This is a genomic window from Trabulsiella odontotermitis, from assembly GCF_001297775.1.
Classification (GTDB): Bacteria; Pseudomonadota; Gammaproteobacteria; order Enterobacterales; family Enterobacteriaceae; genus Trabulsiella; species Trabulsiella odontotermitis.
In genome coordinates this window covers 114,714-171,354 of the sequence record NZ_LIFX01000013.1, presented here as the reverse complement: position 1 = coordinate 171,354, position 56,641 = coordinate 114,714, and the positions used below count along the sequence as shown (strand labels likewise).

At 54.4% G+C, this 56,641-nt stretch carries 59 protein-coding genes, 1 pseudogene and 1 riboswitch (2 of these 61 only partly in view); of the genes and pseudogenes, 32 read left to right on the top strand and 28 right to left on the bottom strand.

The window, feature by feature from the left end; genetic code table 11:
• Together AOY23_RS18285 and AOY23_RS18280 are read left to right on the top strand one after the other, a co-directional pair.
• Positions 1-423, top strand: the final stretch of a protein-coding gene (locus AOY23_RS18285) for a TonB-dependent siderophore receptor (protein ID WP_054180597.1). It extends 1,767 nt beyond the left edge of the window; the window shows 423 of its 2,190 coding nt (coding positions 1,768-2,190); the start codon falls outside the window, past its left edge; its stop codon occupies positions 421-423.
• Positions 424-697: 274 nt separating this feature from the next.
• Entirely contained in the window at positions 698-1,780 is a 1,083-nt protein-coding gene (locus AOY23_RS18280) for a glycosyltransferase family 9 protein (protein ID WP_054180598.1), read from the top strand.
• 169 nt (positions 1,781-1,949) lie between these two features.
• Here AOY23_RS18280 and AOY23_RS18275 read toward each other — a convergent pair whose 3' ends face one another.
• The 3 genes from AOY23_RS18275 to AOY23_RS18265 form a co-directional block, all read right to left on the bottom strand.
• Positions 1,950-2,396: a YcgN family cysteine cluster protein gene (locus AOY23_RS18275; protein WP_054180742.1), complete on the bottom strand. Its 447-nt coding sequence runs from the start codon at positions 2,394-2,396 to the stop codon at positions 1,950-1,952.
• A gap of 93 nt (positions 2,397-2,489) precedes the next feature.
• Positions 2,490-3,149 carry a fumarylacetoacetate hydrolase family protein gene (locus AOY23_RS18270; RefSeq protein WP_054180599.1) on the bottom strand — a complete coding sequence of 220 codons (660 nt, stop codon included), beginning with the start codon at positions 3,147-3,149 and terminating at the stop codon, positions 2,490-2,492.
• A gap of 13 nt (positions 3,150-3,162) precedes the next feature.
• Positions 3,163-3,438, bottom strand: coding sequence for a YcgL domain-containing protein (locus tag AOY23_RS18265; RefSeq protein WP_054180600.1), 276 nt, complete (start codon positions 3,436-3,438; stop codon positions 3,163-3,165).
• A gap of 126 nt (positions 3,439-3,564) precedes the next feature.
• Between AOY23_RS18265 and minC the strand changes: the two genes are divergently transcribed.
• Genes minC through minE form a run of 3 tightly spaced genes read left to right on the top strand, consistent with a single transcriptional unit; the run spans position 3,565 to position 5,375 of the window.
• Entirely contained in the window at positions 3,565-4,266 is a 702-nt protein-coding gene (gene minC, locus AOY23_RS18260) for a septum site-determining protein MinC (RefSeq protein ID WP_054180601.1), read from the top strand.
• A gap of 23 nt (positions 4,267-4,289) precedes the next feature.
• On the top strand, positions 4,290-5,102 hold the full coding sequence (gene minD / locus AOY23_RS18255; protein WP_054180602.1) for a septum site-determining protein MinD: 813 nt from the start codon (positions 4,290-4,292) through the stop codon (positions 5,100-5,102).
• A 3-nt stretch (positions 5,103-5,105) separates the two neighbouring features.
• The gene (gene minE, locus AOY23_RS18250; protein ID WP_038153586.1) at positions 5,106-5,375 is read left to right on the top strand and encodes a cell division topological specificity factor MinE; all 270 of its coding nucleotides are present in this window, start codon (positions 5,106-5,108) and stop codon (positions 5,373-5,375) included.
• 70 nt (positions 5,376-5,445) lie between these two features.
• Here minE and rnd read toward each other — a convergent pair whose 3' ends face one another.
• The 5 genes from rnd to AOY23_RS18225 all read right to left on the bottom strand — a co-directional run bounded on the left by rnd (position 5,446) and on the right by AOY23_RS18225 (position 11,844).
• A complete protein-coding gene (gene rnd / locus AOY23_RS18245) occupies positions 5,446-6,561 on the bottom strand; it encodes a ribonuclease D (protein ID WP_161804032.1) in 1,116 nt (371 codons plus the stop codon).
• 80 nt (positions 6,562-6,641) lie between these two features.
• The gene (fadD, locus tag AOY23_RS18240) at positions 6,642-8,327 is read right to left on the bottom strand and encodes a long-chain-fatty-acid--CoA ligase FadD (protein ID WP_152958615.1); all 1,686 of its coding nucleotides are present in this window, start codon (positions 8,325-8,327) and stop codon (positions 6,642-6,644) included.
• 205 nt (positions 8,328-8,532) lie between these two features.
• Positions 8,533-9,120 carry a Slp family lipoprotein gene (locus AOY23_RS18235; protein ID WP_054180605.1) on the bottom strand — a complete coding sequence of 196 codons (588 nt, stop codon included), beginning with the start codon at positions 9,118-9,120 and terminating at the stop codon, positions 8,533-8,535.
• A 50-nt stretch (positions 9,121-9,170) separates the two neighbouring features.
• A complete protein-coding gene (gene tsaB / locus AOY23_RS18230) occupies positions 9,171-9,866 on the bottom strand; it encodes a tRNA (adenosine(37)-N6)-threonylcarbamoyltransferase complex dimerization subunit type 1 TsaB (protein ID WP_054180606.1) in 696 nt (231 codons plus the stop codon).
• Positions 9,867-9,933: 67 nt separating this feature from the next.
• A complete protein-coding gene (locus AOY23_RS18225) occupies positions 9,934-11,844 on the bottom strand; it encodes an ATP-dependent DNA helicase (RefSeq protein WP_054180607.1) in 1,911 nt (636 codons plus the stop codon).
• Between the two features lie 131 nt (positions 11,845-11,975).
• On the opposite strand from AOY23_RS18225, the gene AOY23_RS18220 reads away from it, so the two are divergent.
• On the top strand, positions 11,976-12,320 hold the full coding sequence (locus AOY23_RS18220; RefSeq protein ID WP_038153571.1) for a RidA family protein: 345 nt from the start codon (positions 11,976-11,978) through the stop codon (positions 12,318-12,320).
• Here the strand turns inward: AOY23_RS18220 and AOY23_RS18215 are convergent, their stop codons facing one another.
• On the bottom strand, positions 12,321-12,503 hold the full coding sequence (locus tag AOY23_RS18215; RefSeq protein ID WP_054180608.1) for a YoaH family protein: 183 nt from the start codon (positions 12,501-12,503) through the stop codon (positions 12,321-12,323).
• Positions 12,504-12,591: 88 nt separating this feature from the next.
• Here AOY23_RS18215 and pabB point away from each other — a divergent pair, with 88 nt between their 5' ends.
• The 4 genes from pabB (at position 12,592) to AOY23_RS18195 (ending at position 17,829) form a co-directional block, all read left to right on the top strand.
• Positions 12,592-13,947: an aminodeoxychorismate synthase component 1 gene (pabB, locus tag AOY23_RS18210; RefSeq protein ID WP_054180609.1), complete on the top strand. Its 1,356-nt coding sequence runs from the start codon at positions 12,592-12,594 to the stop codon at positions 13,945-13,947.
• 3 nt (positions 13,948-13,950) lie between these two features.
• Positions 13,951-14,529 carry a CoA pyrophosphatase gene (locus AOY23_RS18205; RefSeq protein WP_054180610.1) on the top strand — a complete coding sequence of 193 codons (579 nt, stop codon included), beginning with the start codon at positions 13,951-13,953 and terminating at the stop codon, positions 14,527-14,529.
• A 174-nt stretch (positions 14,530-14,703) separates the two neighbouring features.
• Positions 14,704-16,068 (top strand): L-serine ammonia-lyase, encoded by a 1,365-nt coding sequence (gene sdaA, locus AOY23_RS18200; RefSeq protein WP_054180611.1) that lies wholly within the window; start codon positions 14,704-14,706, stop codon positions 16,066-16,068.
• A gap of 135 nt (positions 16,069-16,203) precedes the next feature.
• Positions 16,204-17,829, top strand: a complete 1,626-nt coding sequence (locus AOY23_RS18195; RefSeq protein ID WP_054180612.1) for an EAL domain-containing protein — start codon at positions 16,204-16,206, stop codon at positions 17,827-17,829.
• Here AOY23_RS18195 and yoaE read toward each other — a convergent pair.
• Positions 17,808-19,373, bottom strand: a complete 1,566-nt coding sequence (gene yoaE / locus AOY23_RS18190) for a CNNM family cation transport protein YoaE (RefSeq protein ID WP_054180613.1) — start codon at positions 19,371-19,373, stop codon at positions 17,808-17,810. The two genes, AOY23_RS18195 and yoaE, sit on opposite strands and share 22 nt — an antisense overlap.
• A 457-nt stretch (positions 19,374-19,830) precedes the next feature.
• On the opposite strand from yoaE, the gene manX reads away from it, so the two are divergent.
• The 5 genes from manX (at position 19,831) to mntP (ending at position 23,994) form a co-directional block, all read left to right on the top strand.
• On the top strand, positions 19,831-20,793 hold the full coding sequence (manX, locus tag AOY23_RS18185) for a PTS mannose transporter subunit IIAB (protein ID WP_054180614.1): 963 nt from the start codon (positions 19,831-19,833) through the stop codon (positions 20,791-20,793).
• 49 nt (positions 20,794-20,842) lie between these two features.
• Positions 20,843-21,643, top strand: coding sequence for a PTS mannose/fructose/sorbose transporter subunit IIC (locus tag AOY23_RS18180; protein ID WP_054180615.1), 801 nt, complete (start codon positions 20,843-20,845; stop codon positions 21,641-21,643).
• A gap of 12 nt (positions 21,644-21,655) precedes the next feature.
• Positions 21,656-22,507 (top strand): PTS mannose transporter subunit IID, encoded by an 852-nt coding sequence (locus AOY23_RS18175; RefSeq protein ID WP_038153561.1) that lies wholly within the window; start codon positions 21,656-21,658, stop codon positions 22,505-22,507.
• A 56-nt stretch (positions 22,508-22,563) separates the two neighbouring features.
• The gene (locus tag AOY23_RS18170) at positions 22,564-23,022 is read left to right on the top strand and encodes a DUF986 family protein (RefSeq protein WP_054180616.1); all 459 of its coding nucleotides are present in this window, start codon (positions 22,564-22,566) and stop codon (positions 23,020-23,022) included.
• 199 nt (positions 23,023-23,221) lie between these two features.
• Positions 23,222-23,401, top strand: a riboswitch (yybP-ykoY riboswitch).
• A gap of 26 nt (positions 23,402-23,427) precedes the next feature.
• Positions 23,428-23,994 carry a manganese efflux pump MntP gene (gene mntP / locus AOY23_RS18165; protein ID WP_054180617.1) on the top strand — a complete coding sequence of 189 codons (567 nt, stop codon included), beginning with the start codon at positions 23,428-23,430 and terminating at the stop codon, positions 23,992-23,994.
• Here the strand turns inward: mntP and rlmA are convergent.
• From rlmA to mgrB, 5 genes and pseudogenes are all read right to left on the bottom strand, one after another.
• Positions 23,991-24,785 carry a 23S rRNA (guanine(745)-N(1))-methyltransferase gene (rlmA, locus tag AOY23_RS18160; protein ID WP_054180618.1) on the bottom strand — a complete coding sequence of 265 codons (795 nt, stop codon included), beginning with the start codon at positions 24,783-24,785 and terminating at the stop codon, positions 23,991-23,993. The genes mntP and rlmA overlap by 4 nt on opposite strands.
• 151 nt (positions 24,786-24,936) lie before the next feature.
• Positions 24,937-25,146, bottom strand: a complete 210-nt coding sequence (gene cspE / locus AOY23_RS18155; RefSeq protein ID WP_001062678.1) for a transcription antiterminator/RNA stability regulator CspE — start codon at positions 25,144-25,146, stop codon at positions 24,937-24,939.
• 12 nt (positions 25,147-25,158) lie between these two features.
• Positions 25,159-25,302: pseudogene (locus tag AOY23_RS23065) on the bottom strand (DUF2627 domain-containing protein).
• Positions 25,303-25,970: 668 nt separating this feature from the next.
• Positions 25,971-26,255, bottom strand: coding sequence for a YebO family protein (locus tag AOY23_RS18150; protein WP_054180619.1), 285 nt, complete (start codon positions 26,253-26,255; stop codon positions 25,971-25,973).
• 73 nt (positions 26,256-26,328) lie between these two features.
• Positions 26,329-26,472, bottom strand: coding sequence for a PhoP/PhoQ regulatory lipoprotein MgrB (gene mgrB, locus AOY23_RS18145; protein ID WP_054180620.1), 144 nt, complete (start codon positions 26,470-26,472; stop codon positions 26,329-26,331).
• A 159-nt stretch (positions 26,473-26,631) separates the two neighbouring features.
• Between mgrB and AOY23_RS18140 the strand changes: the two genes are divergently transcribed.
• Positions 26,632-26,871, top strand: a complete 240-nt coding sequence (locus AOY23_RS18140) for a YobH family protein (protein WP_054180621.1) — start codon at positions 26,632-26,634, stop codon at positions 26,869-26,871.
• A gap of 45 nt (positions 26,872-26,916) precedes the next feature.
• Here the strand turns inward: AOY23_RS18140 and kdgR are convergent, their stop codons facing one another.
• Positions 26,917-27,708 (bottom strand): DNA-binding transcriptional regulator KdgR, encoded by a 792-nt coding sequence (gene kdgR, locus AOY23_RS18135; protein ID WP_054180622.1) that lies wholly within the window; start codon positions 27,706-27,708, stop codon positions 26,917-26,919.
• Between the two features lie 177 nt (positions 27,709-27,885).
• Here kdgR and AOY23_RS18130 point away from each other — a divergent pair, with 177 nt between their 5' ends.
• On the top strand, positions 27,886-29,259 hold the full coding sequence (locus tag AOY23_RS18130) for an MFS transporter (RefSeq protein ID WP_054180623.1): 1,374 nt from the start codon (positions 27,886-27,888) through the stop codon (positions 29,257-29,259).
• 41 nt (positions 29,260-29,300) lie between these two features.
• Here AOY23_RS18130 and htpX read toward each other — a convergent pair whose 3' ends face one another.
• The 4 genes from htpX to AOY23_RS18110 all read right to left on the bottom strand — a co-directional run bounded on the left by htpX (position 29,301) and on the right by AOY23_RS18110 (position 33,722).
• Positions 29,301-30,182: a protease HtpX gene (htpX, locus tag AOY23_RS18125; protein ID WP_054180624.1), complete on the bottom strand. Its 882-nt coding sequence runs from the start codon at positions 30,180-30,182 to the stop codon at positions 29,301-29,303.
• Between the two features lie 190 nt (positions 30,183-30,372).
• A complete protein-coding gene (gene prc, locus AOY23_RS18120) occupies positions 30,373-32,421 on the bottom strand; it encodes a carboxy terminal-processing peptidase (RefSeq protein ID WP_054180625.1) in 2,049 nt (682 codons plus the stop codon).
• 19 nt (positions 32,422-32,440) lie between these two features.
• Positions 32,441-33,127, bottom strand: coding sequence for an RNA chaperone ProQ (proQ, locus tag AOY23_RS18115; protein WP_054180626.1), 687 nt, complete (start codon positions 33,125-33,127; stop codon positions 32,441-32,443).
• 97 nt (positions 33,128-33,224) lie between these two features.
• Positions 33,225-33,722, bottom strand: a complete 498-nt coding sequence (locus tag AOY23_RS18110; protein WP_054180627.1) for a GAF domain-containing protein — start codon at positions 33,720-33,722, stop codon at positions 33,225-33,227.
• Positions 33,723-33,868: 146 nt separating this feature from the next.
• Here AOY23_RS18110 and yebS point away from each other — a divergent pair, with 146 nt between their 5' ends.
• The 4 genes from yebS (at position 33,869) to AOY23_RS18090 (ending at position 39,619) form a co-directional block, all read left to right on the top strand.
• Positions 33,869-35,152, top strand: a complete 1,284-nt coding sequence (gene yebS / locus AOY23_RS18105) for a membrane integrity lipid transport subunit YebS (protein WP_054180628.1) — start codon at positions 33,869-33,871, stop codon at positions 35,150-35,152.
• Positions 35,121-37,754 (top strand): PqiB family protein, encoded by a 2,634-nt coding sequence (locus AOY23_RS18100; RefSeq protein ID WP_054180629.1) that lies wholly within the window; start codon positions 35,121-35,123, stop codon positions 37,752-37,754. The genes yebS and AOY23_RS18100 overlap by 32 nt, the downstream gene beginning before the upstream one ends.
• 76 nt (positions 37,755-37,830) lie before the next feature.
• Positions 37,831-39,267: a 16S rRNA (cytosine(1407)-C(5))-methyltransferase RsmF gene (gene rsmF, locus AOY23_RS18095; protein ID WP_152958621.1), complete on the top strand. Its 1,437-nt coding sequence runs from the start codon at positions 37,831-37,833 to the stop codon at positions 39,265-39,267.
• A gap of 112 nt (positions 39,268-39,379) precedes the next feature.
• Entirely contained in the window at positions 39,380-39,619 is a 240-nt protein-coding gene (locus tag AOY23_RS18090; protein ID WP_054180631.1) for a YebV family protein, read from the top strand.
• 91 nt (positions 39,620-39,710) lie between these two features.
• Here the strand turns inward: AOY23_RS18090 and pphA are convergent, their stop codons facing one another.
• Positions 39,711-40,355, bottom strand: coding sequence for a protein-serine/threonine phosphatase (gene pphA / locus AOY23_RS18085; RefSeq protein WP_054180632.1), 645 nt, complete (start codon positions 40,353-40,355; stop codon positions 39,711-39,713).
• Between the two features lie 173 nt (positions 40,356-40,528).
• Between pphA and AOY23_RS18080 the strand changes: the two genes are divergently transcribed.
• Positions 40,529-41,473, top strand: coding sequence for a VirK/YbjX family protein (locus AOY23_RS18080; RefSeq protein ID WP_054180633.1), 945 nt, complete (start codon positions 40,529-40,531; stop codon positions 41,471-41,473).
• A gap of 49 nt (positions 41,474-41,522) precedes the next feature.
• Here AOY23_RS18080 and lpxP read toward each other — a convergent pair whose 3' ends face one another.
• Entirely contained in the window at positions 41,523-42,437 is a 915-nt protein-coding gene (gene lpxP / locus AOY23_RS18075) for a kdo(2)-lipid IV(A) palmitoleoyltransferase (RefSeq protein ID WP_054180634.1), read from the bottom strand.
• 561 nt (positions 42,438-42,998) lie between these two features.
• On the opposite strand from lpxP, the gene AOY23_RS18070 reads away from it, so the two are divergent.
• Entirely contained in the window at positions 42,999-43,922 is a 924-nt protein-coding gene (locus AOY23_RS18070; protein WP_054180743.1) for a hypothetical protein, read from the top strand.
• Positions 43,923-43,962: 40 nt separating this feature from the next.
• Here AOY23_RS18070 and AOY23_RS18065 read toward each other — a convergent pair whose 3' ends face one another.
• Positions 43,963-44,970 (bottom strand): zinc-binding alcohol dehydrogenase family protein, encoded by a 1,008-nt coding sequence (locus AOY23_RS18065; protein ID WP_054180635.1) that lies wholly within the window; start codon positions 44,968-44,970, stop codon positions 43,963-43,965.
• Positions 44,971-45,082: 112 nt separating this feature from the next.
• Between AOY23_RS18065 and AOY23_RS18060 the strand changes: the two genes are divergently transcribed.
• From AOY23_RS18060 to AOY23_RS18035, 6 genes are all read left to right on the top strand, one after another.
• Positions 45,083-46,003 carry a LysR family transcriptional regulator gene (locus tag AOY23_RS18060; protein ID WP_054180636.1) on the top strand — a complete coding sequence of 307 codons (921 nt, stop codon included), beginning with the start codon at positions 45,083-45,085 and terminating at the stop codon, positions 46,001-46,003.
• A gap of 236 nt (positions 46,004-46,239) precedes the next feature.
• Positions 46,240-46,899, top strand: a complete 660-nt coding sequence (locus AOY23_RS18055) for a metal ABC transporter ATP-binding protein (RefSeq protein WP_054180637.1) — start codon at positions 46,240-46,242, stop codon at positions 46,897-46,899.
• Complete coding sequence (locus AOY23_RS18050; protein ID WP_054180638.1) at positions 46,896-47,771, top strand: metal ABC transporter permease; 876 nt, start codon at positions 46,896-46,898, stop codon at positions 47,769-47,771. The genes AOY23_RS18055 and AOY23_RS18050 overlap by 4 nt, the downstream gene beginning before the upstream one ends.
• Entirely contained in the window at positions 47,771-48,649 is an 879-nt protein-coding gene (locus AOY23_RS18045) for a metal ABC transporter substrate-binding protein (RefSeq protein ID WP_054180639.1), read from the top strand. Before AOY23_RS18050 ends, AOY23_RS18045 begins: the two co-directional genes overlap by 1 nt.
• 260 nt (positions 48,650-48,909) lie before the next feature.
• On the top strand, positions 48,910-49,494 hold the full coding sequence (locus tag AOY23_RS18040; RefSeq protein ID WP_054180640.1) for an XRE family transcriptional regulator: 585 nt from the start codon (positions 48,910-48,912) through the stop codon (positions 49,492-49,494).
• Positions 49,495-49,933: 439 nt separating this feature from the next.
• Positions 49,934-50,296 carry a cupin domain-containing protein gene (locus AOY23_RS18035; RefSeq protein ID WP_054180641.1) on the top strand — a complete coding sequence of 121 codons (363 nt, stop codon included), beginning with the start codon at positions 49,934-49,936 and terminating at the stop codon, positions 50,294-50,296.
• Between the two features lie 630 nt (positions 50,297-50,926).
• Here the strand turns inward: AOY23_RS18035 and AOY23_RS18030 are convergent.
• From AOY23_RS18030 to yobA, 3 genes are read right to left on the bottom strand one after another with little or no spacing between them, the layout of a single operon-like run.
• Entirely contained in the window at positions 50,927-51,268 is a 342-nt protein-coding gene (locus AOY23_RS18030) for a YebY family protein (protein WP_161804031.1), read from the bottom strand.
• A gap of 13 nt (positions 51,269-51,281) precedes the next feature.
• Positions 51,282-52,151, bottom strand: coding sequence for a copper homeostasis membrane protein CopD (gene copD / locus AOY23_RS18025; protein WP_054180745.1), 870 nt, complete (start codon positions 52,149-52,151; stop codon positions 51,282-51,284).
• A gap of 3 nt (positions 52,152-52,154) precedes the next feature.
• A complete protein-coding gene (yobA, locus tag AOY23_RS18020; protein WP_054180642.1) occupies positions 52,155-52,529 on the bottom strand; it encodes a CopC domain-containing protein YobA in 375 nt (124 codons plus the stop codon).
• Between the two features lie 136 nt (positions 52,530-52,665).
• Between yobA and AOY23_RS18015 the strand changes: the two genes are divergently transcribed.
• From AOY23_RS18015 to exoX, 3 genes are all read left to right on the top strand, one after another.
• Positions 52,666-52,896 (top strand): DNA polymerase III subunit theta, encoded by a 231-nt coding sequence (locus AOY23_RS18015; protein WP_038153524.1) that lies wholly within the window; start codon positions 52,666-52,668, stop codon positions 52,894-52,896.
• 96 nt (positions 52,897-52,992) lie between these two features.
• The gene (locus AOY23_RS18010) at positions 52,993-53,661 is read left to right on the top strand and encodes a carbon-nitrogen hydrolase family protein (protein ID WP_054180643.1); all 669 of its coding nucleotides are present in this window, start codon (positions 52,993-52,995) and stop codon (positions 53,659-53,661) included.
• A gap of 24 nt (positions 53,662-53,685) precedes the next feature.
• Complete coding sequence (gene exoX, locus AOY23_RS18005) at positions 53,686-54,345, top strand: exodeoxyribonuclease X (RefSeq protein ID WP_054180644.1); 660 nt, start codon at positions 53,686-53,688, stop codon at positions 54,343-54,345.
• Here the strand turns inward: exoX and ptrB are convergent, their stop codons facing one another.
• Positions 54,346-56,406 carry an oligopeptidase B gene (ptrB, locus tag AOY23_RS18000; RefSeq protein WP_054180645.1) on the bottom strand — a complete coding sequence of 687 codons (2,061 nt, stop codon included), beginning with the start codon at positions 56,404-56,406 and terminating at the stop codon, positions 54,346-54,348.
• 79 nt (positions 56,407-56,485) lie between these two features.
• Positions 56,486-56,641, bottom strand: partial view of a tellurite resistance TerB family protein gene (locus AOY23_RS17995; RefSeq protein ID WP_054180646.1) — the 3' end only. It continues 498 nt past the right edge of the window; the window shows 156 of its 654 coding nt (coding positions 499-654); the start codon falls outside the window, past its right edge; the stop codon is at positions 56,486-56,488.

Here is a 56,641-nt window from a genome sequence, read left to right as displayed (position 1 = left end):
TTCTTCACCGCCAGCGACTGGAGTCTCGGTTCGAACTTCAACGCCATCAAATCCGAAACCCGCGAAAACGGGAAGTGGGAGAAGCTGACCGTCGACAGCGCCAGCCCGTCAAAAGTCAGCGCCTGGGTCAACTGGGCGCCGGGCGACTGGGCACTGCGCGTACAGAGCACCCAGACGTTTGATCTTTCCGATGCGGACGGCAATAAAATTGACGGCTACAACACCGTTGATTTCCTCGGCAGCTACACCCTGCCGGTGGGCAAAGTCAGCTTCAGCATTGAAAACCTGCTCGACGAAGACTACACCACCGTCTGGGGTCAGCGCGCACCGGGTCTCTACAGCCCGACTTATGGCGCACCTGGCCTGTACACCTATAAAGGCCGTGGTCGCACCTTTGGCCTGAACTATTCAGTGTTGTTCTGATAAAAAAAACGCCACCGGCACTAGCGGGTGGCGTTTTTTTATTTCTTCTGAAATGGGTTGTTTTTTAGCCTATTTCTGTCAAAACGAACATCTCTCCACAAAAATAATGCTTAACCCAAATTGCGGGTATACAATAGGAAAACATCTGAAAAGGATCTTTTAATGTTTCTCTACATTGTATTATTTCTGTGCGCCTGGTATGTCGTCGGGAAGATCGTGCTGACTTTTTTTATCAAGGACAAAGACTCTGATGATGTTGATGAAGAGTGTCCGTATGAATAGCTTCATTGGAAAAGTAAAGTATCTCAACCGAAAAAGAAATCTGGCAACAACCCGCTTAAAAATAAGGCTGCGAATGATTTCTCATGATAATTACATGAGAAAGAAAACGTTGTTACGCCCTTCTGAAATTAAAACGATTATCATTATGATGATAGGCAAAGGCATCGGCGACGCCATCGTAATGACTGGATTAATCAAGGTGTTACATGATTATGGCTATAGAGTTTCAGTCATCGCTGAAGCGCGTAACAGCGTCATTCTGCAACACTTACCGTTTGTAGAACATTTTTACTTATTCAAAAATAACCATGAAGATCAGCTTATGCTTTCCGCTATCAAACAAGAAGAATACGATTTGCTGATCGACATTGAAAATATTGACCATCATAGCCTGACGCGTTTAAATATCATCAAATATTGTTCGCCTGAACACACATTAGGCATTAACCAATTTGCACGAATATATGATACATCACTGAATCATCCAAAATCCCGCCAACATGTATCTGCGCGGCATATTGCTGTCGCTCACGCGTTACAGCTTCCTGTTAATACAATCGATTATTTTGTAGATGTTAATGAGCAGTCGATGCATGACGCGCAAGCGTTTGCAAAACAGCATGGTAACCAAAAAATCATTGTTATTAATCCATACGGCACGGAAGAAACCCGGAACATGAGTTTTGCGCAGATTAATACCTTATGCGCACTCTGTAACGACACGTTTAATGCAAAACCTTTCATCATCGGTTTACAGAGCCAGATCGCACAGATCCCGGATGACGGGAGGCATATCCGATTTAGCCTCCCCGACTTTGAGCAGGCAGCAGCAATAGTCAAACTCGCCGATGTAGTTATCTCGACAGACACATCGATTGTTCATCTCTGCCGGGCTTTCAATAAAAAACTGGTATGTATCTATAACAACAAAATCAGTCTCAATGGCGAGGACAACAACACGTTGTGGGGACCGGACTATGACAATGCAGTTCAGCTACTGTCTCCAGGCAAGCGGGTAGATGAGACTTCCGCAGTGGAGATCTTCAACGCAGCCAGTCACCTGCTGATTTCATAAATTCAGATCCTGTACTGCGAAGAAACAGATAGTGGCGCTGGTAGCTGCACTGCGGCTAAAAAAGCGGCTACCTGCTCAGCTCATTTTGATTTAGCCAACTTCTTTCAGTTGGGCGTATCAGTCAGACAGCACGAGAGGTGCTGAAAGACGTGGCGTGGCGGGTTAGCCGTTAGTCAGCCCATTCGGGCTTATTCAAAATATGATCCTGCCAGTCTCTTACCTCGGATTCTCTCACCGCGATATGGCGGACGGAAATTCGCTCACCGTGCATGGCGGCTTTTGAGCCGGTAAGCAGCGGGTGCCACTTCGGCAGCGGTTTGCCTTCGGCCAGCAGGCGATAAGCGCAGGTGTGCGGCAGCCATTCGAACGTCGGCAGGTTTTCGCGGGTGAGTTTGATGCAGTCCGGCTCATAGTCGAAACGCTTCTCGTAGTTCCGGCACTGGCAGGTTTTGATGTTGAGCTGTTTGCAGGCGACGTTGGTGAAGTAAATTTCATCGGTATCTTCATCCATCAGTTTGTGCAGGCAGCACTGCCCGCAGCCATCGCACAGCGACTCCCACTCGGCGTCTGTCATGTCGTCGAGAGTTTTACGTTGCCAGAAGGGTGTTTCGCTCATCAGGATGTCCGCCATTGAAAACCAGGGTGCACCTTATAACCAGTCTGGCACGTCGATGCAAGTTTTGCCGCCCGAAAGGGCGGCACAGAAAGGTTACAGCACGCGTGTGGTGAGAGACACGCCGTTCAGACTGACTTCCAGTTCATCGCCGCTGGCGAGCGGGCCGACGCCTTCCGGGGTACCGGTCAGAATGACGTCGCCGGGCTTGAGAGTGAAGTAACGGCTCATGTAGGCAATCAGCGGTACGATTTTGTGGATCATATCCGCCGTACTGCCCTGCTGGCGCACCGTGCCATTCACTTTCAGACCGAGCGTGGTATTTTGCGCATCGCCGTTAAATTCTCCCGCCGGAATAAACCCGGAGATCGGGCAGGAATTATCAAAACCTTTGGCTTTTTCCCACGGCTGACCGGCTTTTTTCATTTTGCCCTGCACATCGCGCAGGGTCAGATCCAGCGCCACACCATATCCGGCAATCGCTTTCTGGACGTGCTCTTCCGTGGCCTGACGCAGCGTCGCGCCAATCAGCACCGCCAGCTCCACTTCGTGATGCACTGAACCCAGTCCTTGCGGGATCACCAGCGGCTGGTGAATATCACACAGCGCCGTTTCCGGTTTAATAAACAGCACCGGCTCATCCGGCGTTTCGCTGCCCATTTCTTTAATATGCTTAGCGTAATTACTGCCAACGCAGACAACTTTACTGACCGGGTAATCCAGCAGTGCGCCCTGCCAGTTATGATGTTGATACATTATATTCCCCTGATTATTTTTTCGCGGCCGCGCTCAGGTGTTGCTTGAGGAGATTTTCTGGCGGCGGCGGGAGTTGTAAATAATAGCCTTGATCGACCAGCGCCTGTTTTACTTTATCGAGATCAGCATTGACCAGTTTCTTACGGCCGTCCAGTGGCAGGACCATCGCCAGCTGTGGCTGACCGAACCCGCGCAGCAGTTCTTCCGGTACACGCGAGAAATCGTCCTTTTTTTCGACATATAAATAGGTCTGGTCACGTTTTGAACTTCGGTAGATCACACAAAACATACTTTTACTCTGAATTAATCTGGTGGTTACTTGCCTCAATATATGACTGACTATAACATGCCAGATAGTCTTCGGAATATCACCGCACTTCGGCGGTTGATAATGTGAAAATTGAGTAAGGCCAGGATGTCACAGACGCCACTAGAATTGAAAGGCAGTAGCTTCACCTTATCAGTCCTCCATTTGCATGAAGCAAAACCCGAGGTTATTCGTCAGGCGTTAGAAGACAAAATCGCCCAGGCTCCGGCTTTTCTTCGCCATGCACCGGTGGTCGTTAATATCAGCAACCTCGACGACGCGGTTTCCTGGCAACCGCTTCAACAGGTCATTAGCGAAACTGGCCTGCGCATTATGGGCGTCAGCGGCTGCAAAAACGGCAAGCTGAAAGCGGAAATCGACAGTGCAGGAATTCCCTTACTGACTGAAGGGAAAGAGAAAGTTTCTCGCGCTGCCGCGGCAAAAACACCCCCTGCTCCACCGCCAGATGTTACTCCCGTCACAAAAACACGATTGATTGACGCTCCGGTTCGTTCCGGTCAGCGGATTTATGCACCACAATGTGATCTGATTGTGACGAGCCACGTGAGCGCAGGCGCGGAACTTATTGCCGATGGCAACATCCATGTTTATGGCATGATGCGTGGACGCGCGCTGGCAGGCGCTGGCGGTGACAGAGAAGCACAAATATTCTGTACTCACCTTGCCGCGGAACTGGTTTCCATCGCAGGGCAATACTGGCTGAGCGATAACATCCCGGCCGAATTTTATGGCAAAGCGGCGCGACTGCAACTGGCAGACGACGCTTTGACTGTTCAACCGTTGAATTGATCCCTTTTTAACAAGGAATTTCTATGGCACGCATTATTGTTGTGACTTCGGGTAAAGGAGGCGTTGGCAAGACCACCTCCAGCGCGGCCATCGCTACTGGTTTGGCCCAGAAGGGAAAGAAAACTGTCGTTATCGATTTTGATATCGGGCTGCGTAACCTCGACCTGATCATGGGTTGTGAACGTCGCGTGGTCTATGACTTCGTTAACGTCATTCAGGGCGATGCAACGCTGAACCAGGCGCTGATTAAAGACAAGCGCACTGAGAACCTCTTTATTTTGCCCGCCTCTCAGACGCGTGACAAAGACGCCCTCACCCGCGAAGGGGTGGCGAAAGTGCTGGACGACCTGAAAACGATGGAATTCGATTTCATCGTCTGTGACTCCCCGGCCGGTATCGAAACTGGCGCGCTGATGGCGCTCTACTTCGCCGATGAAGCGATTATCACCACCAACCCGGAAGTCTCTTCCGTGCGTGACTCAGACCGTATTCTTGGCATTCTGGCGTCAAAATCCCGTCGCGCCGAGAACGGCGAAGATCCTATCAAAGAGCACCTGTTGTTGACCCGTTACAATCCGGGTCGCGTTAACCGTGGCGACATGCTGAGCATGGAAGATGTGCTGGAAATTCTGCGCATTAAACTCGTTGGCGTCATCCCGGAAGACCAGTCCGTACTGCGGGCGTCCAACCAGGGTGAGCCGGTTATTCTGGATGATACGTCGGATGCAGGGAAAGCCTATGCCGACGCAGTGGAACGTCTTCTGGGAGAAGAACGTCCTTTCCGCTTCGTAGAAGAAGAGAAGAAAGGTTTCCTCAAACGCCTGTTCGGAGGATAAATTATGGCATTACTCGACTTTTTTCTCTCACGAAAAAAGAACACCGCTAACATCGCGAAAGAGCGGTTACAGATTATCGTGGCGGAACGCCGTCGCAGCGACGCAGAACCGCATTACCTGCCACAGCTGAGAAAAGACATTCTGGAAGTGATTTGCAAGTATGTGCAGATTGATCCGGAAATGGTCACCGTTCAGCTTGAGCAGAAAGATGGGGATATTTCGATTCTGGAGCTCAACGTCACGTTGCCAGAAACGGAAGAGTCAAAATCCTGAGCACGTAGCCCCGGCAAGCGTAGCGCCGCCGGGGGATTCGCCGGGCGGCACCTTGTTTGCCCGGCATATATTAGCGCGGATACGCGTCCAGCAGCGTTTTCAGACGATCGGCCATCAATTCTCCCCGCCAGCCAGACACCATCTCAGGTAACCCGTTTTGCGGTCTCAGCGCCCAGTGCCAGTTCAGCAACTGGTTGATCTGCCGACGCGACGCCAGCATCTCTGCACTGACGCCCTTCTCACTACTGACTACCTGCACCAGCGCTTTGATCTCTTTAAACACTTTGCGGTAACCCGGCATATCGACCAGATTCTGTAACGCCTCCGGCAGTTGATCATCCGGCAGCGCGGCGGCTTTCGCCACCAGGCTCAGCAGCGTCTTGCCGTGGAAACGGATTTCGCTGCCGGAAAGGCCCAGGCTGTCGAGCTCGCCCATGGACGACGGCATATAGCGCGCCACGGCCCACAGGTGCTCTTCGCGCACGACAAAATTGACCGCCAGATTGCGCTCACGCGCTTTACGCAGACGCCAGTCTGCCAGCAGTTGCAGACAGGCGAGCTGACGCGTACGTAATTGCCAGGCGTTGCCAATGTCGCGCCAGGCATCAGCCGGGTCGAGCACCTCCTGACGGCGCTGCATCATCAGCTGGCATTCATCAAGGGCGGCAGGCAACCAGCCGGCGCTGTCGGTTTCCGCCATCAGCTTTTTCGCAATAGGCAGTAAATACCAGACGTCAGCCGCGGCATAATCGCACTGACGTTCCGTCAACGGGCGTGCCAGCCAGTCGGTGCGCGACTCGCTCTTGTCGAGCGTTAAACCGGTGTACTCCTCCACCATCGCCGCAAAACCCCACGACATCGGACGACCACAAAACGCTGCCAGGATCTGCGTGTCGATCAGTGGTTGCGGCAGCAGACCAAACGCATTGAGGAATACTTCCAGGTCTTCGCTACCGGCATGGAGAAATTTGGTGACGTTTTTATCTAACAGCAGCTTGCGCATCGGTGCCCATTCGGTGATGCTCAGGGGATCGATGAGCGCCAGTTGTTCACCGTCGAACAGCTGGATCAGACCCAGTTGCGGGTAATAGGTGCGGGTGCGTACGAATTCGGTATCGAGGGCGACGGACGAGGCGTGGCGCGCTGTTTCACACAGCCGCTGGAGCGCATCGTTGGTGGTGATCATCTGATAGTTCAAATCATTCTCTCTGTGTTGCGCCAAAAAAAACGCCGGCAGAACCGGCGTCAGGGCGACTGTCTCGAAGCTCAGTCTTTATTGTCTACTCTGGCGCGCGCTTCGTCACGTAGTTCTCGTCGTAAAATTTTTCCGACGTTGGATTTCGGCAGCTCTTCGCGGAACTCCACCAGTTTCGGCACTTTGTAACCGGTAAGCTGACGGCGACAGAAAGTCACCAGCGCCTCTTCGGTCAGCGACGCATCCTTTTTGACCACAAAAATCTTGACCGTTTCACCGCTGGAGCCGGACGGCACACCGACAGCGGCCACTTCCTGCACGCCAGGATGCTGCATCACCACGTCTTCAATCTCGTTCGGATAGACATTGAAACCGGAGACCAGAATCATGTCTTTCTTGCGATCGACAATACGCAGGAAACCTTCGTCATCCATCACCGCGATGTCACCGGTATGCAGCCAGCCGTCTTTGACGATTTCGTCGGTGGCATCCGGGCGCTGCCAGTAGCCGAGCATCACCTGAGGCCCTTTGACACACAGTTCGCCAGGCTCGCCGTGCGGCACCTCGTTGTCATCTTCATCCACCAGTTTGGCTTCGGTGGATGGCACCGGCAGACCAATGCTGCCGCTGTGATAGTCGATGTCATGCGGGTTTACGCTCACCAGCGGCGCGCATTCGGTCAGCCCGTACCCTTCCAGCAGATACTGCCCGGTGAGTTTAAACCAGCGCTCAGCCACCACCTGCTGCACCGGCATACCGCCGCCCGCAGAGAGATGCAGCGAAGAAAAATCCAGTTGCTGGAACTCTTTGTTATTCAGCAGCGCGTTAAATAACGTGTTCACACCGGTCATCGCGGTGAACGGATATTTCGCCAACTCTTTCACCAGCCCCGGAATGTCGCGCGGGTTGGTGATCAATAAATTCTGCCCGCCGAGTTCAATAAACAGCAGGCAGTTAATGGTTAACGCAAAGATGTGATACAGCGGCAGCGGCGTGACCACCAGCTCTTTACCACGATGCAGCAACGGGCCGTAGGTGGCATTCACCTGTTCAATGTTTGCCAGCATGTTGCGGTGTGTCAGCATCGCGCCTTTGGCGACGCCCGTGGTACCGCCGGTATATTGCAGGAAAGCCAGATCGTCAGAGACGATTTCCGGTTTCACGTACTGCATGCGGTAGCCCTGCTGCAACGCACGGCGAAAAGAGATCGCGTCCGGCAGATGGTATTTCGGCACCAGGCGCTTCACATACTTGACCACAAAGTTCACGAGGGTGCCTTTGGTGGCAGAAAGCTGGTCGCCCATGCGCGTCAGGATCACGTGCTTTACCTGGGTTTTATCGACCACTTTTTCCAGCGTGTGGGCAAAGTTCGAGACGATGATGATCGCTGCCGCGCCGCTGTCGTTCAGTTGATGCTCAAGTTCACGCGGGGTGTACAGCGGGTTGACGTTCACCACAATCATCCCGGCGCGCAAAATACCGAACAGCGCCACCGGATACTGCAACAGGTTTGGCATCATTAATGCCACCCGGTCGCCCTTCTGTAAGCCCAGTCCTTGCTGGAGATACGCGGCAAATGCGCGGCTGCGCTCTTCCAGCTTGCGGAAAGTCATGACTTCGCCCATGTTGATGAACGCAGGCTGGTCGGCATAGCGGGTGGTTGAATGTTCGAACAGCTCAACCAGGGATTGATAACGATCAGGATTGATTTCCGCCGGAACATCCGCGGGATATCGGTTAAGCCAAACCTTCTTCAATGCATCACCTCTAACTTTTCGAATCGTCGTCATCGCAACCCCAATTAATAAACAACGTGTTAACATAATATTAACTCAGCGTACCAGTTTAGAAATTGTGCAGAATGCAGGTTGCGAAGCGCGTCACTATTTATTTTTCTTATGACTCCGGGAACAAAGAAACAGCGGACCGGCCGCTGTTTCTTTTACTACCAAATACAACAGGTTATTCCGTAACGATGGTCTGCACGCTGGCCGGACCCGGGTTATACCATCCCCAGCCGCCATAACCGTATCGTCCGTGGCGTGGATACGGGCCCCACATCCACGGATCAATGGGTTGCGGCGGCATCACCACCTGCTGTACGACGCGCCAGCGTTTATAGCCGGTCACGTTCATCATCATATATTTGTATGGGGTATCGCCGATTTTTCCGTCTACCGTTCCGGCAATAGGCCCGACAACGGTCACCAGTTGGTCGCGGAAATCAATCGGATCAAGGAAACCGTTCACATCGGCATAGATGCGCCCGCGCGACGCAGCGCCTAATAACGGGCGTGCGCCACTGTCCAGCGGCACCGTGGCGATCTCAAGCCGGGTTTTCCCCTGCTCGTTGCGTACGCTGACCACCTTACCGCCAAACCGCGCCTCCTGCCCCATATACAACGACGGGGCGGCCATCACGCGAGTCAAATCCTGCTGTGGCGTCGGGCTGGTGCCCTGAATGGCATCAGGGACAGTAACACAGCCGCTTAAGGCAATGGCGACCAGTCCGACCAGCAGCCCACGTGAAAAACGCTTTTGACCCACCATGGTGTGGCTCCTTAATCATAACGTCCCGCAAAATCTCGTATTACTAAGATTCATTCACGGCCCGGAAGTTTCTTCCACGCGACTTCATTACGTAAATATTTCGGTTCGGCATTTTCTACCGCCACCGTTTTTTGTTCGCGGTAAAGCTGACAGGCCAGCGGCAGCATATCTTCCGCGGATGGCAGCAGCACGTCGCCATCGGTCAGGGTGAGTTCAGCGCCCTGCGCCATATCAGGATACGCCTGCCAGCCGGTACCGACCGTCGCCCAGTGACCGTCGAGTTGCTTCAGGCGTGCGTTGACAGCGTCCGGTTTCAGCACGGCTTCGCTCGCTTCGCCATGCCAGACGCCCTGCTCGTCACGCTGATATTCCGCCCAGTAGACTTCGCCCATCCGCGCATCAATCGCCGCCAGCACGCGGGTCGCGCCGGTTTTACGCCACGCGCCCTGCGCCATGGTTGCCAGCGTCGAGACGCCGATCATCGGCAACCCGGCACCAAGCGCCAGCCCCTGCGCGATACCAATGCCGATGCGCACGCCGGTAAAGCTGCCGGGCCCGCGACCAAAGGCCAGCGCGTCAAGCTCTGTCAGTGCAATGGTGTTTTCGTCGAGCAGCGCCTGTACCAGCGGCAGGATGCGTTGCGTATGTTCGCGGGGGCACAGCTCAAAGTGTGCAGAGAGAGCACCGTCGTTCCACAGGGCGGCAGAACAGGCCTCTGTAGCGGTATCAATAGCCAGAATTCGCATGGGTTTTCGCGCTCTTGCAATAGCAGGTCTTCAAAATGGCGCGCATCTTACCACAGTCCGTATCAAATTACCGCGTTGATGACAGCGCGAGGAAGCGCACCGCCCGGCCGATGTCGCGCGTGCGCGGTGCCGGAGGGAGACTGGCGAGGAACACCGCGCCATACGGGCGCATCACCAGCCGGTTGTCGCAAATCACCAGTACGCCGCGATCGTCAACGTCGCGGATCAGGCGCCCGACGCCCTGCTTGAGGGTAATGACCGCGTCCGGCAACTGGACGTCGTCGAACGGATCGCCGCCGCGCAGACGACAGTCGTCCATACGGGCTTTGAGGAGCGGGTCGTCCGGGGAGGTAAACGGCAGTTTGTCGATGATGACCAGCGACAGCGCATCGCCGCGCACATCCACCCCTTCCCAGAAACTGCTGGTCGCTACCAGTAAGGCGTTACCGGCGCTGACAAACTGCTGCAATAGTTGCGCCTTGCTGGTTTCACCCTGCAACAGAACCGGCAGCGTCATGGTAGCGCGGAACTGTTCGGCGAGATCGCGCATCATGGCGTGCGAAGTACACAGCATAAAGCAGCGCCCGTCGTTGGCTTCAATCAATGGCCGGAGCATTGCCGCCAGTTGCCGCGCGGCGCCCGGTTGATTGGGCGACGGCAGATTACGCGGCACGCACAGCAGCGCCTGTTTTTCGTAGTCGAACGGGCTTGGCAGCAGCAGCGATTCCGCCGCTTCAATGCCGAGCCGGGCGGTAAAATGGTGCAGATCGTCGTTCACCGACAGCGTGGCAGAGGTGAAAATCCAGCTGCCAGGCTTCTGCGCCATCACCTCTTTGAATTTGTCGGCGACGGTCAGTGGTGTCAGCGCGAGGGTGAAATGGCGCGACGTGCATTCATACCAGTAACTGTAACCGGGCTGGTTGATCTCTTTCAGCCGTTTGAGGCGGCTGCGGTACAACGTGGCGCGCTCAAAGGCTGCATCCAGCAGCGCCGAGCGCCCCAGCGACAGTTTCGCCACGTCATAGCAAAGCTCTAGCGCATCGTCGAGCAGCAGCAGCGAGCGCTGAATATTGCTGTCGGCCAGCAGTTCACGCAGATTGCCGCGATAACCAGGCTCGCCAAGTTGCAGGCGAAAATCCTGCGCGCTTTGCGCCAGACGATCGGCGCACTTTTGCAACTGTTGGGTATCTTTCAGTTCCGTGCGATAGGCAATGGTGATGTCTTTCGCCAGATCCAACAACTGGCGGCTGGAGAGCGACTGACCAAAATACTGACTGGCGATATCCGGTAACTGATGCGCTTCGTCGAAGATCATCACGTCCGCTTCCGGGATAAGCTCCGCGAAACCGCTCTCTTTCACTACCATATCGGCGAGAAACAGGTGATGGTTCACCACCACCACATCGGCATCCATCGCTTTTTTTCGTGCTTTAACCACGAAGCAGTCTTTGTAGAGCGGGCAGTCGCTGCCGAGGCAGTTATCGTTGGTGCTGGTGACCAGCGGCCAGGCAGCGGAGTCTTCCGCCACGCTGATGCAGGTGCTGATGTCACCGTCGATGGTTTGATTAGACCAGGAACGCAGGAGGATCACGTCGCTCAGCGTCTGAACGGGTAAATCGCCCCCCGCCAGCGCCTGCTGTTCGAGGCGTTCCAGACAGAGGTAGTTCGAGCGCCCTTTCAGCAGGGCGGTTTTACCGGTGAAGCCCAGCGCCTTCGCCACGGTCGGCAGGTCACGGCTGTAGAGCTGATCCTGCAACGCTTTCGAGCCGGTAGAGATGATGACTTTTTTATTTGCCCGCAACGCAGGCGCCAGGTAGGCGTAGGTTTTGCCCGTCCCGGTACCCGCTTCAACGACCAGCGGTTGCGTCTCTTTAATTGCCTTCGCGACCGCCATCGCCATCTGGCGCTGCGGTTCACGCGGCTTAAAGCCGGGTATCGCGTTAGCTAACTGACCGTCTGTTGCAAAATCGTCTGTCACACTACCCCCTGTATATCTGGACAGTGATTATGTCAGGCCGCAGCGCGTTGCGCCAGTCGAAGTGATGACTCCGGCGGCACATTGTGGCAGTCTTGCGGCACACAGATGGAATACCACAGAGGAACCTGACTATGACGATTACCCGTATCGACGCCGAAGCCCGCTGGTCTGACGTTGTGATCCACAACCAGACGATTTACTACACCGGCGTACCGGAGAATCTTGATGCCGATGCCTTTGAGCAGACCGCCAACACCCTGGCGCAGATTGACGCCATGCTGCAAAAACAGGGCAGCGATAAATCCCGCATTCTGGATGCGACGATTTTTCTCGCCGATAAAGCCGATTTCGCGGCAATGAACAAAGCGTGGGATGCGTGGGTGGTGGCAGGCCATGCGCCGGTACGCTGCACCGTGCAGGCCGGGTTGATGAAGCCGCAATACAAAGTTGAAATTAAGATTATCGCGGCAGCGTAATTACTCGTCGTCTTCGTCTTCAAAGCGCGCCACGATCCGCTCGCCGGTATGGCTGGCGCGCAACTCTTCCGCGACCTGGGCAATCGCCTTACCGCTGCTCATCCCCTGCGACATCAGTTCCTGAATACGCTCTACGGCGTGCTGCTGTTGCTCATGGGAGAGCGAAGGTAAACCTGCAAACATGACTGACTCCTGCTACATTATTGGCTGTAATTATTTCATGTCGCCCCGCCATTCACCAGTGGCTGACTGACTTTATCGATCGAGGAAGATGTTGTCCCCTTCTATTATGACACTGCCCTGGCGTGAAGATGCCGCAGAACACTGGTTTTCTGCGCTCAGCGCGACGCCCTGGGCAATGCTGCTGCATTCCGGCTATGCCGATCATCCCTACAGCCGGTATGACATTGTGGTCGCGGATCCACGCTGTACGCTGGTGACCCGTGGTGATACCACCACGCTGCATCACGGCAGCGACGTGCATACCGCCACAGACGACCCGCTGACCCTGCTGCAACAGGCGCTGGACGACTGCGGTATTCATCCGCCGGCAGATGAGGCGTTGCCGTTTCTCGGCGGTGCGCTGGGGTTGTTCGGCTACGATCTCGGTCGTCGCTTTGAACATCTCCCCTGCGTCGCGGAAAACGACATCGCCATGGCGGATATGGCGGTGGGAATTTACGACTGGGCGCTGATTGTTGATCACCAGCTTGAGCGCGTCACGCTGCTGAGCTATGGCGATCCCGCCGTGCGTCTGCAATGGCTGGAATCGCAAACGCGCCCGGCTGAGGCGGATTTTGCCCTGACATCGCCCTGGCGTTCGAATATGAGCCGGGAAAGCTATGGCGAGAAGTTTCGCCAGGTGCAGGCGTATCTGCACAGTGGCGATTGCTATCAGGTCAATCTGGCGCAGCGTTTTCAGGCCCATTGTATGGGTGACGCCTGGCAGGCGTTTGTGCGCCTGAATCGTCAGAATCGCGCGCCGTTCAGCGCATTTTTACGTCTCGACGATGGCGCGGTGGCGAGCCTCTCCCCGGAGCGCTTTATTCATCTGCAACAGGGCGCGATTCAGACCCGCCCTATCAAAGGCACGCTGCCGCGACTGCGTGACCCTGAGGCCGACAGAAAGCAGGCGCAAACGCTGGCGGCCTCGCCGAAAGATCGGGCGGAAAATCTGATGATTGTCGATCTGATGCGTAATGACATCGGTCGGGTGGCGGTTCCGGGAAGCGTGAAAGTGCCGGAGCTGTTTGTCGTCGAGCCGTTCCCCGCCGTGCATCACCTGGTCAGCACTGTCACCGCGACGCTGCCTGCGCATCTGCATGCCACTGATTTGCTGCGCGCGGCGTTTCCGGGCGGGTCGATTACCGGCGCGCCGAAAGTGCGGGCGATGGAGATCATCGACGAGCTTGAGCCGCAGCGTCGTAACGCGTGGTGCGGCAGCATTGGCTATCTCAGCTTCTGCGGCAATATGGACACCAGCATTACCATCCGCACGCTGACGATAACCGGGGGCAACGTGTACTGCTCCGCTGGTGGCGGCATTGTCGCTGACAGCGAGGAAAGCGCGGAGTACCAGGAAACCTTTGATAAAGTGAATCGTATACTGCGACAACTGGAGCCGTAACTGATGCAATCCCCTGATCTCAGCCTGGATGATTTTATCTCGCGTTTTCAGTTGCTGCGCCCGCAGATGCGGCCTGGTACGCAGAATCAGCGGCAGGCGGCGGTGCTGATCCCGGTGGTGCGTCGTGCGCAGCCGGGGTTGTTGCTGACGCAGCGTTCACCGCTGCTGCGCAAACATGCCGGTCAGGTAGCATTTCCCGGTGGCGCAGTGGACAGCACCGATGCGTCGCTGATCGCCGCCGCGCTGCGTGAAGCGCAGGAAGAGGTCGCTATCCCTCCTGAGACGGTGGAAATTCTCGGCGTGCTGCCGCCGGTCGACAGCGTGACAGGGTTTCAGGTCACGCCGGTGGTGGGGATTATTCCCCCGGATCTGCACTATCACGCCAGCGTTGATGAAGTTTCTGCGGTATTTGAAATGCCGCTCGCCGAGGCGTTGCGCCTTGGCCGCTATCACCCTCTCGATATCCACCGGCGCGGCAATTCGCATCGCGTGTGGCTCTCCTGGTATCAGCACTATTTTGTCTGGGGCATGACCGCGGGGATCATTCGCGAGCTGGCCCTGCAAATCGGTGAAACTCCTTAGCTATACTTATATTGGGATCCCGAAGAGCCCGGCGTTTCAGGATTAGTAAAATCAGTGTCAGACATTAGTTTTATTCATGTGAATAATTGCGCTGATCCCGCCGTTCCCTCTTACACTATGCCCAGTTATTACATCGTTGCCGGAAGGTCCGGCAACCCTGTCAGGAGTGTTATCGTGATTAGTATATTCGACATGTTTAAGGTGGGGATTGGTCCCTCCTCTTCCCACACCGTAGGGCCAATGAAGGCCGGGAAGCAGTTCGTCGATGATCTGGTCGAAAAAGGGCTGATTGATGACGTCACCCGGGTTGCGGTTGATGTTTACGGCTCGCTGTCATTAACCGGTAAAGGTCACCACACCGACATCGCTATCATTATGGGTCTGGCGGGCAACCGGCCGGACACCGTGGATATCGACGCGATACCGACGTTTATTCGCGACGTACAAACCCGTAGTCGTCTGCTGCTGGCGCAGGGGCGTAAAGAGGTGGATTTCCCGGCGGATGACGGCATGCGTTTTCGCAACGACAACCTGCCGCTGCACGAGAATGGCATGACGATTCACGCGTACGCGGGCGACAATGAAATCTACACAAAAACGTATTACTCCGTCGGCGGTGGTTTTATCGTCGATGAAGAGCATTTCGGTAAAGACGTCGTCGGCGCCGTGGACGTGCCTTACCCGTTCAAATCGGCGAAAGAGATGCTCGACTACTGCAAAGAGACCGGCCTGTCACTCTCCGGCATGGTGATGAAAAACGAACTGGCGCTGCACAGCAAAGACGAGATTGATGCGTACTTTGCGAACGTCTGGCAGACCATGCAGGCCTGTATCGATCGCGGAATGAACACCGAAGGCGTACTGCCTGGCCCGTTGCGTGTGCCGCGCCGTGCTTCAGCGCTGCGCCGCTTGCTGGTTTCCAGCGATAAGCTCTCCAGCGACCCGATGGTGGTGGTTGACTGGGTGAACATGTTCGCGCTGGCGGTGAACGAAGAAAACGCCGCCGGTGGTCGCGTGGTCACCGCGCCAACTAACGGTGCCTGCGGCATCGTGCCTGCGGTACTGGCCTATTACGATCACTTTATCGAACCTGTCAGCCCGGAAATCTACACCCGTTATTTCCTCGCCTCCGGCGCCATTGGCACGCTGTATAAGATGAACGCGTCGATCTCCGGTGCGGAAGTCGGTTGTCAGGGTGAAGTGGGCGTAGCCTGTTCGATGGCGGCGGCCGGTCTTGCAGAGCTGCTGGGCGCCAGCCCGGAGCAGGTTTGTGTGGCAGCGGAAATCGGCATGGAGCATAACCTCGGTCTGACCTGCGACCCGGTAGCCGGTCAGGTACAGGTGCCGTGCATTGAACGTAACGCGATTGCTTCAGTGAAAGCGATCAACGCGGCACGGATGGCGATGCGCCGTACCAGCGAGCCGCGCGTCTCTCTCGATAAAGTCATTGAAACCATGTATGAAACCGGCAAGGACATGAACGCAAAATACCGCGAGACCTCGCGTGGTGGCCTGGCCATTAAAGTACAATGTGACTGACCCCGCATCTTTTTAACACCCGTCAACCAGACGGGTGTTTTTTTATCTCCTTCATCCTGCTCTTTTTTCTTTGCGCACTACACTTTCACTGTTGTGGTTGTTAATTCCCTTTACAGCACGATAACAGGCGTAGCAATGCAAAATGCTCAGCGGGCCATTAAACACTACCGAAAAAAGCGCATTCTTATCTGCCTCGCGGTCGCGTTACTATCGCTATTAACCACACTCGCTGTGCGATTTATTTCGCAGCGCAGCCAAAATCAGCACCAATTGCAAATTGCCGCCGTTCATGCTGTCGAAGCGATTGATAAGGTCTTGTTACCGCTAGAAAAAAGACATGCGGAATTGCTTCAGCTTGTCGGCCAACCCTGCGCGACGGTTAACCTGATATTGCGTAAAGAAGCGGCCACCCTGCAAACCCTGCGCTCTATTGCGCTGGTGAAATCCGGCACGCTGTATTGTTCGAGCGTGCTGGGCGACCGCAACGTTGTTATTCACGATATCGTGAGCGAATTGCCCAGTGATTCCCCGCAACTGCTGTTGTTTACCGATAACACCCTGATTAAAGGCCACCCGCTGCTGTTACAGTGGTATCCCGCCGACAATGATGCCGGTAGCGGCGTGCTGATGAGCGTAAATATTGATCTGCTCAGCGCGCTGATGCTGGAGCCGCAAAAGCCACTCATCAACAGCATCAGCCTGACCGTCAAAGACCGCTTTCTGTCGGAGGAGAGCGGTGTCATGGCGATGCTTAACGTGCCCCATTCCGATCAGGTCTTTAGCCTGCCCTCAACGCATTTCCCGTTTACCGTCAATCTGATAAGCCCGGGCACCACCGAGCTGGCACTGAAATCCCTGCCCGCCCAGTTGCCGCTGGCGCTGATCATCAGCCTGTTGCTGGCGGGTATCGCCTGGCTTACCACCGCCAGCCGGATGAGTTTTTCGTGGGAACTCAACATGGGGGTTGCGTCGCGGGAATTTGATGTCTGGTGCCAGCCGCTACTCACGGCCTCCGACCAGCAATGCGTGGGCGTAGAGATCCTGCTGCGCTGGGATAACCCGCGGCTGGGGCCGATCCCGCCGGATGTGTTTATCCCGCTGGCGGAAGAACATCATCTGATTGAAACACTGACACGTTATGTGATTAGCGAGACCGTGCGGCAGATTGACGTCTTTCCCAAAAGCCCGCTGTTTCACGTCGGATTTAACGTGGCAGCAAGCCATTTCATCGACGGTAAACTGCTGCGCGACCTGAATCAGTACTGGTTCAGCGCCCATCCGCATCAACAGTTAATTGTGGAGCTGACGGAGCGGGACGACATTCACGACGTGGATTACCGGCTGATCAGAGAGTTGCATCGCAAGGGTATCAAGCTGGCGATTGACGACTTTGGTACCGGCAACAGTTCGTTTTCCTGGCTGGAAAAACTGCACCCGGACGTGCTTAAAATCGATAAGTCATTTACCCATGCTATCGGTACCGACGCAGTGAATTCGACAGTGACGGACATTATTATCGCCCTGGGTCAGCGGCTGAACATTGAACTGGTGGCGGAAGGGGTGGAAACGCAGGAGCAGGCTCAGTATTTGATCTGGCATGGCGTGCACATCCTGCAGGGGTACTTGTATGCGCGCCCGATGCCGCTGAGCGCGCTTCCGCAATGGCTGGCAGAATACCGGCCACGCCTGCCATCGCAGCATGACGGGCATCTCAGCCCGTCAGGCCGCGACATTGAGGATTACTCTTCGTCGTCGTCGTGATGCGGTTGCTCTTTAACAATACGCACGAGATCAACACGGTAGTCGTTGGCAGCCACAATGGTGATGCGCAGCGGCGGCAGCTCAATCATATCGCCCACTTGTGGGATCTGCCCGTTGACGGCGATCACCAGCCCGGCAACCGTTGCCACTTCCTGATCGTCATCAACCAGCGTGTCCATGCCCAGCATCTGCTGCAACGCGTGGAGATCGGTGGAGCCCTTGACCAGCCAGCCGTCGCCATCGGTAACGATTTCCGGCGTTTCGTCGGCATCCGGGAATTCCCCGGCAATCGCTTCCAGTACGTCCAGCGGCGTCACCAGCCCTTGCACCACGCCAAATTCGTTAGTGACAATCACGAAGCTGCCACGCGCCCGGCGCAACACCCCCAGCAGGTTGATCGGGTCGAGGGTTTCCGGCACCACAATCGCCGGGGAGGCCGACGCGATAGCGGCGACGTCTTCACCCGCTTCCAGTGCCACCAGCATCTCTTTGGCGCGCACGATACCAATGATTTCATCCAGTTCGCCACGGCACACCGGGAACAGGCTGTGCGGCGACGAGAGCAACTGTTCGCGAATTTCACTGACGCTAAGGTTGGCATCCACCCAGCTTATCTCCCCGCGCGGCGTCATGATGCTGCGCAGCGAGCGCGAGGCCAGCGTCAGTACGCCGTTGATCATATAGCGCTCTTCTTCGACGAACGCGCCTTCCGGGACCGGCACCGGCGACGACGGATTGTCAGCATCATGCTGAACGGCAGTTTGCTTGCGACCGCCCATCAGGCGCAGGATCGCATCCGCCGTTCTGGCGCGCAGCGGCAGCGTCGACTGGTGACGAATAAAGTTGCGACGGGCAATCTGGTTAAACAGCTCGATGACTATCGAGAAGCCAATCGCCGCGTACAGGTAGCCTTTCGGTATATGGAAACCAAAGCCTTCCGCCACCAGGCTGAGGCCGATCATCAGCAGGAAGCTCAGACAGAGCACCACGACAGTCGGATGCTGGTTGACGAAGCGGGTCAGCGGTTTAGATGCCAGCAGCATCACCGCCATCGCAATCACCACCGCCGCCATCATGACCGGGAGATGGTTGACCATCCCGACCGCCGTGATGACCGCATCGAGCGAGAACACCGCATCCAGCACCACGATTTGCAGCACGACGACCCAGAAGCTGGCATAGCCTTTGCCGTGACCGCCGTCATGCTGACGATTTTCCAGCCGCTCATGGAGTTCGGTTGTCGCTTTGAACAACAGGAATATCCCCCCGAGCAGCATGATCAGATCGCGGCCGGAGAAACTGTATTCCCAGATGCTGAACAGCGGCCGGGTGAGCGTCACCATCCACGAGATTACGGAGAGCAACGCCAGACGCATCACCAGCGCCAGTGACAGGCCAATCAGACGCGCTTTATCACGCTGTTTTGGCGGCAGTTTGTCGGCCAGGATCGCAATAAACACCAGGTTATCGATGCCGAGAACAATTTCCAGCACGACCAGCGTCATCAGGCCGATCCAGATTGAGGGATCCATTAAGAATTCCATGTCTGACTCCTGTTATGGGCGCAAGTTGTCGTACCGGAGGTTCCGGCAAGCGTGACGAAAACGGGTGAGAAACGAGGCTGGCGCGAGGCGCCGGTTTGCCAGGTGGCGAAGCACCTGAAAGAGATGTGACGTCGGTGACGGTCCATATTGCGGGCTTAACCCTGTACTCCTGTCTGATTAAACTGAAGGTAAACATATCAAAGAATATCGGTTTGACGCAAAGATTTACCTGAATTTGCAAAAAACACGATTTTTTGCACCGCAAAATTATTAATCGTCTATAACTAAATTACGGATCTTCATCACATTAATTATTTTTTCACTATCTAAAATAATTCGCGGAAGTCTTAGTCTTTAATGCTCGAACCCTTGTCTGAATCGATTCGGTTACTGACAAAAATCTCAAGGTGCATCTATAGGCAGTGGTGCATAAATAGATAATAAGAGGAGGTAGCAAGTGACGATTGCTATTGTGATAGGCACACATGGTTGGGCTGCAGAACAACTGCTGAAAACAGCAGAAATGTTACTGGGCGAGCAGGAGAACGTCGGCTGGATTGATTTCGTCCCAGGCGAAAACGCAGAAACGCTCATCGAGAAATACAACGCGAAGTTGGCCAATCTCGACACCAGTAAAGGTGTGCTGTTTCTCGTCGATACATGGGGCGGCAGTCCGTTTAACGCGGCAAGTCGCATTGTCGTCGATAAAGAGCACTACGATGTGGTGGCGGGCGTCAATATTCCGATGCTTGTCGAGACGTTAATGGCCCGTGACGACGATCCGAGTTATGACGATCTGGTCGCGCTGGCCGTCGAAACCGGTCGCGAAGGCGTGAAAGCGCTGAAAGCAAAACCGGTTGAGAAAGCAGCGCCCGTCGCAGCAGCACCGCGTGCGGCCGCGCCTGCGAAGCCTATGGGTCCCAACGATTATATGGTTATTGGCCTCGCGCGTATCGACGACCGCTTAATCCACGGTCAGGTCGCCACCCGCTGGACCAAAGAAACCAACGTCACCCGAATCATTGTCGTCAGCGATGAAGTCGCGGCAGACACCGTGCGTAAAACCCTGCTGACGCAGGTTGCGCCTCCTGGTGTCACTGCGCATGTCGTCGACGTGGAGAAAATGATTCGTGTCTATAACAACCCGAAATATGCAGGTGACCGCGTCATGCTGCTGTTTACCAACCCGACAGATGTAGAGCGTATCGTTGAAGCCGGCGTGAAGATCACGTCCGTCAACATCGGTGGTATGGCTTATCGTCAGGGTAAGACTCAGGTAAACAACGCCGTTTCGGTCGATGAAAAAGATATCGAAGCATTTAACAAACTGAACGCTCGTGGCATTGAGCTGGAAGTGCGTAAAGTGTCCAACGACCCGAGATTGAAAATGATGGATTTGATCAGCAAGGTCGGCAAATAACACCGGCGCTGGTTTTCACACTTAAGGCTTATGTTATAGGAGAAGTACAATGGAGATTACCACTCTTCAGATTGTGCTGGTGTTCATCGTGGCGTGTATTGCAGGTATGGAATCCGTACTTGATGAATTTCAGTTCCACCGTCCGTTGGTGGCCTGTACGTTAATCGGTATCGTTTTAGGTGATATGCAGAAAGGCATCATCATCGGTGGTACCCTGGAAATGATCGCGCTGGGCTGGATGAACATCGGTGCGGCAGTGGCACCGGATGCGGCGCTCGCCTCTATCATTTCTACCGTTCTGGTTATTGCAGGGGGTCAGAGCATCGGCGCCGGTATTGCGCTGGCAATTCCGCTGGCAGCCGCCGGTCAGGTGCTGACCATTATCGTTCGTACCATTACTGTGGCCTTCCAGCACGCTGCGGATAAGGCGGCCGAAACCGGCAACCTGACCGCGCTCTCCTGGATCCACGTCTCTTCCCTCTTCCTGCAGGCAATGCGTATCGCCATCCCGGCGGTTATCGTGGCAATTTCTGTCGGTACGAGTGAAGTTCAGGGCATGCTGAACGCGATTCCGGAAGTGGTGACCAGTGGTCTGAACATCGCCGGTGGCATGATCGTGGTCGTTGGTTATGCGATGGTCATCAACATGATGCGCGCAGGCTACCTGATGCCGTTCTTCTACCTCGGTTTCGTGACCGCAGCATTTACCAACTTCAACCTGGTTGCTCTGGGTGTTATCGGCGCAGTGATGGCGATTCTGTACATCCAGCTGAGCCCGAAATACAACCGCGTCGCGGGTGGGTCAGTGCAGGCCGCTGGTAATAACGATCTCGATAACGAACTGGACTAACAGGTGAGCGAAATGGTTGATATCACTAAAACTACTACCGAGAAAAAACTCACTCCGGGTGATATTCGTGGCGTGTTCATCCGTTCAAACCTGTTCCAGGGTTCATGGAACTTCGAACGTATGCAGGCGCTGGGTTTCTGCTTCTCAATGGTACCGGCGATCAAACGCCTGTATCCGGAGAACAACGATGCGCGTCGTCAGGCGATTAAGCGTCACCTGGAATTCTTCAACACCCATCCTTACGTTGCGGCGCCGGTTCTGGGCGTTACGCTGGCGATGGAAGAGCAACGCGCTAACGGTGCGGAGATCGACGACGGTGCCATCAACGGTATCAAAGTGGGTCTGATGGGACCGCTGGCCGGTGTCGGTGACCCGATTTTCTGGGGTACCGTACGTCCGGTATTTGCGGCACTGGGTGCCGGTATCGCGATGAGTGGCAGCCTGCTGGGTCCGTTGCTGTTCTTCGTCCTGTTCAACCTGGTGCGTCTGCTGACCCGTTATTACGGTGTGGCTTACGGTTACCGCAAAGGCGTGGACATCGTTCAGGATATGGGCGGCGGCTTCCTGCAGAAACTGACAGAGGGGGCGTCAATCCTCGGTCTGTTTGTCATGGGGGCGCTGGTTAACAAGTGGACGCACGTGAACATCCCGCTGGTGGTTTCTACCATCACCGGTCAGGATGGCCAGACGCGTGTTACCACCGTGCAGACTATCCTTGACCAGTTGATGCCGGGTCTGGTGCCGCTGCTGCTGACCTTCGCCTGTATGTGGCTGCTGCGTAAGAAAGTGAACCCGCTGTGGATCATCGTTGGCTTCTTCGTCATCGGTATCGTGGGTTACGCTATCGGCCTGTTGGGTCTGTAATCTGTTCGCTGTATGCCGGGGGCCTGTGCCCCCGGTTTTTTTTATCCGGAGGCTTAATGACAATCACGGACTGGATACTGATTATTTTTATCGTCGCCCTGCTCGCTTACGCCATCTACGATCAGTTCATCATGCCACGCCGCAACGGCCCCCTGCTGCTCTCCATTCCCCTGCTGCGCCGTAATCGCGTGGACGGGATAATCTTTGTCGGTCTGGTTGCCATTCTTATCTACAACAACGTGACGCAACATGGCGCAGTGGTGACCACCTGGCTGCTCAGCGCGCTGGCATTAATGGGGCTGTATCTGTTCTGGATCCGCACCCCGAGGATCGTGTTTAAGCAAACCGGATTTTTCTTCGCCAACGTCTGGATAAATTATAACCGCATTAAAGAGATGAATTTATCCGAGGACGGCGTGCTGGTGATGCAATTAGAACAACGGCGGTTGCTTGTTCGCGTTCGAAATATCGACGATCTGGAGAAAATATATAAACTTCTCGTTTCAACTCAATGAGTTAAAGACATAGCCATCGCTATATTTCACTGAATTTTCAGCGGTGAATAATATAGCAATGGCTATAACCCTCACGTTTTTATCCTCATATTTATTAACGATTTCATTACCAATAAATTTAAATGAAAATCGTTATCAATAAGTAATATAAATAATGATTTCCTGTTATTGTTTTATATTCCAAAAATATGTTAAGGTTGCGCCCGTCGTTGGGGAGTAGCCGATTTCCTTTCCCGGAAATGTACGTATCAACATACTCGTTGCAAAACGTGGTACGTACGGATGACCAGCCCGCTGGTGATCAGGCGAGACCATAGACACATACACTGCTGTACGCCGGTTGTGGCGTATGTTTACTGGGGGCAGTGATGTGTCATATGGAGATACCCCGGTCAGGACACACCCATGAATTTATCTGCCACTATTCTTCTCGCCTTTGGCATGTCGATGGACGCTTTTGCTGCGTCTATCGGGAAAGGCGCGACGCTGCACAAACCCAGATTCTCTGAAGCCCTGCGCACCGGTCTTATCTTTGGCGTCATCGAAACCCTGACTCCGCTGATCGGCTGGGGTCTCGGCATGCTGGCAAACCAGTTTGTGCTGGAGTGGAACCACTGGATCGCCTTCGTGCTGCTGGTCTTTCTCGGCGTACGAATGATTGTGGAAGGGGTTCGTGGTGATGATGACGAAGAAACACTGCCGCCAAACCGTCATGGCTTCTGGTTACTGGTGACCACGGCGATTGCCACCAGTCTGGACGCTATGGCCGTCGGTGTTGGCCTCGCCTTCCTGCAGGTCAGTATTGTGACCACCGCGCTGGCTATCGGCTGCGCCACGCTGATTATGTCGACGCTTGGTATGATGATCGGGCGTTACATCGGCCCGCTGCTCGGCAAACGGGCCGAAATTCTCGGCGGCATTGTGCTGATTGGTATCGGCTCGCAGATCCTCTGGAGCCACTTCGCCGGTTAAGCACCGCGCTGCCAGACGTGGATCGAAAAATCGGTCTGGCAGTGAAATCCCGTCTGCTGTTGCAGTTTTTCCCACACTTCCGGCCTGGCGCGCCAGGCAAACGGCGTCATCTGCAACAACGCCACCGCTTCCTGCCCTGACAATGTCATCGGATACGCCACCTGCTGATGCTGTTGCAGCGTAAAACCGTCCAGTTGTTCGCTGTGCGGCGCATGCAGATGAACCTCATCGTAAATCAGCCCTTTTAATTCCATTAAATGACGCGGCCCCGGGGTGGCGGTGAAAACCCACCCTCCTGGACGTACGACGCGCGCCAGCTCCTGTGGGTTGCAGGGCGCATAAATCCGCACAACCGCATCCATGCTGTTATCGTCAAACGGCAGACGCTGGCTGGAGGCCACACAAAAATTCACCTGCGGATAACGCTTCGCCCCGGCGCGTATCGCCGCCTTTGAGACATCCAGCCCCCAGGTCTGCGGGACAATCGCCGCAAATGCGTGGGTGTAATACCCTTCCCCGCAGCCGATATCCAGCAGTTGCGTCGCGCCGGTCTGAGCCAGTTGCTGGCAGATGGCGTCACGCAGCGGCTGGTAATGCCCGGCATCAAGAAACGCGCGACGCGCGCTCATCATCTCTGCATTATCACCCGGATCGCGCGAGCGTTTATGCTGAACGGGAAGCAGATTCACATAGCCCTCTTTCGCCAGATCGAACTGATGCCGCTGCGGGCAGATATAGCTGTTTTCACGGCGCGTCAGCGGGGCGTGACAAAGAGGACAACTGTAAGACATGGCAACTCCGGGGACATTCAACGAAGGGCGAAGTGTACCGCCATCGCACGGGAATTTCGAGAAGATTACGGCCATGAAAAAGCCCCGCGGATGCGAGGCTTTATGGCTGATGGTGCGCGTGGGACGCGCAACAAGATCAGTGGTGCTGGATTCAGATAGCAGTTACGTTAACTGCAGCCGGGCCTTTCTGGCCGTCCTGAATTTCAAACTCAACGTTCTGGCCTTCGGCCAGAGTTTTAAAACCATTACCCTGAATAGCAGAGAAGTGTACGAATACATCTTTGCTGCCGTCAGCCGGAGTAATGAATCCAAAACCTTTAGATTCGTTGAACCACTTAACTTGACCTTTAATCTTTGCCATTTGCAAAATTCCTTAGAGTGTTTTCTTCGCCCGAAGGCACTTACATAGATAAAACTGAGACATGACTGCATGAGGCACTAATTAAGGTTCGGCAGAGAAGCGGTATTCAACGTCAACGTGTTTACTCAGGACTTCTTTACTGAAAATGCCATACATAAACAGAACTGTACCTCGTTTAACCCAAAACGTGTTATCACACACAACGTTAATAATGGCAAGCCATTTTTAAACGTGTCACGATCGGTCGCACAAAATCGTTGTTCGTCTTTCGATCCTCTGCACATTTATGCGCAATGTTCTCAGTGAAACCCCTGTCAGCAAGTGTTTGAAAAACGCGCGCACGTGCTGATAATCATAGACATTTTCACCATAGACCAACACTCGCGCTTCGTCCAGTTGTGCCTGTTTATATCAGGTCAATTTTTTATATCCTTCACTGATTTGTGCATAGTCATGCGCGCCTGGTTTAACAAAAAATGTTAAAAAAGGCGGAAAGAGCGCAGCTATCGGTTTCGCTTACCGCGGGAGTGAATGCTAAAGAATAAAGGCTATATTGCACCATAATAATGAAATTTTAATGACACTGCTTCATCACGAGGCATATAAAAACGTTTCGCTAAAAAATAGCTTTGAATATTGAAAAAGTGGAAATAAAAGTTTCAGCGGGTGATTTAATGCATAAACAAACAATAATAACCATTAATTTAAACTTAAGCGAAACGGTAAAAGAAAACAGCAACAGGAAGGATGCACCATAACAGTGCGGACAGTGTCTGTCCCGGTAATCGGCAGGATGTCGTTACCGGGAAGAAGTGCAGAGAAGATTAACGCTCGGCAACCAGACGAATCATGTCATCGTCCTGCGGCTTCACGTCCGCCTGAACAGCGGGCTCCTCTTTCTCCGGTTCGTTTGCTTCACAAAGGCGTCTTAACAGCACGGTCTGACGCTTCTGCTGATCCAACAACGCTTCAAGCAGTTCAATCTGCTCGTTTGCGCGTGAGCTGGCCCGGTTGACGAAAAACCACAATACCAGACCAATTACCAGCAACAGCACAGACACCGCCAGCGATGCCAGATTCAAAACCCCGGAATTCAGTAAGTCACTCATTTCACCACCTCAAAAATAACAGTCCATTCTACCACTCGCATTCAGGAAGGAAATCATTCGAGCATAAAATGTCTTACCAGGGGATGAACTTGTTGATGGTACAGATCCCGCTGAAGAACTGTACATCCTGATCGCACATCACATTGATGGTCTGCGTCCAGAGCAGCACGCACAGCACCAGGATGACGACCAGGATAACCCACCGATATTTTTTCACTCCACTCTCCGGGATAATTCATACTGAATTCAGATTATCACTCTCACCTTAAACGGTGGCTCACTGTAATCCGTTCTGATCATTTTAGGAATCATTGACTTGTTTCAGTCAACCGCTACGTTAACCTGTTGTCGCTATGATTCATAAAAAGAGGTCGCAATGCGTCTGATTATTCGTTCAATTATTGTGCTGGCTATCGCGTGGATCGCAATTTTGCTCAGCGGTTATGGCGTGCTCATTGGCAGCAAAGAGAATGTGGGTGGATTAGGTTTACAATGCAAGTATCTTACTGCGCGCGGCATCAGTACCGCACAGTATGTTCATACTGACAGCGGTATCATCGGGCTGACGAACTGCCCGGTACTGCGAAAAAGTTCAACAGTCATCGACGAAGGTTAACAGAAACGCCGCGTTAACGCGGCGTTTCTCATTTCCGGACAATCCTCAGAACGGATAGTCGTTATAGCCCATCTGCTCTGAAATTTTCGCCGCCGCACCATGCAGCATTTTCACGTATTCGTGTAACCGCTCTTCGGAGAAACGCAGCGTCGGGAACGAAATACTCAGGCCCGCAATTACCACGCCAAAACGGTCAAAGACCGGCACGGCGATGCAGCGCAACCCTTCTTCCTGCTCTTCGTTATCTTCACCGTAGCCCTGCTCACGGACCTTATCGAGCACCGGCAGCAGATCCTGCGTGCTGGTGATGGTGCGCTCGGTGCTGCGTTTATATTCCACGCCTTCGAGGATCTGCACCGCTTCGTCTTTATCACGCCACGCCAGCAGGACTTTACCAATCGCGGTGCTGTACAGCGGGTTACGACGCCCTACGCGCGAGTACATGCGCAGGTTGTACATTGAATCGATCTTATGGATGTAAACGATACTGTCTTCATCCAGCGCGCCGAGGTGAATGGTCTCCTTCGTCAGACGCGACAAATCACGCATCTGAATGTCTGCGCTGCGGATCAGATCCACGTTTTGCAGCGCACGGGCGCCCAGTTCAAACAGTTTGAGCGTCAGAGAATACTTTTCAGACTCGCCTTCCTGTGCCACATATCCCAGTGATTTCATGGTCTGCAAAAAGCGGTACACCGTGCTTTTCGACATCATGACGCGCTGCGACAGTTCGGTAATACCAATTTCGCGCTCTTCCCCGAGCGCCTGCAGAATGCCAAAGACTTTCAGAACTGAAGAGACAGAATCTGGCTGCTTATCCAAATCTGCGACTGCCATTTATCACCTCACCGCGAGTGTTTTATAAAAATCAGAACGAGTTTTTAGTATAAATTTGTGAGACCCCGACCGCAATGCATCTTCTTTAATCTGGTTACAAATCTGCGAACTGAGACTGAATAATCAATGCTAAAATCATTATCCGATCAATAATTTCCCTTATTACACATTTTTTCTATGGATAAAAATCCTGCTGATGGCTTGCCCCTGCCTCAACGGTACGGCGCCATCATTACCATTGTGATTGGCCTTTCGATGGCGGTGCTGGATGGCGCTATCGCGAACGTTGCCCTGCCAACGATTGCCAGCGATCTGAACGCATCACCCGCAGCATCTATCTGGGTGGTCAACGCTTACCAGATCGCCATCGTGATTTCGCTGCTGTCACTTTCGTTTCTTGGGGATATGTTCGGCTATCGCCGGATCTACAAAACGGGGCTGGTGGTGTTTACCATCACGTCGCTGGTCTGTGCGCTCTCGCCCTCGCTGGAAATGCTGACGCTGGCGCGCGTCGCGCAAGGGCTGGGCGGTGCTGCGCTGATGAGTGTGAATACGGCGCTCATCCGCCTGATCTACCCGCAGCGCCATCTCGGACGCGGTATGGGCATCAACTCGTTTGTGGTCGCGGTCTCGTCTGCCGCCGGGCCTACCATCGCCGCCGCCATTTTGTCCGTCGCTTCATGGCAATGGCTGTTTCTGATTAACGTACCGCTCGGCATTATTTCGTTGATTCTGGCGATGCGTTTTCTGCCCGCCAACAACGCCCGCAGCCAGGCGTCACGGTTTGATCTCCCCAGCGCGGTGATGAACGCCCTCACCTTCGGGTTGCTCATTACCGCCCTCAGCAGCTTTGCGCAGGGGCAATCGCTACGTCTGGTGCTGGCGGAAGTGGTGGTGATGCTGATCGTCGGGTTCTTCTTTGTTCGTCGTCAGTTGCGTCTGCCGGTGCCGTTGTTGCCGATTGACCTGCTACGTATTCCGCTGTTTTCCCTGTCGATCTGCACCTCCATCTGCTCTTTCTGTGCGCAGATGCTGGCGATGGTCTCCCTGCCCTTCTTTTTGCAGGCGACGATGGGCAGAAGCGAAGTTGAAACCGGGTTGCTGCTCACCCCCTGGCCGTTAGCGACGATGGTGATGGCGCCGCTGGCGGGCTATCTGATCGAAAAAGTCCATGCCGGATTCCTGGGCGCACTCGGCATGCTGGTGATGGCCTGCGGGCTGTTTGCGCTGGCGATGCTGCCAGCCGCCCCTGCCGACTGGGATATCGTCTGGCGGATGGTGCTGTGCGGCGCGGGTTTCGGCCTGTTCCAGTCACCCAACAACCACACCATTATTCTCTCGGCGCCACGCAACCGCAGCGGTGGCGCCAGCGGTATGCTCGGCACGGCGCGCCTGCTCGGGCAAAGCACCGGGGCGGCTCTGGTCGCGCTACTGTTTAACCTTGCCGGGGAACATGGCACTCATGTGTCGTTGCTGCTGGCCGGTACGCTTGCCGTGGTGGCCGCCATCGTCAGTGGTCTGCGCGTCACGCAACCCAGAGTGGAGGCATAAAAAAAGCGCGTCGGTGGACGCGCTTTTTCATTGCTCAGATCTTACTTCAGGTATTCGCCGCTACGCAGCGCTTCAATACGCTTATCCAGCGGCGGGTGCGTCATGAACAGCTCGCTCAGCGACTTCGATTTACCGTTGATGCAGAACGCCATCATGCTGCTGGCTTCCTGCGGCTCGTAGCTGGTTTTCAGACGCTGGAGCGCGGCAATCATCTTCTCGCGCCCGACCAGTTTCGCAGAACCGGCATCGGCATGGAACTCACGATAACGGGAGAACCACATGGTGATGATGCTGGCCAGAATACCAAACACCAGTTCAAGCACCGTTGCCACCGCGAAGTAAATCAGCGGGTTGCCGTTGCTCTCTTCACCGTCGTCACGGTTGCCGCCGAGGAAACCGGCTGCAATCTGTGCGATCACACGAGAGATGAAGATAACGAAGGTGTTCACCACCCCCTGAATCAGCGTCATGGTGACCATATCACCGTTAGCGACGTGGCTGATTTCGTGCGCGATAACCGCTTCCGCTTCATCACGGCTCATGTTCTGCAACAGGCCGGTGCTCACCGCCACCAGGGAGGCGTCACGACGTGCGCCGGTAGCAAAGGCGTTAATGTCCGGGGCGTGATAAATCGCCACCTGCGGCATACCGATACCGGCCTGACGCGCCTGTTGGGCGACAGTGTTCATCAGCCAGTTTTCCGTTTCATTACGCGGCTGCTCAATGACTTCCCCACCGACTGATTTCAGCGCCATCCATTTCGACATCATCAACGAAACGATAGAACCGCCAAAACCAAAAAGCAGAGCCATAATTAACAGCCCTGTCATGCTGCTCGACTGAATTCCTGTCAGACTTAATACCAGCCCGAACACAACCATAACGGCCAGGTTGGTCAACAGGAAGAGCGCGATTCGCATCATAATTTTCTCTTAACCTCGTTATAACAACACGCACTATGCGATTACCCACATCGTATGGGTATTGCGCGTATTTTCAAGCATTGGCGGGCGCTAAGTCACGAGAAAAACACAACTTTACATTTTGTAGTATGTTGTTTACGTGTAAAAAGAGAGGGAAAAAACAGGCACAATTACTTGTGCCTGTTGAGGTTTATTTCGCGGGTGCAGGTTCTTCTGCGGGACGCTCTTTTTCCAGTTTTGCCAGGTCGAGCGCAATATGAACCGTTTCGTCCAGATACGGATCGGGTTCCTGATAATCCTTCGGCAGATCATCCAGTTTTTTCAGCGGCGGTTTCCCTTCACGCTTGAAGCGATCGTTAATCCGCGCCAGACGCGTTGCATCATCTTCTTCGTTCTCTTTTTCACGCTGCGCGTAATTGAGAGAGACGATGTTGCGTTTCGCTTTCATCGCGTTAAAGCGCGCGATGTCTTTCATGATGTACTGGAATTCAGGATCTTTGGCGATGCGTTCGTCATGCTGCTTCAGCAGCTCCGGTCCAAACGGCGTCATGTCGCCTGTTTTGACGTAGGTCGCGGCATTGATGCTGTCCCACGGCAACGCGTTGTCTTCAAACTTCTCGCCCGTTTCCGTCTCTTCATTGCCGGTCGGCATCAGAATGTCAGGCGTCACGCCTTTACGCTGCGTACTGCCGCCGTTGATGCGGTAGAACTTCTGAATGGTGTACTGGACGGAGCCCAGCGCAGGCCAGTCAGGGCGCAGCATCTGATCGTAGATCCGGTTCAGCGAGCGGTACTGCTGCACGGTGCCTTTACCGAAGGTCGGCTCGCCGACAATCAGCGCACGACCGTAGTCCTGCATTGCCGCCGCAAAAATTTCTGAGGCAGAAGCGCTAAAGCGGTCAACCAGCACCACCAGCGGGCCTTTGTAATACACCACGCCGTCAGTGTCGCTGTCTTCGCGCACTTTGCCGTTGTTATCACGCACCTGCACGACCGGGCCGGACGGGAAGAACAGACCAGAGAGCGATACCGCTTCGGTCAGCGCACCGCCGCCGTTGCTGCGCAGATCGATAATCACGCTGCTGACGTTCTGTTTTTCCAGCTTCTGCAACTGCACTTTCACATCATCGGTCAGACCGACGTAGAAACCGGGGATATCCAGCACGCCGACTTTCTGGCTGCCGACAGTTTTGACCGACATTTTGACTGCGCGATCTTCCAGGCGGATACGTTCACGGGTCAGCGTCACGATGCGGGTTTTGGTGCCCTTACCGGCTGGCAGCACTTCCAGGCGCACTTTGCTGCCCTTCGGTCCTTTGATCAGCGCCACAACGTCATCCAGGCGCCAGCCAATCACATCAACCATCCCTTTACCGGTCTGGCCCACGCCGACAATGCGGTCACCGACGCTGATCGCTTTGCTTTTCGCCGCCGGGCCGCCCGCAACCAGTGAGTTGATCACCGTGTAGTCGTCATCCATTTGCAGCACCGCACCAATCCCTTCCAGCGACAGGCTCATTTCGGTGTTGAACTGTTCGGTATTGCGTGGAGAGAGGTAATTGGTGTGCGGATCGATTTCGTGCGCAAAGGCAGTCATCGCCAGGGAGAACACGTCTTCGCTGTTGGTCTGCACCAGACGGCGAATGGCGAATTTGTAACGGCGAGTCAGCGTTTCACGGATCTCTTTTTCATCTTTCCCGGTCAGCTTCAGGCTCAGCTCATCATACTTCACCTTGCCATCCCACAGGGCGTTCAGCTCAGCGACATCTTTCGGCCACGGCGCTTTGCTGCGATCGAGGTTGAAGGTGTCGTTGCCGGTGAAGTCCATCGGCTGGGCGAGCACTTTCAGCGCGTACTGATAGCGCTCAAAGCGGCGTTTCTGCGCCAGATTATAGAGATCGTAGAAGACATCGAGCTTGCCCGTCTTCAGCTCTTCACCAACGTCTTTACGGCGGGCGGTAAACTGTTCAACGTCGCTGGCGAGCAATACGTTGTGACTGAAATCCAGCAGGTTCAGGTAGCGATCGAAAATCTTAGCGGAAAATGCCTGATCGAGATCGAACTGGCGGTAGTGCGAACGGGTGAAGCGCGAGGTGACGCGCTCACTCACCGTCGCGTGCTGCGCTTCTTCCTTCAGAACCGGAATCTGATCAGCACGCGTAATGTCGTCCACAGCGAACGCGTGGCCTGTTATTGCCAACAGACCTGCGAGCGCGGTGACCTTAAAAAAAGTGTTCATGCCTGGCGCGGCCTCCGTCTCAGAACACGAGGTGTTCTGCGCGTACAATCATTGACATACCAGAAGTCAGCTGTACACGAACGCCATCTTTGGTGATCTCCAGTACAGTGGCGTCCATTGCGTTGTTGCCTGCTTTCACCTTCAGCGCTTGCCCCACTGTCAACACAGACAGGTCGGATACCGGGGTCAGACGCTCTTCACGCGGCGGGCGCGGGGCGGCTTTTACTGCTGCCGGCTTAGCAGCGCGAGGCTTGCGATCGCCCTCTTCTTTGCGACGAACCGCAGGACGCGGTTTACGCTCGCGGCGCGGCGCTTCTTCGCCCGCTGCCGCAGCAGCTTCGCGTTTTTTCGCCTGCTGTTCTGCACGCTGCGCCTGAACACGCGCTTTGGCTTCTTCAAGCTGCTGACGAGCGTGTGACACGTGCTGCTCATCGAGTTCCCCACACGGGTTACCGTCGAGATCGACACGGGTTGCGCCCGGCTTGATACCGTACAGATAACGCCAGCTTGAAGTATAAAGACGTAATGCGGAACGAAGTTGGGTTTTGCTGAGGTTCATTTCACCCTCAACACGCTCAACAAGATCCTGAAAAATACCAATTTTCAGGGGGCGCGCTTCGCCTTCGGCACTAAAGCAGTGCGGAAAACGTTCGGCCAGATAAGCGATAACTTCTTTACTGCTGTTCAACTTAGGTTGATTTTCCATGAAATTTCCTGATTACAACGGACGTAGCCAACAAGCCGCAGGCATGAACAGGCGTCATTATAATGACGCCATCGTTAATTGCTACGTTATCCGTTGATTATCCTGCGACGGGCGCAAAGAATTTTTGATAATCGGTGGCCTCAAGCAGCGTTTCAAGATGCCCGACCAGTTCGCGCAGCCCCTGCTCATCCTCTTCGGTGAAGCGGGAGAAGGCAATACTGTCGATATCCAGTACACCAATAATCTGATTTTTTACGCTGATGGGCAGTACGATTTCGGCATTGCTTGCCGCGTCACAGGCGATGTGGCCGTCGAACGCGTGAACATCGTCCACACGCTGAACGCGATTTTGCGCCACCGCCGTACCGCAGACACCACGCCCAACGGGAATACGCACGCAGGCGATTTTACCCTGAAATGGCCCCAGCACCAGCGTGTCACCTTCCAGTAAATAAAATCCGGCCCAGTTGACCTCGTCAAGACGCTCATACAGCAACGCGCTCAGGTTAGAGATCATTGCCAGAAAACTGTTTTCACCTGCCATCAACGCCTGAAAATCGCGATTTAAATCTGCGTAAAATTCTGTTTTGGTCATTTTATAATCACTTGGTTATCTTACTTCGATTCCGGTAGTGTGCCCGGAGCATAGCCCTATAAAATAAACATTAAATGCGGCCGGGCTCAAGATGATTCCATTCATGAGTTAAGATAGTTTTACACATCCATCTTCGTACGTGATAAATGGCACTGAAATCACCGCAACTTACGCCAGAAACAAAAATCACCGTTCACTCCATCAGTGAGCCGCTTCCGCGCGCCCATTATCAACGATGTCCGGAATGCGACACGCTGTTTTCGCTGCCGCTGATGCAATCCAACCAGAGCGCATACTGTCCTCAGTGTAATGCTAAAATCCGTGACGGGCGCGACTGGTCGTTAGCGCGTTTAGGCGCGATGGCGATTGCGATGCTGCTGTTGATGCCGTTCGCCTGGCAGGAGCCGCTGTTGCAGTTGCATCTGCTGGGAACGCGTATCGACGCCAATTTGTTACAGGGCATCTGGCAGATGACCCGTCAGGGCGATCCAATCACCGCGTCAATGGTCTTTTTCTGTACTGTCGGCGCGCCAGTGGTGCTGGTGGTGTCCATCGCCTATCTTTGGCTGGGTAACGTGCTGGGGATGAATCTGCGGCCGGTACTGCTGATGCTGGAGAAACTCAAAGAGTGGGTGATGCTGGATATTTACCTGGTCGGCGTTGCGGTAGCCTCCATCAAAGTTCAGGATTACGCCTTCCTGCAACCTGGTAACGGGCTTATCGCTTTTATCAGTCTGGTGGTCCTGAGTCTGCTGACGATGATTCACCTGAACGTTGAGCAACTCTGGGAACGTTTCTACCCGCAGCGCCCCGCCACCCGCGACAACCCGGCGTTGCAGGTCTGTCTCGATTGCCACTATACCGGGTTGCCCGACGAGCGCGGACGCTGCCGCCGTTGCCACACGCCGCTCCACTTTCGCCGTAAGAACAGCCTGCAAAAAAGCTGGGCGGCGCTGGTTGCTTCGCTGATTCTGCTCATTCCTGCCAACGTTCTGCCGATATCTGTTATTTACGTGAATGGCGCGCGGCAGGAAGATACCATCCTTTCAGGGATTATCTCTCTGGCTCACAGCAACGTCGCGGTGGCGGGCGTCGTCTTTTTTGCCAGTATTCTGGTGCCGTTTACCAAAGTGATCGTGCTGATTACGTTGCTCATCAGCATTCACTTTAAATGTGAGCAGGGGTTGCGTACCCGCATTTTGCTGCTGCGCTTCGTGACCTGGATTGGCCGCTGGTCGATGCTGGATCTGTTCGTTATTTCGCTCATGATGTCGCTGATTAACCGCGACCAGCTCCTTTCTTTTACTATGGGTCCCGCTGCGTTTTATTTCGGCTCGGCGGTAATATTGACTATTCTTGCAGTTGAATGGCTGGACAGCCGCTTACTTTGGGATGCACATGAGTCAGGAAACGCCCGCTTCGCCGACTGAAGCGAGAATTAAAACAAAACGTCGCATTTCGCCCTTCTGGCTGCTTCCGGTTATCGCGCTGATGATTGCCGGGTGGCTTATCTGGAGCACCTATGAAGATCGCGGCAACACGATAACCATCGACTTTATGACTGCCGACGGCATCGTCCCCGGTCGTACGCCCATTCGCTATCAGGGCGTTGAAGTTGGCACCGTACAGAACATCAGTCTCAGCAAAGATCTGAATAAAATCGAGGTTCGCGCCAGCATCAAAAGCGATATGAAAGATGCGTTGCGTAAAGAGACGCAGTTCTGGCTGGTCACGCCAAAAGCATCGCTGGCGGGGGTTTCCGGCCTTGATGCGCTGGTCGGTGGTAATTACATCGGCATGATGCCCGGTAAAGGCGAGGAAGAAGATCACTTCGTTGCGCTCGATACGCAGCCCAAATACCGTATTAACAACGGCGAACTGATGATTCACCTGCACGCACCGGATCTGGGCTCGCTGAACAGCGGTTCGCTGGTCTATTTCCGCAAAATTCCGGTCGGTCGTGTGTATGACTACACCATCAATCCCAATAAACAGGGCGTGACCATTGATGTGCTGATTGACCGCCGTTTCACCAGTCTGGTGAAAAAAGGCAGCCGGTTCTGGAACGTCTCCGGCGTGAAAGCGGATGTCGATTTCAGCGGCGCGAAACTGCAGCTTGAAAGTCTGGCCGCGCTGGTCAATGGCGCGATTGCCTTTGATTCGCCGGACGACTCCGCCGCCGCGAAACAAAACGATGAATTTGGTCTCTATGCCGATCTGGCGCACAGTCAGCGCGGGGTGATCGTCAAGCTCGACCTGCCTGACGGCGCAGGACTAAATGCAGGCTCCACACCGCTGATGTATCAGGGGTTGCAGGTCGGGCAACTCACGAAACTGGATCTCAACCCGGGCGGCGCGGTCACCGGCGAGATGACCGTTGACCCCAGCGTGGTGAACCTGCTGCGCGAGAATACGCGCATCGAACTGCGCAATCCGAAGCTGTCGCTGTCGAACGTCAACGTCAGTTCCCTGCTCACCGGCAGCACATTTGAACTGGTGCCAGGCGAAGGCGCGGCACGTAATCATTTTTCCGTGCTCCCCGCCAACAAAACGCTGTTACAGACGCCGAACGTTGCCACGCTGACACTGACCGCTCCGGAAAGCTACGGCATTGATGCCGGGCAGCCGGTCATTCTGCATGGTATTCAGATTGGTCAGGTCGTCGAGCGGACGCTGACGGCGAAGGGTATTACCTTCGCGGTGGCTATCGAACCGCAGTATCGCGAGCTGGTCCCCGGCGACAGCAAATTCGTGGTCAACAGCCGTATTGACGTGAAAGTCGGGCTGGATGGCGTGGAATTTTTAGGTGCCAGCGCCAGTGAATGGGTGAGCGGCGGCATCCGGGTATTGCCGGGTGAAAAAGGGGCGCTTAAAGCCAGCTATCCGCTGTTCGCTAACGTGGAAAAAGCGGTGGAAAACAGCCTCGGCGATCTCCCCACCACCACCCTTTCGTTAACTGCCGATACCCTGCCGGATGTTCAGGCAGGCTCGGTGGTGCTGTACCGCAAATTCCAGGTCGGTGAAGTGATCACCGTGCGTCCGCGCGCTAATGCGTTTGATATCGACCTGCACATCAAACCGGAATACCGCAGCCTGCTCACCAGCAACAGCGTGTTCTGGGCCGAAGGTGGCGCGAAAGTGCAGCTTAACGGCAGCGGACTGACCGTGCAGGCCTCGCCGCTGTCGCGGGCGCTGAAAGGCGCTATCAGCTTCGATAACCTCAATGGCGCAGGCGCCGGGATCAGAAAAGGCGACAAACGCCCGCTCTACCCGACCGAAACCGCGGCACGCGCCGTCGGCGGCCAGATCACCCTGCACACCTTTGATGCCGGGAAACTGGCGGAAGGTATGCCGATTCGCTATCTGGGGATCGACATCGGGCAGATCCAGTCGCTGGAGCTGATCACCGCCCGCAATGAAGTGCAGGCAAAAGCGGTACTTTACCCGGAATATGTCAGGACCTTCGCCCGCGGCGGTACGCGCTTCTCGGTCATCACACCGCAGATTTCCGCAGGCGGTGTTGAGCATCTGGATACGCTGCTGCAGCCCTATGTCAACGTTGAGCCAGGCCGTGGCAATCCGCGTCGTGATTTTGAAATTCAGGAAGCGACCATTACCGATTCCCGCTACCTCGACGGTCTGAGCATTGTGGTGGAAGCGCCGGATGCCGGTTCTCTGAATATTGGTACGCCGGTACTGTTCCGCGGTATTGAAGTGGGTACCGTGACGGCGCTGCGTCTGGGTTCTCTCTCTGACCGTGTGATGATTGAACTGCGCATCAGCAAGCGTTATCAGCATCTGGTGCGTAACAATTCAGTGTTCTGGCAGGCCTCGGGCTACAGTCTGGACTTCGGCCTGGTGGGCGGTGTGGTAAAAACCGGCACCTTCAACCAGTTCATTCGTGGTGGTATTGCTTTCGCGACGCCGCCGGGCATTCCGCTGGCGCCGAAAGCGCAGACAGGCAAACACTTCCTGCTGCTGGAAGCCGAACCGAAAGAGTGGCGCGAATGGGGAACCGCGCTGCCACGCTAACCCCCACGCCCCGGTGTCCTCCGCCGGGGCAATTATGCTAAACTGCGCACCCGTTTTTTTGCTGGTGGTGCGCTTCGTGGCTCAACATTCCGTTTACCTTCCCGATGACTTTCTGGCGCAGATGCGCGCAGCGATGCCTGCAACGCTGTCATTAGATGATTTTATAGCCGCCTGCCATCGCCCGCTGCGCCGCAGCCTTCGCGTCAATACACTGAAAATCAGCGTCGCCGATTTTCTCGCCCTCGTCGCCCCTTACGGCTGGCAGTTAACGCCGGTGCCATGGTGCGAGGAAGGGTTCTGGATCGAACGGGAAGATGAAAACGCCCTGCCGCTCGGCAGTACGGCGGAGCATTTAAGCGGGCTGTTTTATATTCAGGAAGCCAGCTCCATGCTGCCGGTCGCTGCACTGTTCGCCGACGGCAACCAGCCGCAACGGGTGATGGACGTTGCCGCCGCGCCTGGCTCCAAAACCACGCAGATCGCCGCCCGCATGGGCAACCACGGCGCCATTCTGGCGAACGAGTTTTCTGCCAGCCGGGTGAAAGTGCTGCATGCCAATATCAGCCGCTGTGGCATCCGTAATGTGGCGTTAACCCATTTCGATGGTCGCGTGTTTGGCGCAGCCTTACCGGAAGCGTTTGATGCGATCCTGCTGGATGCGCCCTGCTCCGGTGAAGGCGTGGTGCGTAAAGATCCCGACGCGCTGAAAAACTGGTCCGTCGCCAGCAACCGGGAGATTGCCGCTACCCAACAGGAACTTATCGACAGCGCCTTTCATGCGTTGCGCCCCGGCGGGACGCTGATTTACTCCACCTGCACACTGAATCGCGATGAAAACGAGTCGGTGATTGCCTGGCTGCTGGCCCGCTATCCGCAGGCGGTGGAGGTGGTCTCGCTGGAAAGCTTATTCCCGCAGGCACGCGACGTGCTGACGGACGAAGGCTTTCTGCACGTTTTCCCGCAGGTGTTCGACTGTGAAGGGTTCTTCGTCGCGCGGCTACGCAAAACCGCGCACATCGAGCCACTGCCCGCGCCCGGCTATAAAGTGGGTAAATTCCCCTTTACGCCGATGATGGGCCGCGACGCCTCGGCGGTTACCCATGCGGCAGCCGCAGTGGGTCTGCGCTGGGATGATGCGCTAACGCTCTGGCAACGTGACAAAGAAATCTGGCTTTTCCCGACGGAAATCGAACCGTTAGTCGGCAAAGTGCGCTTTTCCCGCATCGGTCTGCGGCTGGCGGAAACGCATAACAAAGGCTATCGCTGGCAGCATGAAGCAGTCATCGCGCTGGCGGAGACGGGTGCCTCTTGTTTTGAGCTCAGCTTAGCGGAAGCTGAGGAGTGGTATCGCGGTCGCGATGTCTACCCGGAAAACACGCCGACAACGGATGACGTCATCGTCACTTTCCAGGGTTTTCCGCTCGGACTGGCGAAAAAAATCGGTTCACGGCTGAAAAACAGCTACCCGCGCGAGCTGGTACGTGATGGTAAGTTATTTGCGGGCAATGCGTAACGACGCGCAAAAAAGCAGCAAATTCTTACTGGTAATCTTCTCTCAGTTGACTAGGATGAAACAGGGACGATCAAACTGGTCGTACCACGCACCGCATTTCAAGGAGAAGATGATGAGCAAAACCAGCGTACGTATCGGGGCCTTTGAGATTGATGATGCCGAACTCCATGGCGAAGAGCACGGTGAGCGAACGTTAAGTATTCCCTGCAAATCCGACCCGGATTTATGCATGCAACTTGATGCCTGGGATGCCGATACCAGTGTGCCTGCCCTGCTGAATGGAGAACACTCCGTCCTTTACCGCAAACATTACGATGAACAGTCCGATGCCTGGGTCATGCGTCTTGCCTGACTCAAAAAGAACCCGTCGCTGAGGCGGGTTATTTATTTGCCGGTTGAAGATGTGTTTCTGGCGCCCGGCCAGTGTGTTCAGTGACGTCTGATTACTGCAACTGCACCATGGTCAGCTCACCGCCAAATACCGCACCCGTGTCAATGTAATGCTGATTCCCCACATCGTAGCGCTCCTGCAGCGGCGTATGGCCAAACCAGAAGTGATCGGCACCGGTAATCGGCACATGACGCCCGGCAAAATGATCGCTCAGTCGCTGGCGATTCCACAACACCTGCTGCGGATCCACCGCTTTTTGCCAGGCATACTCTGCGGAAGGATAATCAGCATGCGCGACAATATTCAGTCCGCTTTCGCAATCCACTTCAATAATATACGGAAGCTGATGGCACTTCTGCAGGAGACGCTTAATATCCGCCTGGATTGCCGGTGCGCTATCTAAAAACCAGGCGCCACCGTTCATATACCACAGCGACATATCGCCGTTATCCACGGCATCCATCGCCATTTGTTCATGGTTTCCCCGGATCGCAGCAAACCATGTTTCATTTAATAATCCCAGACACTGATAACTCGCCGCGCCGCGGTCAATTAAATCCCCGACCGATATCAGTAAATCCTGATAAGGGTTAAATTTCCGCGCCTTAAGCTCCGCCATCAACGGCTGCCAGCAGCCATGCAGATCACCGACCAGCCAGATATGCCGCCATTGTTTACCCGCAATTCGCTGATACATTTTTTTTCCTCCTGCACAAAGTATAGAAAAAACGAAAAATGGCGATAAGTAACAACTCAGGGGGAATTTCCTCAACCATCACTAAACAGAACGGGAATATAGTCTGGATGAGCGTTAATACGGTCGTTCTCAGCCGGTAAAATAACCTCAGAGTAATAATGAGGTATTTTTCCGTGACTGATAACAGCCTGCACACAGAACATAATTTTACGCATCGCACCAGCCTGATTTCCGCACTGGTGTCTGGCGAACTGACGCCAGCGCCCATCTGGAAAAAAAGAAATTACCGGCTCAAATTTTTGCTGCGTACCCTGCTGTTTTATACACCGACACACCATATGTTGAGCAGCCTGTCGCAACGACCCAATTTCGGGCAGTTGCTGAACGCGCAGGTGACGCTGCCGAGCAAACCGCATCGTCAGTATCTCACGCTCGGCATGAACGCCCGCCAGCGCGCCGATGCCGTTGTAAGTCATTATGAATTTATCGACACGCTGACCGGTTCACGGCTCGCGCAGGCGCTGATGTCTGCCGATGAAACGTCGCTTGTCGAACTGGAAGGCAAGGATGCGTCGCGCTTTACACTTTCCGCCTCCTGCGCCAGCAAGGCCGAACGCGAAGGGGAAACCACCCTCTGGCTGCATGATGCCAGCCGCACGCTGCTCGCCAGCGTGACCTTTAGCGTAGTGAATCATCAGGGTGAATGGCAACTGGTGATCGGCGGATTACAGGGACCGCGCCGCACTGTGTCGCACGAGGTAATTAAACAGGCCACACGCGCCTGTCACGGCATTTTCCCCAAACGCCTGCTGATGGAGTTTATCTGGCTGTTTGCCAGCCATAGCGGGATTTCCGCGGTGTATGGCGTCAGCGACAACGGGCATGTGTTCCGGGCGCTGCGTTATCGTCTGAGCAAAGGCCGCCATTTCCACGCCAGTTATGACGAGTTCTGGGCGTCCGTTGACGGAGTGAAAGATAATCGCTGGCGCTGGCGTTTGCCGCGTGAGATGGCGCGTAAACCACTGGAAAGTATTGCCAGTAAAAAACGTGCGGAGTATCGCCGCCGTTTCCAGTTACTGGACAGTCTGGCTGAACAAGTATCAGCACTGACGAAATAGTCGCCCTCACACCTGCTTCTGCGACAGAAGCAGGTTGCTGGTTGCCGTCTTAATACAATGAGGCTTCGCCCACAGGACGCGTTTTGAAGCGGCGATGCACCCACAAATATTGTTCAGGCGCGCGCAAAATTTCCCGTTCGATGACTTTGTTCATATAGCACGCGGCAGCCAGTTCATCGGCCACCGGGTAGTCGTCCATCGCTTTGCTGATATAGAGACGGTAGCCCTGTTTGCCGGGTTTGCGCACCATGGTGATGGTCAGCAGCGCCGAGCCGGACAGTCTCGACAGCACGAACGTACCGTTCGTCGTGGCGGCGTCAGGCACGGAGAAAAACGGCGCGAAGACGCTGCCTTTGCGGCCATAATCCTGATCCGGCGCAAACCAGACGGCTTCACCGGATTTCAGCGCCTGCACCAGGCCGCGCAGATTACGCCGGTCAATCATCGCCTTATTCGAACGCAGGCGCCCTTTTGTCTGCACCCATTCCATTAACGGGCTGTTGTGCTGGCGATAGGTTGCCATCATCGGACGGCAAAGCCCCATCACACGACCACCAAGTTCCAGCGACATAAAATGAATGCCAACCACCATCACCCCGTTCCCGGCGCTGAGCGCGCGGGTCAGGTTGTCGTATCCTTCAACATCGAACCATCTCTTCACCCGGGCATCGCTCCAGAACCAGGCCATCCCGGTTTCAATCAGCCCCATGCCAAGCGAATGGAAGTTCTGCTCCAGCAGACGCGCCCGCACCGCAGCGCTCATTTCCGGAAAGCAAAGCTCGATATTTCTGTCAGCAATATGCGCCCGGCGTTTCAGAAAGCGACGAGATGCCGTTCCCATAGCCGAGCCAAGGAAGGAGAGAACCGGATAAGGAAGCTGGACGAGAAGCCAGAGAATGCCAAGACCAAACCAGGTGAACCAGTAACGGGGATGGAGTAGCGATCGATCAAATGCAGCGGACATAAAAATTTACCGTGAGCGTCAATAATTTGGGTAACGCGTAAGAAAAAAATGAGTCCGCTCATCTGTCTTTTAGGCGATACGTATAGCGCAAGTGACAGTGAACCAGTTGATCATCCCAACGTCCCCATGACAAGGAGGTGACCACACAAAAAAAACCTGCAACGGAGGCTGTAGCTACGCTGCGCACAGCATGCACCTTTTGAGGAGAAAATAACAGAGCGCGATTGTAATTTTCAGAAAACATTACGCATGAATAAGTTGTGTCTTAAAACAAATTTTTTCAGAGCTTTCAAATTCCCTGAAGAATAAAAAACATTTTGTTGCTGAAATATACATGTCACTAAAATGTGATTTTTCCTGGAATATTATGCCCGGACAAAAAGGGGTGGTGAAATATCTGTCATTCATCATGCTGGCATGGTCATGCCCCGCCAGACGGGCGTCGGGGAAACATGCCTTCTCACAAAGAGGGAAAACCCCGTCACTTTGCGATAGAATGAGCGCATCATCACAGTGAATCTCATGCTTAACCGCATGAAAGTTAAGGAGTCATGACGAGTGTTGTTCAAAAAGCTAAGTAAGCAATACCGGCATATCACAGCGCGTCATAACATTGACTGGACGTCTGACACGCCGAATGAAGGCCCCCCCATCAGCAGTATTATCATCCCTACCGTCGGTGAAGATTTTATTGAAGAGGCACTGCTGAGCGCAAAGTTCGCCTCACTGAATGCCGCGACAGCGAAAGAAATCGTCATTGTTACGGATCAACTTGTCGAAAAGTTTCGCGACCTGCCCGCAAAGACACGGGTTGTCCGTTTAGACGTTAGTATTCCGAATCCGGACCACAAATATGCGCAAATCTATAAAAGCAGAATGCTCAAGATTCAGGCGCCATTGCAGGCTTCACCGGACTCTACCGGCGTGTTGATGATTGACTCCGATCTCAACTTATTGCGCGACCCGGCTTACCGGGTCAAAGAAGGCCGTCTTTACTCCTGTTTCAGAAAAGGCAGAATGGGCGCGAAATTCGACAATGACCGCTATAAAAACGTCCCGGCCTATTATTCCTCAACGATTCGACCTTCACTGGAAGATCACGTCAACAGCGCCTTCCTTGCAGCGACATATTCCACCTTCCAGCGACTGTGCCCGCTCTGGCTTACTCTGTTTAACGATACCTGGGAGATGATCCCGGACGACCAACCGCCAACAGACCAACCGCCGCTCGCCGCCACCCTGGATCTGCTGGATTTTATCACCGTAAACCTTGGCGACTGGACGAACTGGCCGGTATCGAAAAAAATCGGCGGAACGCCATCTGTTATCCCGAAAGAAGTGATTGGCGCTCATGGCGGCTTCCCGCTTTCCGAATGGCAGAAATATCTGCAATCCCCGGATGTGCCATTGCTCTTCAAAGGGCAGGATTATACCCGGAAAGTGCGCTATCTGAGCGATGCGGAAAAGCAGGAACAGGCCCGCTAATTGCACACCGCGTCCGGGATAACGCCGGACGCGGTTAACATCAGAATCCTTCCAGTACAATCTTGCCGACGGCGCGATGAGTTTCCAGTAATTCATGGGCGCGGCGCAGGTTGGCAGCGTTTATCGTACCGTAATGCTCGCCGAGCGTGGTCTTTAGTACCCCGTCATCAATAAGCTTCGCCACCCGACTCAACAGGTGATGCTGCTCAATCATGTCGCGGGTTTCGAACATCGATCGGGTGAACATAAATTCCCAGTGCAGAGAGAGACTCTTCGCTTTCAACGGACGGGCGTCCAGCGTATTCGGATCGTCGATGAGCGCCAGCTTGCCCTGTGGGATCAGCGCTTCAATCAGTTGCCCGTAATGCTGGTCGGTATGCGTCAGGCTGGCGACGTGGGTCACGTGTTTCACGCCGATACGCGCCAGTTCCTCTGTGATCGGCTTACGGTGATCGATAACATGGTGCGCGCCCAGTTCGCTGACCCACTTCTGGCTTTCCGGGCGCGATGCCGTGCCAATCACGGTAATTCTGGTCAGTTTGCGTGCCAGTTGCGTCAGTATGGAACCGACGCCGCCTGCCGCGCCAACAATCAGCAGCACGTCATTCTCACTGCCGTTTTCCTGCACGCCGAGGCGGTCGAAGAGCATTTCCCACGCCGTAATAGAGGTTAACGGCAGCGCGGCGGCGGCCGCATTATCCACCGAGACCGGCTTCAGCGCGGCGATGCGCTCATCCACCAGTTGATATTCGCTGTTGCTGCCCGGACGGGTCAGCGAACCGGCGTACCACACCTCATCACCCGGTTTAAACAGCGTGACCGCTTCGCCCGTGGCAACCACCACGCCTGCGGCATCCCAGCCCAGAACGCGTGGCTCGCTGCCGGTGAAACCACCACGAACTTTGGTATCTACCGGGTTCACGGAGATGGCTTTCACCTCCACCAGCAAATCGTGACCGCTGGCGGTGGGTTCTGGCAACGTGATGTCCTGCAACGCAGTGATGTTGTTGCCGGCTTCGGCTGAACGGGTAATAGCAATTGCTTTCATAATGGCTCCGGATACGTTAATGGATTCATCTCACCTGTAAAATCATGGTACAAGGTGCGCTAAACGCGAAAAACGGATGTCAGGAAATAACACTTATCCTCGGGGAGTAAAAATGCTCAGGCTGGAAGATCTCACTCTGTTTGTCAGGGCTGCTGCTTTAAACAGTTTTTCCGATACCGCTCGCGAAGCCGGGCTGCAGCCTGCGCAGGTCAGCACCGCCATCAAGCGGCTGGAGAAAATCCTTAATATCCGCCTGTTCGCCCGCTCCACGCGCAGCCTGCGCCTGACGCCCGAAGGCGAAACCTGGCTGCCCTACGCCGTTCAGATATTACAAACGCTGGAAGCTGGCGTTGAGCAGATCCAGCCGTCGAGCGACGAGGTGCGTGGGCTCCTGCAAATTGCCGTTCCTTCCGACCTCGGGCGCAATATGCTGCTGGACGTGTTTCAGGCATTTCGCCACAATCACCCGGCGCTGAACCTGAAGATCCTGTTTTCCGATCAGGTGACGGACGTGTTTAAAGATCCTGTGGACCTGGCCTTCCGCTACGGTAATAACGACGATGCCTCTTATATTTCGCTGCCGGTGGCGCCGGAAAACCGCCGCGTTGTGGTGGCCTCGCCGGATTATCTGGCGCGCTATGGCGAACCGAAAACCATCAGCGACCTGGCGCAACATAACGCCCTGACATTCGTGCTGCGAGGCCGGGTTTATAACAACTGGACCTTTACCCGCCACGGCAATAAACATCACATCGCGGTAAAAGGGTCGATGATGAGCGACGATGCCGAAGTGATTCATCGGTTAGCGCTCAATGGCGAGGGGATCACCTATAAATCCTGGCTGGATGTCAGTGAAGATGTACTGGCGGGGAGATTAACCGTCGTGCTGCCACAATATGAAGGTGACAGCGTTCCCCTCAATCTGATTTGCCCACACCGCAAGCAGCTTTCAGCCACGGTGCGCTTGTTACATGAAGCGGTAAAGGCGCGCTGCGAGTCAGCATTGCGCCACCTTCCCGCGGTAACGGACTAGTACCACCCAGTCGTGTTCCGCCGCCGCTTGGTTTGTAACATTCCGTCACACATCCCTGCGCTGACCCTTCTTTACATCCAGTTCATCTCCGGAGCATTGTTATAATATAACATTACATTTGGAGTTCGTATGCTTTCTCCGACATTCTTTTCACTCTCCGTTTTCCTGCGACTTGTCGTGGGGATCCTCATTTTAAGTATTTTATGGCTTGCCGTTTTGTGGGCGATTGCGTTGCCATGATTGAACTCCATGCACTCAGAGTGGGTTATGACTACTCGCCCGTAACGCCTGCCATCAGCGGAAGTATTGCAGAAGGAAGCATGACGGCTATCGTCGGTGATAATGGTTGTGGTAAATCGACATTACTCAAAACGCTGGCGGGTTTTCTTCCTCCGGTGAAGGGTAGCGTTCACTGGCCCAACGGGCGCCCGGTCATCGGGTGGCTTGCCCAGCGTAATTCTCTGGAGTCCGACTTCCCGATTGTGGTGCAGGATGTGGTGAATATGGGGCTTTGGCCGACGGTCTCGCTTTTTCGCAGTATGGGTCGTAGTGAGCGATTGCGAATTGCCGCCGCACTCGAACGCGTCGGAATGCTTCATCTCGCCAGAAGCCCTGTCGGGACACTATCGGGCGGGCAATTCCAGCGGATGCTTTTTGCCCGGGTCTGGCTACAGCAGGCGCCCCTGGTCATGCTGGATGAACCCTTGACGGGCGTGGATGAAAACACCAGCCATGTCCTGATGTCATTGATCGGAGAAATGCACCAACGGGGGCAAACGATTCTGGCCGTTCTGCACGATACGCCGCGGGTGAGTCGCTATTTCCCTGCCGTGCTGCGTCTGGGAAGTGCGTGCTGTGAGTGGCAAATGCAGGCGAAAAAGGCGTGTGTGGCATGACGTTACACTTCCTCATCCAGCCGTTTATCGAATATGGGTTTATGCGTCGGGCGCTGGTGGCCTGCCTGGCGCTGTCGTTAAGCACCACCACACTGGGCGTTTTCCTGTTTTTACGGCGGATGAGCCTGATGGGCGATGCACTATCGCACGCCATTTTACCCGGTGTAGCCATTGGTTACCTTCTGAGTGGCATGTCGCTGCTGGCGATGGGAACTGGCGGATTTATTGCAGGGATTCTGGTCGCGCTGGTGGCGGGATGGGTCAGCAGACGAACGCCTTTGAAAGAAGACGCCAGCTTTGCCGGATTCTACCTTGGTTCGCTTGCGCTGGGCGTTACGCTTGTCTCATTACGCGGCTCCAGCGTGGATCTCCTGCATCTCCTGTTCGGCTCGATTCTGGCAGTAGATCGTGAGTCTCTGACTTTCGTGGCGTCTGTGGCCACACTGACACTGCTTTGTCTGGCGGTTTGTTATCGGGGACTGGTGAGCGAGGTGTTTGATAGCACGTGGCTCGAGGTTAATAAGAGACGCCTGCCAACGCTGTTTCATACGCTTTTCCTCGGACTGTTGGTCCTCAATCTTGTCGCAGGCTTCCAGGTGCTCGGCACGCTGATGGTGGTCGGCATGATGATGCTGCCAGCGGTTGCCGCACGCTGCTGGATGCAAACCCTGCCGGGAATGATCCTGCTGGCGGGTATTGTCGGCGCCCTGTGTTCATGGTTCGGGCTCAGTCTTTCCTGGAGCGTCGCATTGCCCGCGGGTCCATCTATCGTGCTATGCGCCAGCGCTTTTTTCTTTTTTTCAATTTTATTCGGCGGGCGTAGCAGGCTGGCTGTTGTTCTGCTGCGCCCATTCTTTGGTAAGGAGAGATAATGAAACGTACAGCACTTTTTCTGGCATTAAGCATGGGGATGATGGCTCACGGTGTCAGTGCCAAAACCTTAAATGTGGTCACCAGTTTTTCTATCCTTGGTGACATTGTTCAACAGGTGGGCGGAGAGCACGTTAAGGTGCAAACCCTTGTTGGGCCAGATGGTGATCCTCATACCTTTGAGCCATCACCGCAGGACAGCGCGGCAATCAGTAAAGCCGATGTTGTGGTTGTCAACGGGCTGGGGCTGGAAGGATGGCTCGACAGGCTGATTAAAGCATCAGGCTTTAAGGGTAAACTGGTGGTGGCTTCCGACGGTGTGGCTACACATACGATAGATGAAGATGGCAAGACTGTCGTCGACCCTCATGCCTGGAACAGCGCGGCTAATGGTGCCCGGTATGCGCAGAACATCGTAAAGGGACTTATCAGCGCGGACCCGGAAGATAAGGCCGCGCTGAGCAAGACAGGCGATGACTATATCGCGCAGTTGCATGAGCTCGATAGCTGGGCGAAAAAACGTTTCAGTGACATCCCGGAATCGAAACGTATTGTTCTGACCAGCCATGATGCGTTTGGTTACTTTAGCCGCGCTTATCATGTCCGTTTCCTGGCTGTGCAAGGACTTTCTTCTGAAAGCGAAGCCAGCGCGAAAGACGTTGCGGCGCTCATTGACCAGATCAAAGCAGACCATGTCACCACCTGGTTTATGGAAAATCAGCTCGATCCTCGTCTGGTAAAACAAATTGCGAGTGCAACCGGGGCGAAGCCCGGCGGTGAGTTATTCCCTGAAGCGCTTTCACCGAAAGGTGGCCCGGCGGAGACCTATACTCAGGCGTTTAAACATAATGTCGATGTCATCGCTGACAGTATGAAATGAAGATAATGCGGTGATAGATCCCAGCTGAGCTTATGCCTTCGAGGGCTCCTGCCTACATACCTGGCTGCGTTCTCATTCGTTTCAGCTACGGTTGCATGGATGCCAGGCATCACCCTGTCAGCGTTATGCTGACAGGGTGTTTTTTATGGAGAAAGCCATCCAGGAAAACGATATGCTAACCGTTTGCGATCCCACCAGACGCGCCCTGGATTATGGCCGCAGGCGTGGGACGTTTTTTTTGAATGTTAAGGTAACCTACGATGTGTGATGCAATATCGGCTGGCTCCGAACAAAATAAACTGGCCACGTTGTCATTAAATATAGGCAATAAAATAAGGCGTCTCAGGCAATCACGAGGAATTTCGTTAAACGAACTCTCTAAATTGTCAGGCGTTTCAAAGGGAGCCTTATCTAAACTGGAGTCAGGATACTCCAATCCAAGGGTGGATACGCTGGATGCTATCGCCGCGGCGTTGCGCCTGCCCATTGGCGATTTACTGAATGGTAACAACAAGCTCTATCCCTATTTTGAGAAATATCGACCTGTATTGGGTGACTATTCTCAAACGATGAAATTCCGTATCAGTCCGGGCAATACCTCCGAGATATGGCTGTTGCAAATGAATCCGCAAGTGACCATTAACAGCCCGGGCCATTCCGATGGGACGCATGAACATATTATGGTTCACAGCGGCACCTTGTTATTACGGTTTGCCCCGAACGAGGTTATCACGTTACAGCCGGGAGACTTCTACGCATTCTCCGGGGAGGTTCCGCATACCTATATCTCTACTGAGACGGCGATTAGCGCAACGGTGGTGATGTCCCATCTGGACCCGGGTTAATGCTGTCCTCGCAATTATCACGCCAGACACCTCAGGTCAGGAACCTGGAGCCTGGGCGTTTGTTCACTTAAGGAAACGAAACGTATACCCTGATAATTGGGCATTAAATTTTTTTATAAATAAAAGATATTGAATTCAGTGAATTGCTTGCGAACACATAGATTTTCTCTACTGTAATTGGGAAACCTATTGTTATGATTTTGAGCGGATTGTATTATTATTTCGAACAGCGAGATCTGCCGTTATGATTATTATTCTGCCGGGAATAGTCATCTGTTAACCCCGGACAATGATCAAGCCGATTCTCCCTAATGTCCACCGGTATATTTTTCACAGTAAAGATAGTCAGGCAGGCTAAGTATTGTGCTGTCATTTTTCTGACTATTGTTTACTCCACATTAAGCTAATTATTGTTATATCACTATAGCTGAGGCGTTACATGCGTAAAGTCAATTTAAAAGAAAGCTTTAATCTATTTAGCGATTTTTGGAGCCCGAAAATTGTCGGAGAGATCAATGATTCTTATGTCAAACTTGCCAAATTCTCCGGGAAATTTAACTGGCATCATCATGAACATGAGGACGAACTTTTTCTTGTTATTAATGGCCGTTTGCGGATGGGATTAAGAACGGGGGATATCGATCTTGAGCCAGGCGAGTTTATTATCGTACCGAAAGGAACCGAACATTGCCCTGAAGCGCTGACCGATGAATGCAGCGTTGTTTTGCTTGAACCAAAATCGACCCTTAATACGGGAAATATCATCAATGAGCGTACCGTACACGACCTGGAAAAGTTATAACCAAAGCGCTTTCAGTATTGCTGTCGGTAATAAATCCGCATTGACAATGAACAGACCCTCGCTAAACAATCAATTTCACTTTCAATCGCGAAGTTTTATTAAGGATACACCTAATGACTGTCGGTCCGCCTCACCCTGGGCGGCGAAGAGTTCGCTCAGAAGCTGCCAGGTCACACCTCAGAAACTACAACCAAAATGTACCTTGATGAACGCGGTGAGAAAGCATATTTGATGCTCTGATTTTCTGTAAAAGAAATGTTAAGGTGCTTTTTGTTGTGATATAAGAGAAAAAGACCGGAATACAGAAATTCGGAAAAATTTCGGAAGATTTCGGATCTTCAATCGTAACCGATTGATAAAGAAGACAAATAAAAAGAGACCGAATACGATTCCTGTATTCGGTCCAGGGAAATGGCTCTTGGGAGAGAGCCGTGCGCTAAAAGTTGGCATTAATGCAGGCTAAGTCGCCTTGCCCTTTAAGAATAGATGACCGTGCCAGGTTTTCCAGTCCACGGCAAAAGTGGTCAGAAAATTGCGTCTGGTAAACGGTCCGGGAAAGAAAAAACCGCATGTTTTCATAACGAAAGCTTGCGGTTTTTTATTGGGAAACAGCCTGATATTTTTTGTTAACTAGCAGAGCGTTTGTGCACGTTCAATAAACGGTGTCAGACTCATTCGCTTACCGGGCTGTCCTGGTTCGTCAACACGAATCACGTCAATCGGCTGTCCGCTGGTTTTGCCTTCCGCCACCTGCTTTTCAGCGGCCTCGTTAAGCGGGTATTGCATCAGCGTGCTGGGATTAATGACAAACAACGCATTGCCAGGACGGCAGGTCAGCATCACCTCTTCCCGGTTGAAAGCCCACTTGTCTTTGCCCATTTCAAAACGGCTGACGGTAATCACCTGCGGCGCGGCAAGCGCTGCTGAGGTGGCCGCCATTAACAGTAAAGAGAGTGCAATTTTCTTCATCATGGTCTTGTTCGTATCAGAAAGGTTCCCAGGTCGCGAACAGGCTGACCGCCAGTAACACCAGCGCGCCAAGCACCACTTCGGCCTGCGTGGTGCGGATAAACCACTGCTGCGCCTGCTCCCCGTTCGTGGAAAGTCGTGGCACCAGAACATACCTGTTCACCAGCGCAATTACCACCATCAGCGCCACCAGCGCACATTTCGCTAACAGCATCTCACCGTAGTCGGAAACTGAAATCAGCGTTCCCTGAATCAGCCAGGCGTTGATGATACCGGTGAAGATCACACCCGCCACAGCAAAGTGCCCGTAGCGGGAGAAACGCATCATGGTGTCAATGGCCGGTTGTCGCCAGTGGCCCTTCGCCAGACGCAGGCAGTAGAGGAACGGCAGCAGACCGCCAGACCAGGCCGCGGCGCAGATCAGATGCACCGCATGATTGAGCCGCTGCACGATACCGGGTAGCCCGACGTGCATTGCCGCATGCCCGACACCCGCCAGCAGGATGAGCTGGAAACCCAGCAGGAACATCAGGAATCGCATGCGGCGCGCAGGTTTCAGCAGGAGGACAATCAGCGAGAGCCACGCCAGGATAATTTGCCACAACCACAGGTTGCCAAAGCGTGTTCCCATCACCGCCAGCCAGACCTCCGGCAGGAAAACATCCGGCCAGCCACCGGCCATCAACCCGCCCTGCACCATCAGCATTAACGTTGTGCTGACAGCACTCACGGTGAGTGTGGTACGCATGACGCTACGAAAACGCCGCGACAGCAAGGGGCGTAAACGGGCTGGCGCCCACCAGCCACTGTACAGCGCACCACCAAATGCCACCATCAAGGTAGCAAAATGGATAAAGCGCAGTGCAACCCAGAAAGACGCCAGCATCATTTATTTCACACTGAAATGGTATTGCCCTTTCGTTTTGTGGCCGTCAACGGAAACGACGTGCCAGTCCACAGTATAGTTACCCGGTGCCAGCGGTTGTTCGAGGGGAACGACCAGCTGAGTATTGTCTTTTGCATTCACGCTGGCCGACCCGGTGGTGATTTTTGCCTGTGCTGGCCCGGTAAGCGTGAGGCCGCTGAAATTCGCTTCCACGCCTTCAGAAAAGGTCAGCGTCAGCTGGCGGGGAGACTCTGTCGCCTGGCTGTCTGCCGCAGGTGACTGGTTTTTCAGATGCGCATGCGCCAGCGCGCCGGTGGCGGTCAACAGGCTGACCAGAAGTGCTGACGTCTGCAGCATTCGCGATGTGGTGAAACCCATATTCTTCATTCCTTTTTGTTATACATGCCGGACAGAGGATAACCTTGTATAATCCGGGAGTCGAGACTCCCCTGCCCGGACTTGTTATTCTTCGCCACTCCGGGTAATTTCTGCGTCGTAAAAAGAGGAGAACGCTGTGTACGCGAATCTGGCAAAACTTCCCCAGGAAGAGATGGACAAAGTCAACGTCGACCTGGCTGCCGCCGGGGTGGTGTTTAAAGAGCGCTATAACATGCCGGTAGTGGCAGAAGTGGTTGAACGTGAACAGCCAGAGCATCTGCGCGGCTGGTTTCGCGAGCGGCTGATTGCCCACCGACTGGCATCGGTGTCGCTGTCCCGCCTGCCCTATGAGCCAAAAATAAAGTAATCCTTACTGATAGTTACGCTTCCTTACACTGTCGCTGCTAGACTACCCGGACTATACTCAGGATAGAGTTCGGGACAGTGTGTTAAGGATGCCACCATGTCTGTATGGACGATAGCTGCTGCTCAATATGAGCCGCGCAACCGGAGCGTTGCAGAAAATATTACCCACCATTTACGCTTTATCGACGCCGCCGCTGCGGCATCGTGTGACGTGCTTTTCTTCCCTGAATTATCACTGACCGGCCCGGTGCGTAACGCGTCTTTGCCGTTGCCGCCTGACGCGGACGAACTGCGCCCGCTTTGTGAAGCCGCCTCCCGCCACAAAATCATGGTGATTGCCGGTTTACCGGTGATGAAAAACGGCAAACCGGTGAAGGGGCTGGCGATTTTTGTTCCCGGCAGGCAGGCGCCGGTCACCTGCGCGCAGGGAAAAGGCGCCTGTCTTGCGCCGTCGCAGACAAACATCAACGTGCTGCCGCTCAATGCTGACCCCGCCGAGCTTGATCCCACCGCGTCAGTGATGGCCACCGGTTACTGCCCTGACGAACCGCTGGAACAGCAATCAACCGCGACGCTACAGCGTTTCGCACACCGCTACGCCATCGCGGTGCTGAAGTCGGATTATGCCAGCGGCACGCTGCTCGGCGGCAGTGCGCTGTGGGATGAACAGGGGCAGTTGATTGTCCGTGCTGATCGGGGCGAGTTACTGCTGACCGGGCAAAAACATGCCGAGGGTTGGCAAGGCGACATCATTCCTTTACGCTAACCCTTTTCAGGCCAGGAGTGAGCCATGCTGCGCGTTATCGATACGGAAACCTGCGGTCTGCAAGGAGGGATTGTCGAAATTGCTTCTGTGGACGTTGTTGATGGTGTCATCACCAACCCGATGAGCCATCTCGTGCGCCCGGACCGCCCCATCAGCCCGCAGGCGATGGCGATCCACCGTATTACCGAAGCAATGGTTGCCGATAAACCGTGGATTGAAGAGATCGTTCCTCACTATCAGGGCAGCACCTGGTATGTGGCGCACAACGCCAGTTTTGACAGCCGGGTATTGCCGGAAATGCACGGCGAGTGGATCTGCACCATGAAGCTGGCACGTCGGCTGTGGCCTGGCATCAAATACAGCAATATGGCGCTGTATAAATCCCGCAAGCTCAACGTGACGCCACCGCCGGGGTTGCATCATCACCGTGCATTGTATGACTGCTATATCACCGCCGCGCTGCTCATCGACATCATGAATGTTTCCGGCTGGACGCCTGACGAGATGGCGGATATTACCGGTCGTCCGGGTCTGATAACCACCTTCAGTTTCGGCAAATACCGCGGTAAACCCATCGCCGAAGTCGCGCAGGACGATCCCGGCTATCTGCGCTGGCTGTTTAATAACCTGGATCGAATGAGCCCGGAGCTGCGCTTAACGCTCCGGCATTATCTGGGTGAATGATTATTCCGCTGCGTGACCCGGCAGCGTCTCCTGCGCCAGCGCGATCAGAAAGGTGTATTCCATCGCCACCCCTTCATAGCTTTTAAAGCGCCCGGATTTCCCGCCGTGGCCGGAATCCATATCCGTGCAGAGCAGCAGCAGGTTATCGTCTGTTTTTAGCTCACGCAGCTTCGCCACCCATTTCGCCGGTTCCCAGTACTGCACCTGCGAATCATGCAGGCCGGTCGTCACCAGTAAATGCGGATAAGCTTTCGCTTCGACGTTATCGTAAGGGCTGTAACTTTTCATGTAGTGATAGTATTCCACACGCTTCGGATCGCCCCACTCTTCAAATTCCCCGGTGGTCAGCGGGATGGATTCATCCAGCATGGTGGTCAGCACATCGACAAACGGTACCTGGGCGATAACGCCGCGAAATAGCGATGGTCGCTGATTAATCACCGCGCCCATCAGCAGACCGCCCGCGCTGCCGCCCATGCCAAAACAGAGATCCGGGTGACCGTACCCCTGCGCCAGCAGCGCATCGCAGACATCCAGATAATCGTTGAAGGTATTTTTCTTGCTGAGGAATTTGCCGTCTTCATACCATTTCTGCCCCAGCTCGCCACCGCCCCGAATATGCGCAATGGCGAAGACAAATCCACGGTCGAGCAGGCTCAGGCGACTGGTGCTGAAATCTGCATCCATGCTTGAGCCGTAGGAGCCATAACCGTACACCAGTAACGGATTGCTACCTTTGTGAAAATGTTCTTTGTGATACACCAGCGACACGGGCACTTCTGCGCCATCGCGCGCCGTCACCCACAGGTGTTCGCTGCGGTAGACGCTGCTGTCAAACCCTTTCACTTGCTGCTGTTTCAGCACCCGCCGTTCGCCGGTGTCCATATCCAGCTCAAACAGTGTGTCGGGGGTGGTCATTGATGAGTAGCCGTAACGCAGGCGTGAGGTTTCAGGTTCCGGGTTATAGGCAAGCCAGGTGACATAAGCGGGATCATCAAAGGCGATACCGGTCACTTCGCGCGTCTTGCGGTTGATTTGCCGCAGGCTGGTTAACCCGTGCTGGCGCTCTTCAACCACCAGCCAGTCGGTGAACAGCGTAAAGCCCTCCAGCATCACCTCGTCACGTGCGGGGATCAGTGTCTCCCACTGCCCTTCATCGCGTACCGTAGAGCGATACAGGCCGAAATTTTTGCCGTCGCGATTAGAGCGTACATAGAAACGGTGCTGGTAGTGGTCGAGGCTGTACTCATGATCTTTGCGCCGCGGGAGAAAAACCGTTGGCTGCGCGTCCGGCAGTTCAGCATCCAGCAGCAGCACTTCGCTGGTCGTGGCGCTGGCTAAATCGATCAGCACAAAATGGCGTGATGTGGTTTTATGCAGGCTGACGTAAAAGGTCTCGTCATGCTCTTCATACACCAGCTCATCGCTCGCCATCGGCGTGCCGACGGTGTGCCGCCACACCTGATACGGCAACAGCGTGACGGGATGTTTGCGGACGTAATAGAGCGTCATGGAGTCATTGCCCCAGACCACATCCGGCGTGACGTTGTCCAGCAGTTCGGGATACCAGTTGCCGTTCTGCAAATTTTTCAGTCGTAGCCCGTACTGACGCCGCGAGAGAAAGTCTTCCGTCAGCGCCATAAGGGTATTATCGGGCGAAACTGCCATGCTGCCGAGGGTGTAAAACTCGCTGTGCGCGGCCCGCTGGTTGGCGTCGAGAAGCGCCTCCCACGCCTCCCATTCCGCTTTGATCACCGACTGGCGCTCATAGATAGCGTACTCACACCCGGGCTCGTAACGATAGCGGTAGCGATAACCGTTGCGGACGTAAGGGGCAGAAATTTCCTGCTGCGGAATGCGGTCGACAATTTCCTTGAGCACCCGATCCTGCAACGCGTGCTGAGAATCCATCACCTGTCGGCCGTAGTCGTTTTCCTGTTTCAGGTACTCAAGCACTTCCGGCTGCGAACGGGCGTCGTCGCGCAGCCAGTAGTAATTATCGATTCGTGTGTCGCCATGTAAGGTCATGGCGTGAGGGCATTTTTTCGCTTTGGGTAACATTGCTTTGTACTTTTTATTCCACATCCCTTAAGGGTGGCAAAAGTCAGCGATGATGCAAGCGAAACATGTCACAGTGCCATTAAAGTGCCTGTTTTTGCTGCTGAAGATCCTGTTCGATGCTGGTCCGGACATCCTGCGGAATGTTTAACGCATCGCCAAGCGCGTTCAGATAGCTGCGCTCCATAAAGTGATCGATGTCGATGGCGGCACAACTGAGGAAGTAAAGTTCCAGCGC

Excerpts from the sequence above, each read along its gene's own strand:
- AOY23_RS18050 (WP_054180638.1), top strand. The coding sequence starts at position 46,896 with ATGACGTTACACTTCCTCATCCAGCCGTTTATCGAATATGGGTTTATG.
- AOY23_RS18220 (WP_038153571.1), top strand. The coding sequence starts at position 11,976 with ATGACGATTACCCGTATCGACGCCGAAGCCCGCTGGTCTGACGTTGTG.
- AOY23_RS18280 (WP_054180598.1), top strand. The coding sequence starts at position 698 with ATGAATAGCTTCATTGGAAAAGTAAAGTATCTCAACCGAAAAAGAAAT.
- htpX (WP_054180624.1), bottom strand. The coding sequence starts at position 30,182 with ATGATGCGAATCGCGCTCTTCCTGTTGACCAACCTGGCCGTTATGGTT.
- AOY23_RS18175 (WP_038153561.1), top strand. The coding sequence starts at position 21,656 with ATGGTTGATATCACTAAAACTACTACCGAGAAAAAACTCACTCCGGGT.
- minD (WP_054180602.1), top strand. The coding sequence starts at position 4,290 with ATGGCACGCATTATTGTTGTGACTTCGGGTAAAGGAGGCGTTGGCAAG.
- AOY23_RS18055 (WP_054180637.1), top strand. The coding sequence starts at position 46,240 with ATGATTGAACTCCATGCACTCAGAGTGGGTTATGACTACTCGCCCGTA.
- AOY23_RS18065 (WP_054180635.1), bottom strand. The coding sequence starts at position 44,970 with ATGAAAGCAATTGCTATTACCCGTTCAGCCGAAGCCGGCAACAACATC.
- prc (WP_054180625.1), bottom strand. The coding sequence starts at position 32,421 with ATGAACACTTTTTTTAAGGTCACCGCGCTCGCAGGTCTGTTGGCAATA.
- mntP (WP_054180617.1), top strand. The coding sequence starts at position 23,428 with ATGAATTTATCTGCCACTATTCTTCTCGCCTTTGGCATGTCGATGGAC.
- AOY23_RS18235 (WP_054180605.1), bottom strand. The coding sequence starts at position 9,120 with ATGGTGGGTCAAAAGCGTTTTTCACGTGGGCTGCTGGTCGGACTGGTC.
- AOY23_RS18265 (WP_054180600.1), bottom strand. The coding sequence starts at position 3,438 with ATGTTTTGTGTGATCTACCGAAGTTCAAAACGTGACCAGACCTATTTA.
- minE (WP_038153586.1), top strand. The coding sequence starts at position 5,106 with ATGGCATTACTCGACTTTTTTCTCTCACGAAAAAAGAACACCGCTAAC.
- AOY23_RS18100 (WP_054180629.1), top strand. The coding sequence starts at position 35,121 with ATGAGTCAGGAAACGCCCGCTTCGCCGACTGAAGCGAGAATTAAAACA.
- AOY23_RS18045 (WP_054180639.1), top strand. The coding sequence starts at position 47,771 with ATGAAACGTACAGCACTTTTTCTGGCATTAAGCATGGGGATGATGGCT.
- yoaE (WP_054180613.1), bottom strand. The coding sequence starts at position 19,373 with ATGGAATTCTTAATGGATCCCTCAATCTGGATCGGCCTGATGACGCTG.
- AOY23_RS18010 (WP_054180643.1), top strand. The coding sequence starts at position 52,993 with ATGTCTGTATGGACGATAGCTGCTGCTCAATATGAGCCGCGCAACCGG.
- AOY23_RS18030 (WP_161804031.1), bottom strand. The coding sequence starts at position 51,268 with ATGATGAAGAAAATTGCACTCTCTTTACTGTTAATGGCGGCCACCTCA.
- ptrB (WP_054180645.1), bottom strand. The coding sequence starts at position 56,406 with ATGTTACCCAAAGCGAAAAAATGCCCTCACGCCATGACCTTACATGGC.
- lpxP (WP_054180634.1), bottom strand. The coding sequence starts at position 42,437 with ATGTCCGCTGCATTTGATCGATCGCTACTCCATCCCCGTTACTGGTTC.
- AOY23_RS18035 (WP_054180641.1), top strand. The coding sequence starts at position 49,934 with ATGCGTAAAGTCAATTTAAAAGAAAGCTTTAATCTATTTAGCGATTTT.
- AOY23_RS18140 (WP_054180621.1), top strand. The coding sequence starts at position 26,632 with ATGCGTCTGATTATTCGTTCAATTATTGTGCTGGCTATCGCGTGGATC.
- pabB (WP_054180609.1), top strand. The coding sequence starts at position 12,592 with ATGTTGTCCCCTTCTATTATGACACTGCCCTGGCGTGAAGATGCCGCA.
- yebS (WP_054180628.1), top strand. The coding sequence starts at position 33,869 with ATGGCACTGAAATCACCGCAACTTACGCCAGAAACAAAAATCACCGTT.
- minC (WP_054180601.1), top strand. The coding sequence starts at position 3,565 with ATGTCACAGACGCCACTAGAATTGAAAGGCAGTAGCTTCACCTTATCA.
- AOY23_RS18205 (WP_054180610.1), top strand. The coding sequence starts at position 13,951 with ATGCAATCCCCTGATCTCAGCCTGGATGATTTTATCTCGCGTTTTCAG.
- rlmA (WP_054180618.1), bottom strand. The coding sequence starts at position 24,785 with ATGTCTTACAGTTGTCCTCTTTGTCACGCCCCGCTGACGCGCCGTGAA.
- AOY23_RS18110 (WP_054180627.1), bottom strand. The coding sequence starts at position 33,722 with ATGACCAAAACAGAATTTTACGCAGATTTAAATCGCGATTTTCAGGCG.
- AOY23_RS18270 (WP_054180599.1), bottom strand. The coding sequence starts at position 3,149 with ATGTATCAACATCATAACTGGCAGGGCGCACTGCTGGATTACCCGGTC.
- AOY23_RS18130 (WP_054180623.1), top strand. The coding sequence starts at position 27,886 with ATGGATAAAAATCCTGCTGATGGCTTGCCCCTGCCTCAACGGTACGGC.
- AOY23_RS18150 (WP_054180619.1), bottom strand. The coding sequence starts at position 26,255 with ATGAGTGACTTACTGAATTCCGGGGTTTTGAATCTGGCATCGCTGGCG.
- AOY23_RS18195 (WP_054180612.1), top strand. The coding sequence starts at position 16,204 with ATGCAAAATGCTCAGCGGGCCATTAAACACTACCGAAAAAAGCGCATT.
- rnd (WP_161804032.1), bottom strand. The coding sequence starts at position 6,561 with ATGATCACCACCAACGATGCGCTCCAGCGGCTGTGTGAAACAGCGCGC.
- pphA (WP_054180632.1), bottom strand. The coding sequence starts at position 40,355 with ATGTATCAGCGAATTGCGGGTAAACAATGGCGGCATATCTGGCTGGTC.
- exoX (WP_054180644.1), top strand. The coding sequence starts at position 53,686 with ATGCTGCGCGTTATCGATACGGAAACCTGCGGTCTGCAAGGAGGGATT.
- AOY23_RS18090 (WP_054180631.1), top strand. The coding sequence starts at position 39,380 with ATGAGCAAAACCAGCGTACGTATCGGGGCCTTTGAGATTGATGATGCC.
- tsaB (WP_054180606.1), bottom strand. The coding sequence starts at position 9,866 with ATGCGAATTCTGGCTATTGATACCGCTACAGAGGCCTGTTCTGCCGCC.
- AOY23_RS18170 (WP_054180616.1), top strand. The coding sequence starts at position 22,564 with ATGACAATCACGGACTGGATACTGATTATTTTTATCGTCGCCCTGCTC.
- AOY23_RS18180 (WP_054180615.1), top strand. The coding sequence starts at position 20,843 with ATGGAGATTACCACTCTTCAGATTGTGCTGGTGTTCATCGTGGCGTGT.
- yobA (WP_054180642.1), bottom strand. The coding sequence starts at position 52,529 with ATGGGTTTCACCACATCGCGAATGCTGCAGACGTCAGCACTTCTGGTC.
- copD (WP_054180745.1), bottom strand. The coding sequence starts at position 52,151 with ATGCTGGCGTCTTTCTGGGTTGCACTGCGCTTTATCCATTTTGCTACC.
- AOY23_RS18040 (WP_054180640.1), top strand. The coding sequence starts at position 48,910 with ATGTGTGATGCAATATCGGCTGGCTCCGAACAAAATAAACTGGCCACG.
- cspE (WP_001062678.1), bottom strand. The coding sequence starts at position 25,146 with ATGGCAAAGATTAAAGGTCAAGTTAAGTGGTTCAACGAATCTAAAGGT.
- AOY23_RS18060 (WP_054180636.1), top strand. The coding sequence starts at position 45,083 with ATGCTCAGGCTGGAAGATCTCACTCTGTTTGTCAGGGCTGCTGCTTTA.
- AOY23_RS18215 (WP_054180608.1), bottom strand. The coding sequence starts at position 12,503 with ATGTTTGCAGGTTTACCTTCGCTCTCCCATGAGCAACAGCAGCACGCC.
- proQ (WP_054180626.1), bottom strand. The coding sequence starts at position 33,127 with ATGGAAAATCAACCTAAGTTGAACAGCAGTAAAGAAGTTATCGCTTAT.
- kdgR (WP_054180622.1), bottom strand. The coding sequence starts at position 27,708 with ATGGCAGTCGCAGATTTGGATAAGCAGCCAGATTCTGTCTCTTCAGTT.
- AOY23_RS18275 (WP_054180742.1), bottom strand. The coding sequence starts at position 2,396 with ATGAGCGAAACACCCTTCTGGCAACGTAAAACTCTCGACGACATGACA.